The organism is Providencia sp. PROV223 (assembly GCF_028479245.1).
GTDB lineage: Bacteria > Pseudomonadota > Gammaproteobacteria > Enterobacterales > Enterobacteriaceae > Providencia > Providencia rettgeri.
Window position 1 is genome coordinate 115344 of sequence record NZ_JAMPNG010000007.1, and the last position, 56443, is coordinate 171786.

Annotated in this window: 65 protein-coding genes, 1 tRNA gene and 1 other RNA gene (2 of these 67 only partly in view); 24 read left to right on the plus strand and 43 right to left on the minus strand. The window is 41.7% G+C overall.

The genetic code is table 11. The annotated features are described in order from the left end of the window. The 3 genes in view from rseB to rpoE are tightly spaced (at most 58 nt apart) and all read right to left on the minus strand, a layout consistent with a single transcriptional unit that may run on beyond the window. Window positions 1-618 carry the 5' portion of a sigma-E factor regulatory protein RseB gene (rseB, locus tag PR767_RS10395; RefSeq protein ID WP_004912804.1) on the minus strand. The gene continues 333 nt to the left of window position 1, outside the view, so 618 of the gene's 951 nt are visible here — the first part of the coding sequence; the start codon lies at window positions 616-618; its stop codon lies beyond the left edge, outside the window. After that, window positions 618-1241, minus strand: coding sequence for an anti-sigma-E factor RseA (gene rseA / locus PR767_RS10400; RefSeq protein WP_004912807.1), 624 nt, complete (start codon window positions 1239-1241; stop codon window positions 618-620). Before rseA ends, rseB begins: the two co-directional genes overlap by 1 nt. Before the next feature lie 58 nt (window positions 1242-1299). Next, window positions 1300-1878, minus strand: coding sequence for an RNA polymerase sigma factor RpoE (gene rpoE / locus PR767_RS10405; RefSeq protein WP_004912810.1), 579 nt, complete (start codon window positions 1876-1878; stop codon window positions 1300-1302). Window positions 1879-2262: 384 nt separating this feature from the next. Between rpoE and nadB the strand changes: the two genes are divergently transcribed. Continuing rightward, on the plus strand, window positions 2263-3858 hold the full coding sequence (gene nadB, locus PR767_RS10410; RefSeq protein WP_272520266.1) for an L-aspartate oxidase: 1596 nt from the start codon (window positions 2263-2265) through the stop codon (window positions 3856-3858). 31 nt (window positions 3859-3889) lie between these two features. Here nadB and trmN read toward each other — a convergent pair whose 3' ends face one another. Next, window positions 3890-4624, minus strand: a complete 735-nt coding sequence (gene trmN, locus PR767_RS10415; protein ID WP_004912814.1) for a tRNA(1)(Val) (adenine(37)-N(6))-methyltransferase TrmN — start codon at window positions 4622-4624, stop codon at window positions 3890-3892. A 158-nt stretch (window positions 4625-4782) separates the two neighbouring features. Between trmN and PR767_RS10420 the strand changes: the two genes are divergently transcribed. The 4 genes from PR767_RS10420 (at window position 4783) to srmB (ending at window position 9432) form a co-directional block, all read left to right on the plus strand. Then, on the plus strand, window positions 4783-5514 hold the full coding sequence (locus PR767_RS10420; protein WP_004912819.1) for an IclR family transcriptional regulator: 732 nt from the start codon (window positions 4783-4785) through the stop codon (window positions 5512-5514). Between the two features lie 2 nt (window positions 5515-5516). Next, on the plus strand, window positions 5517-6434 hold the full coding sequence (gene hutG / locus PR767_RS10425; protein WP_272520267.1) for a formimidoylglutamase: 918 nt from the start codon (window positions 5517-5519) through the stop codon (window positions 6432-6434). 272 nt (window positions 6435-6706) lie between these two features. Beyond that, window positions 6707-7912, plus strand: coding sequence for a sodium/glutamate symporter (gene gltS / locus PR767_RS10430; protein ID WP_042851630.1), 1206 nt, complete (start codon window positions 6707-6709; stop codon window positions 7910-7912). A 182-nt stretch (window positions 7913-8094) separates the two neighbouring features. Then, window positions 8095-9432 carry an ATP-dependent RNA helicase SrmB gene (gene srmB / locus PR767_RS10435; RefSeq protein WP_123382545.1) on the plus strand — a complete coding sequence of 446 codons (1338 nt, stop codon included), beginning with the start codon at window positions 8095-8097 and terminating at the stop codon, window positions 9430-9432. Between the two features lie 32 nt (window positions 9433-9464). Here srmB and PR767_RS10440 read toward each other — a convergent pair whose 3' ends face one another. Both PR767_RS10440 and grcA read right to left on the minus strand, forming a co-directional pair. Beyond that, entirely contained in the window at window positions 9465-10910 is a 1446-nt protein-coding gene (locus PR767_RS10440) for an ankyrin repeat domain-containing protein (protein ID WP_272520268.1), read from the minus strand. Between the two features lie 158 nt (window positions 10911-11068). Further along, window positions 11069-11452, minus strand: a complete 384-nt coding sequence (gene grcA, locus PR767_RS10445) for an autonomous glycyl radical cofactor GrcA (protein ID WP_004912835.1) — start codon at window positions 11450-11452, stop codon at window positions 11069-11071. 379 nt (window positions 11453-11831) lie between these two features. On the opposite strand from grcA, the gene ung reads away from it, so the two are divergent. Further along, the gene (gene ung / locus PR767_RS10450) at window positions 11832-12527 is read left to right on the plus strand and encodes a uracil-DNA glycosylase (protein ID WP_196723770.1); all 696 of its coding nucleotides are present in this window, start codon (window positions 11832-11834) and stop codon (window positions 12525-12527) included. Window positions 12528-12632: 105 nt separating this feature from the next. Here the strand turns inward: ung and grpE are convergent, their stop codons facing one another. After that, the gene (gene grpE, locus PR767_RS10455) at window positions 12633-13226 is read right to left on the minus strand and encodes a nucleotide exchange factor GrpE (protein WP_004912841.1); all 594 of its coding nucleotides are present in this window, start codon (window positions 13224-13226) and stop codon (window positions 12633-12635) included. A 101-nt stretch (window positions 13227-13327) separates the two neighbouring features. On the opposite strand from grpE, the gene nadK reads away from it, so the two are divergent. The 3 genes from nadK (at window position 13328) to bamE (ending at window position 16480) form a co-directional block, all read left to right on the plus strand. Then, the gene (gene nadK, locus PR767_RS10460; protein WP_110732043.1) at window positions 13328-14227 is read left to right on the plus strand and encodes an NAD(+) kinase; all 900 of its coding nucleotides are present in this window, start codon (window positions 13328-13330) and stop codon (window positions 14225-14227) included. A gap of 86 nt (window positions 14228-14313) precedes the next feature. Beyond that, window positions 14314-15975 carry a DNA repair protein RecN gene (gene recN / locus PR767_RS10465; RefSeq protein WP_004912847.1) on the plus strand — a complete coding sequence of 554 codons (1662 nt, stop codon included), beginning with the start codon at window positions 14314-14316 and terminating at the stop codon, window positions 15973-15975. 112 nt (window positions 15976-16087) lie between these two features. Further along, window positions 16088-16480 carry an outer membrane protein assembly factor BamE gene (gene bamE, locus PR767_RS10470; protein WP_004265001.1) on the plus strand — a complete coding sequence of 131 codons (393 nt, stop codon included), beginning with the start codon at window positions 16088-16090 and terminating at the stop codon, window positions 16478-16480. Between the two features lie 173 nt (window positions 16481-16653). Here bamE and PR767_RS10475 read toward each other — a convergent pair whose 3' ends face one another. Together PR767_RS10475 and PR767_RS10480 are read right to left on the minus strand one after the other, a co-directional pair. Further along, window positions 16654-16959: an RnfH family protein gene (locus PR767_RS10475; protein ID WP_181937050.1), complete on the minus strand. Its 306-nt coding sequence runs from the start codon at window positions 16957-16959 to the stop codon at window positions 16654-16656. Next, entirely contained in the window at window positions 16943-17377 is a 435-nt protein-coding gene (locus tag PR767_RS10480; RefSeq protein ID WP_004912851.1) for a type II toxin-antitoxin system RatA family toxin, read from the minus strand. The genes PR767_RS10475 and PR767_RS10480 overlap by 17 nt, the downstream gene beginning before the upstream one ends. A gap of 153 nt (window positions 17378-17530) precedes the next feature. Here PR767_RS10480 and smpB point away from each other — a divergent pair, with 153 nt between their 5' ends. The 3 genes from smpB (at window position 17531) to PR767_RS10495 (ending at window position 19558) form a co-directional block, all read left to right on the plus strand. Continuing rightward, window positions 17531-18013: an SsrA-binding protein SmpB gene (gene smpB / locus PR767_RS10485; protein ID WP_272520269.1), complete on the plus strand. Its 483-nt coding sequence runs from the start codon at window positions 17531-17533 to the stop codon at window positions 18011-18013. 48 nt (window positions 18014-18061) lie between these two features. Beyond that, window positions 18062-18425: a transfer-messenger RNA gene (gene ssrA, locus PR767_RS10490) on the plus strand. Between the two features lie 170 nt (window positions 18426-18595). Further along, complete coding sequence (locus tag PR767_RS10495; protein ID WP_272520270.1) at window positions 18596-19558, plus strand: hypothetical protein; 963 nt, start codon at window positions 18596-18598, stop codon at window positions 19556-19558. Window positions 19559-19741: 183 nt separating this feature from the next. On the opposite strand, the gene PR767_RS10500 is transcribed toward PR767_RS10495, so the two are convergent. The 26 genes from PR767_RS10500 to PR767_RS10620 form a co-directional block, all read right to left on the minus strand. Then, window positions 19742-20284 (minus strand): hypothetical protein, encoded by a 543-nt coding sequence (locus PR767_RS10500; protein ID WP_272520271.1) that lies wholly within the window; start codon window positions 20282-20284, stop codon window positions 19742-19744. A 1026-nt stretch (window positions 20285-21310) separates the two neighbouring features. After that, window positions 21311-22984, minus strand: a complete 1674-nt coding sequence (locus tag PR767_RS10505) for a hypothetical protein (RefSeq protein ID WP_272520272.1) — start codon at window positions 22982-22984, stop codon at window positions 21311-21313. 5 nt (window positions 22985-22989) lie between these two features. After that, a complete protein-coding gene (locus PR767_RS10510) occupies window positions 22990-23529 on the minus strand; it encodes a baseplate complex protein (protein ID WP_272520273.1) in 540 nt (179 codons plus the stop codon). Next, entirely contained in the window at window positions 23495-24241 is a 747-nt protein-coding gene (locus PR767_RS10515) for a hypothetical protein (RefSeq protein WP_272520274.1), read from the minus strand. The genes PR767_RS10510 and PR767_RS10515 overlap by 35 nt, the downstream gene beginning before the upstream one ends. Further along, on the minus strand, window positions 24241-24588 hold the full coding sequence (locus PR767_RS10520) for a tail fiber assembly protein (protein WP_272520275.1): 348 nt from the start codon (window positions 24586-24588) through the stop codon (window positions 24241-24243). Before PR767_RS10520 ends, PR767_RS10515 begins: the two co-directional genes overlap by 1 nt. 12 nt (window positions 24589-24600) lie before the next feature. Then, window positions 24601-25242, minus strand: coding sequence for a hypothetical protein (locus PR767_RS21260; protein WP_442959803.1), 642 nt, complete (start codon window positions 25240-25242; stop codon window positions 24601-24603). Continuing rightward, window positions 25239-25544 carry a hypothetical protein gene (locus PR767_RS10530; RefSeq protein ID WP_131680158.1) on the minus strand — a complete coding sequence of 102 codons (306 nt, stop codon included), beginning with the start codon at window positions 25542-25544 and terminating at the stop codon, window positions 25239-25241. Before PR767_RS10530 ends, PR767_RS21260 begins: the two co-directional genes overlap by 4 nt. Before the next feature lie 8 nt (window positions 25545-25552). After that, window positions 25553-25825, minus strand: coding sequence for a hypothetical protein (locus PR767_RS10535; protein ID WP_272520276.1), 273 nt, complete (start codon window positions 25823-25825; stop codon window positions 25553-25555). 5 nt (window positions 25826-25830) lie between these two features. Continuing rightward, a complete protein-coding gene (locus tag PR767_RS10540; protein WP_272520277.1) occupies window positions 25831-27135 on the minus strand; it encodes a phage tail-collar fiber domain-containing protein in 1305 nt (434 codons plus the stop codon). Window positions 27136-27138: 3 nt separating this feature from the next. Beyond that, the gene (locus PR767_RS10545; protein ID WP_272520278.1) at window positions 27139-27801 is read right to left on the minus strand and encodes a phage tail protein; all 663 of its coding nucleotides are present in this window, start codon (window positions 27799-27801) and stop codon (window positions 27139-27141) included. After that, the gene (locus tag PR767_RS10550; RefSeq protein WP_272520279.1) at window positions 27794-28978 is read right to left on the minus strand and encodes a baseplate J/gp47 family protein; all 1185 of its coding nucleotides are present in this window, start codon (window positions 28976-28978) and stop codon (window positions 27794-27796) included. The genes PR767_RS10545 and PR767_RS10550 overlap by 8 nt, the downstream gene beginning before the upstream one ends. Continuing rightward, entirely contained in the window at window positions 28968-29300 is a 333-nt protein-coding gene (locus PR767_RS10555; RefSeq protein ID WP_272520280.1) for a DUF2590 family protein, read from the minus strand. Before PR767_RS10555 ends, PR767_RS10550 begins: the two co-directional genes overlap by 11 nt. Beyond that, window positions 29293-31368 (minus strand): phage tail tape measure protein, encoded by a 2076-nt coding sequence (locus PR767_RS10560; RefSeq protein ID WP_272520281.1) that lies wholly within the window; start codon window positions 31366-31368, stop codon window positions 29293-29295. The genes PR767_RS10555 and PR767_RS10560 overlap by 8 nt, the downstream gene beginning before the upstream one ends. Then, window positions 31365-31559 carry a DUF6890 family protein gene (locus tag PR767_RS21265; protein WP_430624135.1) on the minus strand — a complete coding sequence of 65 codons (195 nt, stop codon included), beginning with the start codon at window positions 31557-31559 and terminating at the stop codon, window positions 31365-31367. The genes PR767_RS10560 and PR767_RS21265 overlap by 4 nt, the downstream gene beginning before the upstream one ends. After that, window positions 31556-31816 carry a putative phage tail assembly chaperone gene (locus tag PR767_RS10565; RefSeq protein ID WP_115167863.1) on the minus strand — a complete coding sequence of 87 codons (261 nt, stop codon included), beginning with the start codon at window positions 31814-31816 and terminating at the stop codon, window positions 31556-31558. The genes PR767_RS21265 and PR767_RS10565 overlap by 4 nt, the downstream gene beginning before the upstream one ends. A gap of 91 nt (window positions 31817-31907) precedes the next feature. After that, window positions 31908-32306 carry a hypothetical protein gene (locus PR767_RS10570; RefSeq protein WP_272520282.1) on the minus strand — a complete coding sequence of 133 codons (399 nt, stop codon included), beginning with the start codon at window positions 32304-32306 and terminating at the stop codon, window positions 31908-31910. Continuing rightward, a complete protein-coding gene (locus PR767_RS10575) occupies window positions 32306-32638 on the minus strand; it encodes a M15 family metallopeptidase (RefSeq protein ID WP_109911428.1) in 333 nt (110 codons plus the stop codon). The genes PR767_RS10570 and PR767_RS10575 overlap by 1 nt, the downstream gene beginning before the upstream one ends. After that, complete coding sequence (locus PR767_RS10580; protein ID WP_110731689.1) at window positions 32635-32928, minus strand: phage holin family protein; 294 nt, start codon at window positions 32926-32928, stop codon at window positions 32635-32637. Before PR767_RS10580 ends, PR767_RS10575 begins: the two co-directional genes overlap by 4 nt. A gap of 14 nt (window positions 32929-32942) precedes the next feature. Then, window positions 32943-33398, minus strand: a complete 456-nt coding sequence (locus tag PR767_RS10585; RefSeq protein ID WP_272520283.1) for a phage protein — start codon at window positions 33396-33398, stop codon at window positions 32943-32945. Further along, entirely contained in the window at window positions 33395-34516 is a 1122-nt protein-coding gene (locus PR767_RS10590; protein WP_272520284.1) for a DUF2586 domain-containing protein, read from the minus strand. The genes PR767_RS10585 and PR767_RS10590 overlap by 4 nt, the downstream gene beginning before the upstream one ends. Before the next feature lie 24 nt (window positions 34517-34540). Then, on the minus strand, window positions 34541-35209 hold the full coding sequence (locus PR767_RS10595) for a hypothetical protein (protein ID WP_272520285.1): 669 nt from the start codon (window positions 35207-35209) through the stop codon (window positions 34541-34543). After that, window positions 35206-35676: a phage tail protein gene (locus PR767_RS10600; protein WP_272520286.1), complete on the minus strand. Its 471-nt coding sequence runs from the start codon at window positions 35674-35676 to the stop codon at window positions 35206-35208. The genes PR767_RS10595 and PR767_RS10600 overlap by 4 nt, the downstream gene beginning before the upstream one ends. Beyond that, complete coding sequence (locus PR767_RS10605; protein WP_272520287.1) at window positions 35673-36125, minus strand: head completion/stabilization protein; 453 nt, start codon at window positions 36123-36125, stop codon at window positions 35673-35675. The genes PR767_RS10600 and PR767_RS10605 overlap by 4 nt, the downstream gene beginning before the upstream one ends. Window positions 36126-36221: 96 nt before the next feature. Further along, window positions 36222-36923 carry a phage terminase small subunit gene (gene gpM, locus PR767_RS10610; RefSeq protein WP_272520288.1) on the minus strand — a complete coding sequence of 234 codons (702 nt, stop codon included), beginning with the start codon at window positions 36921-36923 and terminating at the stop codon, window positions 36222-36224. Further along, window positions 36923-37954, minus strand: coding sequence for a phage major capsid protein, P2 family (locus tag PR767_RS10615; protein WP_272520289.1), 1032 nt, complete (start codon window positions 37952-37954; stop codon window positions 36923-36925). Before PR767_RS10615 ends, gpM begins: the two co-directional genes overlap by 1 nt. A 46-nt stretch (window positions 37955-38000) precedes the next feature. Beyond that, window positions 38001-38756, minus strand: coding sequence for a GPO family capsid scaffolding protein (locus tag PR767_RS10620; RefSeq protein WP_272520290.1), 756 nt, complete (start codon window positions 38754-38756; stop codon window positions 38001-38003). Between the two features lie 148 nt (window positions 38757-38904). Here PR767_RS10620 and PR767_RS10625 point away from each other — a divergent pair, with 148 nt between their 5' ends. The 3 genes from PR767_RS10625 to PR767_RS10635 are packed head-to-tail and all read left to right on the plus strand — an operon-like array spanning window position 38905 to window position 42079. After that, entirely contained in the window at window positions 38905-40683 is a 1779-nt protein-coding gene (locus tag PR767_RS10625) for a terminase large subunit domain-containing protein (RefSeq protein WP_272520291.1), read from the plus strand. Further along, window positions 40683-41705 (plus strand): phage portal protein, encoded by a 1023-nt coding sequence (locus PR767_RS10630; protein ID WP_272520292.1) that lies wholly within the window; start codon window positions 40683-40685, stop codon window positions 41703-41705. The genes PR767_RS10625 and PR767_RS10630 overlap by 1 nt, the downstream gene beginning before the upstream one ends. A gap of 56 nt (window positions 41706-41761) precedes the next feature. Further along, window positions 41762-42079 (plus strand): ogr/Delta-like zinc finger family protein, encoded by a 318-nt coding sequence (locus PR767_RS10635; protein WP_267751019.1) that lies wholly within the window; start codon window positions 41762-41764, stop codon window positions 42077-42079. On the opposite strand, the gene PR767_RS10640 is transcribed toward PR767_RS10635, so the two are convergent. After that, a complete protein-coding gene (locus tag PR767_RS10640; RefSeq protein ID WP_272520293.1) occupies window positions 42059-42265 on the minus strand; it encodes a hypothetical protein in 207 nt (68 codons plus the stop codon). The genes PR767_RS10635 and PR767_RS10640 overlap by 21 nt on opposite strands. Before the next feature lie 127 nt (window positions 42266-42392). Between PR767_RS10640 and PR767_RS10645 the strand changes: the two genes are divergently transcribed. Beyond that, window positions 42393-43385: a hypothetical protein gene (locus tag PR767_RS10645; protein WP_272520294.1), complete on the plus strand. Its 993-nt coding sequence runs from the start codon at window positions 42393-42395 to the stop codon at window positions 43383-43385. Window positions 43386-43396: 11 nt separating this feature from the next. Further along, window positions 43397-44509, plus strand: coding sequence for a hypothetical protein (locus PR767_RS10650; protein ID WP_272520295.1), 1113 nt, complete (start codon window positions 43397-43399; stop codon window positions 44507-44509). A gap of 1 nt (window position 44510) precedes the next feature. Here the strand turns inward: PR767_RS10650 and PR767_RS10655 are convergent, their stop codons facing one another. The 5 genes from PR767_RS10655 to PR767_RS10675 all read right to left on the minus strand — a co-directional run bounded on the left by PR767_RS10655 (window position 44511) and on the right by PR767_RS10675 (window position 48196). After that, window positions 44511-46616: a replication endonuclease gene (locus PR767_RS10655; protein WP_272520296.1), complete on the minus strand. Its 2106-nt coding sequence runs from the start codon at window positions 46614-46616 to the stop codon at window positions 44511-44513. Beyond that, on the minus strand, window positions 46609-46860 hold the full coding sequence (locus tag PR767_RS10660; protein WP_272520297.1) for a DUF2732 family protein: 252 nt from the start codon (window positions 46858-46860) through the stop codon (window positions 46609-46611). Before PR767_RS10660 ends, PR767_RS10655 begins: the two co-directional genes overlap by 8 nt. Before the next feature lie 71 nt (window positions 46861-46931). Further along, window positions 46932-47282: a DUF5347 family protein gene (locus PR767_RS10665; protein ID WP_272520298.1), complete on the minus strand. Its 351-nt coding sequence runs from the start codon at window positions 47280-47282 to the stop codon at window positions 46932-46934. A gap of 151 nt (window positions 47283-47433) precedes the next feature. Beyond that, window positions 47434-47943, minus strand: coding sequence for a phage regulatory CII family protein (locus PR767_RS10670; protein WP_272520300.1), 510 nt, complete (start codon window positions 47941-47943; stop codon window positions 47434-47436). Between the two features lie 61 nt (window positions 47944-48004). Then, window positions 48005-48196: a hypothetical protein gene (locus tag PR767_RS10675; protein ID WP_272520301.1), complete on the minus strand. Its 192-nt coding sequence runs from the start codon at window positions 48194-48196 to the stop codon at window positions 48005-48007. A gap of 123 nt (window positions 48197-48319) precedes the next feature. Between PR767_RS10675 and PR767_RS10680 the strand changes: the two genes are divergently transcribed. The 7 genes from PR767_RS10680 (at window position 48320) to PR767_RS10710 (ending at window position 54979) form a co-directional block, all read left to right on the plus strand. After that, complete coding sequence (locus PR767_RS10680; RefSeq protein WP_272520303.1) at window positions 48320-48904, plus strand: phage repressor protein CI; 585 nt, start codon at window positions 48320-48322, stop codon at window positions 48902-48904. An 8-nt stretch (window positions 48905-48912) separates the two neighbouring features. Next, window positions 48913-49926 carry a site-specific integrase gene (locus tag PR767_RS10685; protein WP_272520304.1) on the plus strand — a complete coding sequence of 338 codons (1014 nt, stop codon included), beginning with the start codon at window positions 48913-48915 and terminating at the stop codon, window positions 49924-49926. 4 nt (window positions 49927-49930) lie between these two features. Next, window positions 49931-51061, plus strand: a complete 1131-nt coding sequence (locus PR767_RS10690) for a hypothetical protein (RefSeq protein WP_272520305.1) — start codon at window positions 49931-49933, stop codon at window positions 51059-51061. 49 nt (window positions 51062-51110) lie between these two features. Further along, a tRNA-OTHER gene (locus tag PR767_RS10695) sits at window positions 51111-51229 on the plus strand. Window positions 51230-51411: 182 nt separating this feature from the next. After that, on the plus strand, window positions 51412-52653 hold the full coding sequence (locus PR767_RS10700; RefSeq protein WP_267748433.1) for an integrase: 1242 nt from the start codon (window positions 51412-51414) through the stop codon (window positions 52651-52653). 210 nt (window positions 52654-52863) lie between these two features. Next, a complete protein-coding gene (locus PR767_RS10705) occupies window positions 52864-53748 on the plus strand; it encodes a hypothetical protein (protein WP_267748432.1) in 885 nt (294 codons plus the stop codon). 334 nt (window positions 53749-54082) lie between these two features. Beyond that, window positions 54083-54979, plus strand: coding sequence for a LysR family transcriptional regulator (locus tag PR767_RS10710; RefSeq protein ID WP_272520306.1), 897 nt, complete (start codon window positions 54083-54085; stop codon window positions 54977-54979). A gap of 51 nt (window positions 54980-55030) precedes the next feature. Here PR767_RS10710 and PR767_RS10715 read toward each other — a convergent pair whose 3' ends face one another. Together PR767_RS10715 and PR767_RS10720 are read right to left on the minus strand one after the other, a co-directional pair. Beyond that, window positions 55031-56020 (minus strand): aldo/keto reductase, encoded by a 990-nt coding sequence (locus tag PR767_RS10715; protein ID WP_238563053.1) that lies wholly within the window; start codon window positions 56018-56020, stop codon window positions 55031-55033. A 38-nt stretch (window positions 56021-56058) separates the two neighbouring features. Beyond that, window positions 56059-56443: the 3' end of an aldo/keto reductase gene (locus PR767_RS10720; RefSeq protein ID WP_036959030.1), read on the minus strand. 467 nt of this gene lie beyond the right edge of the window; only the last 385 of its 852 coding nucleotides appear in the window; the start codon falls outside the window, past its right edge; its stop codon occupies window positions 56059-56061.

Genomic DNA, 56443 nt, shown 5'->3' on the forward strand with positions numbered 1-56443 from the left:
ATTTACCTTACTTAATGCGAGTAATGAGTCTTTCACTGTTTGGCTATCTAGCACCGTCGAGATCACACGAAATTGTTCTAATGTTTGGCTATTATTATCAAGAAGGTCGATACGTAATGGCAATTTCGTTTCTTCATCGATTAATACTACATAGTTAAACCGAGAGTTGTCTTTCGATATTATGCGAATCACTAACGCAGGCCTATCACCAATATGGGTACGTCCCGCATCAATAAAATTATAATAAGGTTTAATTTGCTGATAATTGGCAAAAACTACTGATGGCAAATTATCAACTATATATTTGCCATTTAAGCTAAATGCATCAAAACCTGGTTCAAAATAACTAATACTATTACCTTTTTGAACAATTTCACGACGCGATGAGTCCATTTGGATCATTTGTGAAACAGGTTCACCATTAATGATTGCATGGCGATAACGTACAGGCGTTATTGATTGCGGACTAAATGTCATATAAGACATTTCGTAAGAAAGGTTCTGGGCAGCATTCCCCATTTCTTTAAAAAGAACATCGGCATCTATTTCAGATGCCGAAGCTTGATTAGAAATAATCAGGCTGCCCGTCAGGCAGATGACGGATAACCATTTATTCATTATTGCAATTTAACTCCTGCTGAAGACGCAGGTTGTGCAGACTCTTGATATTGCTGGTTGAGCATCGAGCGTCTTTCAATTTCATACTGTTGTAGCATCGCATTAATGCGTTGATTTTGTTGTTCAACTTGTTGAAGTTGCTGCTCATTACCAAATAATTGGTTATCTGAGATATTCAAGCTAACTGGTGCCCCGCTGCCGACAGGAATGGTATTGAACATTGGCTCATCAACCGGTGAGTCAACCGCATTACTTTGGTTGTATTGTTGAACGCCAACAATTACAGCCAAAGACACACAGGCTGCAACACCAATTTGAGTTAACTGGCTCGCCCAAGGACGAATTTTGCCCCAGAATGGGAAAGCCCCCCAAGTCGCAGGCTCTGGCTGCGATTCGACAACTACCTGAGGATTAATACGCACAGCTTCATTCTCTAATGCTGCCGCAACTTTACTTGCAATATCAAAATGCATGACTTCACTAGTATCGTTACGTAGAGTATCACGAATAAGATGATAGCTCTCCCAACGTTGTTTTAACGTTGAATCACGTGAAATAGCGCTGACCAGTTCTAAGTCTAGTACTTCGCCATCCATCATTGCGGAAAGTTTCTCTCTTTGCATGCCCAATTACCTTCAGTTAATTGCATCACAATTATGTTTAATTGACTGATTTAACATACTAATACTGTTGAATCAGTGGCTGAACTTTATTATCAATCGCTTCCCTTGCCCTAAAAATACGAGAACGTACGGTGCCGACTGGGCAATCCATTATTTCTGCGATTTCTTCATAGCTCAAACCATCTAACTCGCGGAGCGTAATTGCCATTCTAAGATCTTCAGGCAGCGATTCGATGGTCCGGAAAACAACTTTCTTTAATTCATCAGACAACATTAAGTTCTCTGGGTTCGAAATTTCTTTTAAGGCACTCGCGGTTTCAAAGTTTTCTGCATCACTCGCTTCCAAGTCCGACGCAGGTGGGCGCCTATCTTGGGCAACTAAATAATTTTTAGCTGTATTTACCGCAATCCGATAAAGCCAAGTATAAAATGCGCTGTCACCACGAAACGAACCAATGGCGCGATAAGCTTTTATAAATGACTCCTGCGCAACGTCAGGCACATCTGCTTGCGGTACATAGCGAGATACTAAGCTCGCGACTTTATGCTGATATTTTATCACCAATAAGTTGAAAGCTTGTTGATCGCCTTTTTGTACCTTTTCAACCAAAATCTGGTCGGTCAATTGCTCGCTCATTCCAGGAAGTATCTCCCGAATTCAGGCCGATAATATGTTAACTTGATCATGTTCTCCCTTCCTAAAGCAAGCACTACTTTGAGTAGTAGAACTCGTTGAAGTTCAATTTAATCTAAAAAAATAGTCAAAAATTTACAAAACTGATGAAAAAATTACTTGGGTGATCTTAAAGATCCTTATTAAAACAACTAACTACAAGATCCAGAAGACAGCATACAGATTTTAGGCACGAATGCGATAGCTATCACACTAAAACCATTTGAATACGTAAATAGCGCTAGGTCAATATACTGTACCTTAACAGCCATCCACTCATAGCAATAGGACACTCGATAGGCTAACATAAAAAACTCAATACATACTATTATATACATGCAAACACTTATGAACGAATCCACACAGCATTGCACTGATATTTTAATCATTGGGAGTGGTGTCGCAGGACTTTCAGCTGCCTTGCGGCTCGCCCCCTTTCATCAAGTGACCATTCTTAGTAAAAGCAGCCTTAGCGAAGGAGCATCTTACTACGCACAAGGCGGTATTGCTGCAGTTTTTGATGACACTGACAGCATCGAATCTCATGTAGAAGATACACTAATTGCTGGTGCAGGTATCTGCCAGAAAGAAGCTGTTGAGTTTATTGCCTCCAATGCAAAACACTGCGTTCAATGGCTTATCGACCAAGGTGTTTTATTCGATACAGAGATTACCGAGAACGGCGAAACACAGTATCATTTGACCCGTGAAGGCGGCCATAGCCATCGACGAATTCTCCATCATGCTGATGCGACAGGAAAAGAAGTTGAAACCACGTTAGTCGACCTCGCTTTTGCTCACCCAAACATTCATATTAAAGAACGCTATAATGCCGTCGACCTAATCCTTTCTAGCACAGCTGAATCACCGCGAATTTTAGGTGCTTACGTTTGGAACCGCCAAAAAGAACAAGTTGAAACTATTCGAGCGAAAACGATTGTTCTGGCTACGGGTGGAGCGGCTAAAGTTTATCAATATACCACGAATCCAGATATTTCTTCTGGTGATGGCATTGCAATGGCATGGCGAGCTGGCTGTCGTGTTGCTAACCTTGAGTTTAATCAATTTCACCCAACTTGTTTATTTCATCCACAAGCACGTAATTTTTTATTAACTGAGGCATTACGTGGTGAGGGAGCTTACCTCAAGCGCCCTGATGGTAGCCGATTTATGCCAGATCACGACGATCGTGGTGAACTTGCCCCTCGCGATGTTGTTGCACGTGCTATTGACCATGAAATGAAACGCCTTGGTGCTGATTGCATGTATTTGGACATTAGCCATAAGCCTAGCGATTTCGTTAAAAACCATTTCCCGACTATTTATGCGAAATTGATGACTTTAGGGTTAGACCTCACTCAAGAGCCCATCCCTATCGTCCCAGCGGCCCATTACACATGCGGTGGTGTAATTGTCGATGAAACGGGTATGACTGATATCACGAATCTCTATGCAATTGGCGAAGTGAGCTACACCGGCTTACATGGTGCAAACCGTATGGCATCCAATTCGCTATTAGAATGCTTGGTATACGGCTGGGCGGCGGCTGAAAACATTAATAAAACGATCAAACAGATCGATGATATTCCCTATTTATCTGAGTGGGATGAAAGCCGAGTACATAACTCAGATGAACAGGTGGTTATTCAACATAATTGGCATGAATTACGTCTATTTATGTGGGACTACATGGGGATCGTCAGAACGACTAAACGCCTTGAACGTGCATTACGCCGCATCCATTTACTTCAACAAGAGATTCACGATTATTACGCCAACTTTCGTATCTCAAATAATTTATTGGAACTACGAAACCTAGTTCAAGTTGCTGAATTAATGGTTCGTTGTGCATTAGAACGCAAAGAAAGCCGGGGATTACATTACACCTTAGATTACCCAGAACCACTTCCTAATTCAGGCCCCACTATTTTACAACCTGAATAACGTGAGCTAGGGCCGGCCTTAAGTGCCGGCTTTAGTATTTCACATAAAATGGCTGAATTAGTTTACGAAATTCATCAGTATACTCACCCTTTTCATCTTTGAGTGCCAGCGATGTCACTTGTGTTTGTGTCTCTTGCAGTTGAATGCCCAATAGCATGCGATGGTAGGCTGTTGTAGGTTTATCACTAACATTAACGCGAAAAGCAGTAAACCAGCCTGAATTCTCAGCCATCTTCTGCATTTTTTCACCGACCTCATAGGGCAGCACTAAACAAAATAGTCCATGAGATAGAAGACAGGATTTTGCACTTTCTAGTAATACATCATGAGTTAATGTCGCGGTATATCGCGCTTGGTCTCGTTTTTCGTCCCGACACGCAACAGCAGGTTCGAAATACGGTGGGTTACTCACAATCAAATCATATTGAACTGAATGCAACTGACTGTAGCTGACAATATCTTGGTTGATAACATGCAAACGCTCAGCCCATGGCGATTCAGTAAAGTTTCCCTGCGCTTGCACTGCGGCATCACTATCTAATTCGACCGCATCAACACGTAACTTTGTATTTCTTTGCGCTAACATCAAGGCTATTAACCCACTACCACTTCCAATGTCTAATACAGATTGAACACCGTCCACGGGAGCCCAAGCCCCCAATAGCACGCCATCCGTCCCCACTTTCATCGCACATCGGTCATGAGCCACAAAAAACTGTTTAAATGTAAAACCGCCTTTACGGTAATTCTTTTTTTGCTCACACATGCAAACACTCTAATTGGCTAATACTTGTTCGAATATTCTCATTCTAAGCAAATAAAAGTCATAAATTAACCTATTTGCTACAATATAATTCTCATATTATGGGAATTATATTTGAGACGAAAAAAATTTACTGATAAGTTCGAAAAAAAGGAGATGCTATGAACAGTATAAATAGAACCTTAGACATCTTGTCTTACATCACAACTTGCGCATCTCCAGTGACGCCACAGTCTATCTCATCAGCGTTAGAGATCCCATTATCAACAGTCTATCGTTTACTAACAATTCTCATAGATTGGGAATTTGTATCTCACGCAAAACAATATGGCACATATTGTGTCGGCTCGCAGAGTATCAAAAATCAAGAAAAATACTATCACCACAGTTTATTGATGAGCGCATCTAAACAAGAACTGCAAACTTTAGCGAAAAAAACCCAAGAAACGGTGGCAATTATTACCTCAAATTTACGAGAGACCATTTGTGTCGACATGATTGAGAGTGAACAAGCGCTACGCTGTTCTTTTATTATTGGGCGAGGCAATACTTTAGTTAAGGGAGCAAGTGCGAAAACCTTGTTAGCTTTTCGTCATGAACTCTATCAAAACCAAGTACTTGAAGCTCATACAAAGCAGTTAACCACTGAACAACAAAAAATAAAGCTACAACAAGATTTACAACAGATACGCAAGCAAGGTTACGGCATGTCTGTGAGTGAAATCGATGAAGGCGTACTGGGGGTATCTGCACCGATTTTCAAAGGAAATGATGTGTTAGCTGTCGTTTCAGTTATGGCACCTGAATTCCGCTCTACACATCGCGTGGATGAATTTATCACGCACACCTGCCAAACAGCGCATAACATCACTAAATTAATTAACTTGGAGTAACTATGACACAACCTTTCCAATGGCAAGGGCGCACAGATGGTGAAACACAAGAGCATTTGCGCATCCATCAAGTCATTAATAAACACACACCTGCTGAATTTGCATTAATTGGTTTTGCTTCTGATGAGGGCGTTAGGCGCAATAAAGGCCGCCAAGGCGCTAAAGCAGGCCCAGATGCAATTCGCTATCAACTGGCTGGGTTACCTATTCATCAACCGCTTGCAATTAAAGATGTCGGTACAATTAGCTGTGATGATGGCAATCTGGAAGCCGCACAACGTCGTTTATCCGACCAGCTTATCGCACTGCTCGCTGAAAACCAAAAGCCGATTGTACTTGGCGGTGGCCATGAAGTCGCATTTGCAAGCTTCCAAGGCCTGTTTGACTATGTTGAACATTATCAAGCAGGTAAAACGATCGGTATTATTAACTTTGATGCGCATTTTGACTTACGCGAAGCCCTTATCGCGACTTCTGGTACCCCATTTTTACAATCTGCCATGTTGTGTCAGCAGCACCAACGCCCTTTTCAATATTTATGTTTAGGCATCGCAGACCACGGCAATACTAAAGTATTGTTCGATACCGCTAATTCATTAGGTTGCCAATATATCCGTGATAAAGAACTTGCTTATTCTAAGCTTCCTCAAGCAATTGAAAAAATTAAAAAATTTATTGACGGCGTAGACTATTTATATGTCACCGTTGATTTAGATGTGTTTTCTGCTGCCATTGCGCCGGGCGTTAGCGCACCAGCACCGAAAGGTATTTCCACTGAAGTTTTTGATGAACTGTTTGCCATTATCAAAAGTAGCCAAAAAATGGCTGTTTTTGATATCGCAGAATGCAACCCTGAATTTGATATTGACAACCATACCGCCAAACTCGCGGCTTATTTGATTTACCAATATTTATTCTAATAAAACAACACAACAATTCGACTGATAAATACACTGTTTCTCACGCTGTTAAGATAATTAATTTTCAAACACCACAATAAAAATAGCTTTGAAGTTGATTATCAAACTAGCTGTAGCACGATAACTTAATGGTTTTTAACTATTGAATTTCGCGTTACAGCTAGGCGGCAAGTGACGTTATCCCTAGGAGCATACAAAAGTATGTGACTAGGGTAACGGAGCGCGGCCAACAACGCTGTAGCGTGAAAGACAACAGTTAAAAAGGGAAAAATATGATTCTACACCTCGACACACTCTCCACCCTCTTCCTAACGGTGATCTGCCTACTCATGGGGATCCACTTAAAAAAACGTATCGAATGGCTACAGCGCTTTTGTATTCCTTCTCCCGTCATTGGCGGTTTTCTGGTTAGTTTGATTATTTGGGGACTCAAATCATTTAACCTTGCTGAAATCAATTTTGATACCAGTTTACAAACTTTTTTAATGGTCGCTTTCTTTACCACCATTGGTATTGATGGCAGCTTCCGCATCTTAAAAAGTGGTGGCCGGTTACTCTTTATCTACCTGTTTATTTGCTGGTTTGTCGTTATTTTCCAAGACACTTTTGGTGCAGGCCTGGCGCATTTACTCGGTGTTGATCCCGTTATCGGTATCATGGCTGGTGGTGTTTCTCTTACTGGAGGCCATGGCGGTGCGGCAGCCTTCGGGGGCATGGCTGAGGGCCTTGGCGTGCAATCCGCAACGGTTGCAGCCATTGCTGCGGCAACTTTTGGCCTAATTACAGGAAGCTTACTCGGTGGCCCTATTGCAACATTCTTAATTAAGAAATTTAACGTGCAGATTAAAGCTGATGAAAACGTTGAGCGAGTTCAGGTTCCTGAAACTATCGCAGGGAAAATTGAATCTATCGATGCTCACGCTTTTTTAAAAATGCTAGCTCTCGTTCTAGGGATTATGGTTATCGGTCAATTCGCTTCAGCGCAGTTTACCAAAGCAACTGGCTTTTCATTACCCAGCTATGTCGGGGCGATGATTATTGCAATAGTTATCCGTAATATTAATGACCAAGTCGAATTGTTCCGTATTAACCAAAAGTCGGTTGACCTTATCTCTGAAGTTTCACTTGGCCTATTTTTGACTATGGCTATGATGTCATTGAAAATATGGGAGTTAAAAGCCGTTGCTTTGCCATTATTCACCATCCTATTAGCACAAGTTATTATTTTAATTTTGTTAGTTGTCTTTGTCATTTTCCGCTTATTAGGCAAAAACTACGATGCTGCGGTAATGTGTGCTGGCTTAATGGGGCATGGTTTAGGTGCGACGCCAAACGCAATGGCAAATATGTCCTCGGTTTGTGAACGTTACAAACAAGTTTCGATGAAAGCTTTCATGATTGTGCCACTCAGTGGTGCAGTACTCATTGACTTAGTGGGTATCCCTTATCATACATGGTTAATTAATATGCTTAGCTAAGTATACTGAAGGAGGAGCTCTCTCCTCCTTCAACTATTTACCTTCTATATATTTCACTCATATCCATAGATATATCGCTCCCTGTCCGTAGTGAAAACAGTTACACTTGAGCAAAGCTGATTTTTTCAGGTGAACAATTTTGCTAACCTGTTTATAATCAGCGCCCCAAATAGAGGTATATCATGACTGCATCCACTTTTACTGAACTTGAACTTGATGAAAGCCTAATTAATGCGCTTTCAGACAAAGGCTATCAACGTCCGACCGCGATTCAAGCGGCAGCAATTCCTGCTGCAATGGATGGCCGCGATGTATTAGGTTCAGCCCCGACAGGAACAGGTAAAACCGCCGCATTTTTACTGCCTGCGATCCAACATTTACTTGATTTCCCGAGAAAGAAATCAGGGCCGCCTCGCGTTCTAGTTGTCACGCCAACTCGCGAACTAGCCATGCAGGTTGCTGACCAAGCAAAAGAATTATGCGCCCATAATCATCTAGATATCGCTACCATCACTGGTGGTGTTGCTTATATGAACCACGCTGAAGTTTTCAGCGAAAATCAAGATATTGTCGTCGCAACAACAGGCCGACTACTCCAGTATATTAAGGAAGAAAACTTTGACTGCCGCGCAGTTGAGATTTTGATCCTTGATGAAGCTGACCGCATGCTCGACATGGGCTTTGCCAATGACATAGAAACAATTGCAGGCGAAACACGCTGGCGCAAGCAAACTATGCTGTTTTCTGCCACTCTTGAAGGCGAAGCTATTCGTGACTTTGCTGAGCGTTTATTAGAAGATCCAATTGAAATTGATGCCGACCCTTCACGTCGTGAACGTAAAAAAATTCAGCAATTTCATTACCGTGCTGACACACTAGAGCATAAAACAGCCTTACTGTGCCATTTGTTAAAACAAGATGAAGTCACCAAAGCCATCGTCTTCGTACGTAAGCGTGAGCGTTTACGTGAATTAGTCCAATGGTTACGCGAAGCGGGTATCGAACCTTGTTATCTTGAAGGGGAAATGCCACAAGCTAAGCGTAATGAAGCTGTACGCCGCCTCGTTGATGGCCAAGTTAAAGTACTGGTTGCAACAGATGTAGCTTCTCGTGGCTTAGATATCGAAAACGTTAGCCATGTTTTTAACTTTGACTTGCCTAGAACTGCAGATGTCTACTTACACCGTATTGGCCGTACTGGCCGAGCTGGGCGTAAAGGCACGGCAATTTCTTTGGTCGAAGCGCATGACTTTCCATTATTTGGTAAAATAACTCGTTATATTGAAGAGCCTATCAAGATTCGCGTTGTTGATTCTTTACGTCCAACAACTAAAGCCCCTTCAGAAGCGATGTTAAATAAACCAAAACCATCAAAGAAAGTACTTGCTAAGCGTAAAGAAAAGAAAAAAGAAGAACAAGCTAAGAAAAAAGAAAAAGTACGCCATCGCGACAAGAAAAATATTGGGAAACGTCGTACTCCTGTTAGCCCTTCTATATCAACCGCTAACGATAAAAGCTAATGACTAAAAACGGGTTTAGGCCCGTTTTTTATTTAGCCCATCATTTGTAAAACTTTCTCTCGCATTTGTTTTCCTTCATGAGTCAGCAGATCAGGCTTAATAATATGGTTACCAAGTATATCCTTACAATCTAGGCCTTTATTATTCTTAATACGCCAATCAGCTCCATTTTCCAATAATAGTGTAGCAACATCGAGTGCATGGCTATTTAAAGCATCATGTAAAGGCGTATTTCCTAAACTATCCTTGATGTTTACTGTTAATCCATTTTTCAATAAAAGCTGCGATTGTATAAGACGGCCATTTTGCGCAGCTAAATGTAAAATACTTTTTTGCCCTTTTGATTGAAGCATTTTAATTGTTTGACCATATCGAGATTCAATTAAAGCTTTAATAAATTGCCCATTGGCAGTTCTGACTGACTGTTGTGCCAATACATTAATATCACAAGGTTTATGATCTAATGATAAGAGTGCTGAAAATTCAGTTATATTTCCTTTTTCGATTGCACTTTCACAACATTCTTGCCAACTTATCCCCTGTTTTTCTTCTTTAATAGGAAAAATTTCTAGTGGTATTTCTTGTACCTTATTATATTCACCTGTGATTGCATTCCAGTTATTCCATGGTTTATATTTGCACATAACCTTAATAATTTTAAGCATTGAATGAGCTATAAAACTTCTTGTTATTAAACGGGTCGGTAACCAATCTTTCCAAGAGTTATGTTCGCTATAAGCCATTTTAATACAATTTCCCAAAGCAGAAGGGATCGGTAAAGAGTTTTGCAATCTATCGAGCCAGTCATATTGTACCGTGTAATAACGTATCAACCCTTCTTGTGCAATTTTTTCAGCAACGTGATAATCAATCCCAATATTATTAATCGTGTTTTTTGCCAATCCTGCAGGACTGAATACAATACAAGGTGATTGACTCGCTAACGCCGCAATTGAAGCCAATCCCCCACCTAATGAATGCCCCGTACAAATCGTATTTCCATTTACTGCATTGAATAAAATATTCATTAAACCAACAGCTTGAAAATATTGAGACTCATAAAAACCAAGTCCTTGACGGATATTACTATAAAAATCGATAATATCGTTAGTACCTGCAAAACAAAGGACATATAAGCCATTGAATCGACAAATATTAGCTTGAAATCCCGTTTGCTCGTCATTTAATAATTCCGCATTAATTCCGAGATCATAAATATCTTTATTACTTAATTTTTCAATACCCTGTATATTCCGCCAATTTTTATGATAAGCGCCTTGTGCTAGTAGAGCTAATATATAATCTTTTGATTGTGCCTGAGTGCCTAAAAAATCTTTTCTTAATACATCTTTAGGCCATAACTCTGTTATACATGATTTAATATCTTGATGTTGGTGCCGTAGATAAATATTTAAATTTTCTCTAACAAAAATATACTCATCTTTTTTTGATAGTATTTGTTGTGTAGATAATGACATGATTTCTCCCTAACAAGTGTATTTGTTGGAAGAATATTGAAATACAAATAACCAAGGTGGGAAATAATCAACTTTATTAGTAACAAATAAAAAGCCATTGATAACAATGGCTTTAGAATTTAATATATATTACTAGATGTAATTATGTCTAATATTTATTACAGACTTTCAGTGAAAGTACGGGTAATAACATCACGTTGTTGTTCAGGCGTTAATGAATTAAAACGCACGGCATAACCAGAAACACGAATTGTTAATTGCGGATATTTTTCTGGATTTTTAACTGCATCTTCTAATGTTTCACGGCTTAATACGTTAACATTTAAGTGCTGACCGCCTTCAACACGTACGGTAGGTTTCATTTCTAAAGGAACTTCGCGATACTCAAAAGCACCTAATTCATCTTTAGCAACAATTTGCCCTTCGTTGTAATCGGCTTTCGCACAAACACAACGAGCTTCATTTTTTTCATCATCCAGTAACCAAAACGAATTCAACAATGCTGCATTATCAGTTTTAGTAATTTGAATACCTGTAATCATGTCGACCTCCACGTTCGAGCTAGATTGCATTCGATTTGTGTAATAAATCGAAGCTACATTAACCATCAATCTTATGAAAACTTGTAATTGGATATTTGGTCTAACCAATGTATATAGTTATTTTATACCAGCTAGATCCCCTATTTTCTTTGATATTTATCAATTATTCCACTTAGCAACTAATTCAATCACCCCAACTTTATGATTTAAATCAAAATTAACAATTCATTTTTTTAACTATTTGTATAAATTTTCAATTTTTTTTAAAATTAATAGTCAATATCAGGGCTTTATCTCTCTCTCATGAACCAGTAAGCTTATAGCTATCAACTGGTTCATATAATTGTTCCTTCCTAAATTCATTGTTATGGAATATTTCATGTCAAACTCCATTACGTGGCACGATGTTATTGGCCCTGAAAAATCAAAACCCTATTTCAAAGAGACACTCGCTTATGTAGCAGAACAGCGCAAAAATGGTAAAATTATCTACCCTGCTCAAGACGACGTTTTTAATGCATTTAGGTATACCGAACTTGCCGATATTAAAGTCGTTATCCTAGGACAAGACCCTTATCATGGCCCAGGACAAGCCCACGGCCTCTCTTTTTCCGTACTCCCTGGTATTAAGCCACCACCGTCATTAGTGAATATGTATAAAGAATTAGAAAAGGATATCGCTGGCTTTCAAAGACCTAATCATGGGTATTTGCTCAGTTGGGCTCAACAGGGTGTTTTACTCCTTAACACCGTTCTCACCGTAGAACAAGGCAATGCTCACTCCCATGCCCATTTAGGTTGGGAAACCTTCACGGACAAAGTTATTGAAGCAATCAATGAAAATACACAAGGCGTTATTTTTCTACTGTGGGGTTCCCATGCACAGAAAAAAGGTAGAATAATTGATACAAAGCGCCACCATGTACTCAAGGCTCCTCACCCTTCCCCACTTTCTGCTCATAGAGGATTTTTCGGTTGTGGCCATTTCTCACAAACTAATACTATTTTAGAACAACAAGGTAAAACACCTATTGATTGGAACCCTGTAATAGATGAGCCAAATCTGCAACCATAGATGATTTTTTGGCACTAAGTCATAAAAAAGGGAAATCAATTGATAGATTTCCCTTTAGTAATATTCTCTTGGGGGCATTTGCCTCCATTTAAATAACGATGCTCTTTATTTAGAGACAATCACCATTGCAGGTCTTAGTAAACGGTTGTTTAATGTATACCCTTTTTGCATAACTTCAATCACATGATTAGCTTGGTGATCTGGTGACTCAATCATCGTTATCGCTTGATGAACGTCAGGGTTAAATGGCACATTGATATCACTGACAGGCTCGATCCCAAACTTAGCCACTGCATCTAAAAAAGTTTTTAGCGTTAAATTTAGCCCTTCTAACATCGCTTTAGACTCTTCACTTTCGTGATCTGCTGCATCTATCGCACGTTCTAAGTTATCAATCACTGGTAGTAATTCATTTGAGAATTTTTCCAGTGCGAACTTATGTGCTTTTTCGATATCTTGCTCAGTTCTGCGGCGAATATTTTCAATTTCTGCGTGTGCACGCAACATCGCTTCACGTTCAGTTTTTTGTGAGGCTTCTAACTGTTGTTCAAGCTCAGCAATACGCGTGGCTAACGCTTGTTCGTCTGCTTGTAATTCATCAGCTTGTTGAACGCTGGCTTCTTGCTCAGCTTGCACTTTTTGTGATTCATTTTGTTCAAAAGCTTGCTCATCATGCATGTTTTGGTCTTTACTACTCATGAATATCTCCGCGTATTTAGCATTAATCCCATATATGAGAGTATTATGGGGATCTAATACAGGGATTCAAGGGAAGTCATACAATCAGAGGCCAAAAAAGTATGCGAAAGGACAATAATACACCACTACTACATTTTAAAACGATAGGCATTGTCGGGCACCCTAGGCACCCTGAAGCATTGGCAACTCATGAATTAATATACCATTGGTTAATTTCAAAAAACTATCAGGCCATTATCGATAAACAAGTTGCTAAAGATTTAAAATTAGTCAATGCCAACACTGGAACATTAACTGAAATAGGCCAACAGGCTGATTTAGTTGTTGTTGTTGGGGGAGATGGCAATATGCTCGGCGCTGCTCGTATATTATCTCGGTATAATAATAAAGTTATTGGTGTAAATCGTGGTAATCTCGGTTTTCTTACCGATTTAGACCCGGATAATGCATTACAACAACTTTCACGTGTTCTTGAAGGTGAATACCGCGAAGAAAGGCGTTTTTTACTAGAAGCACAAGTCATTAAAGCTAACCAAAAAGCACGTAAAAGCACCGCAATTAATGAAATTGTTCTACACCCTGGTAAAGTTGCTCATATGATCGAGTTCGAGGTCTATATTGATGAAAAATTTGCCTTTTCTCAACGTTCTGATGGTTTAATCATTGCCACACCAACAGGTTCTACAGCTTATTCACTTTCCGCTGGAGGCCCTATTTTAACCCCGAATTTGGATGCTATTGTATTGGTTCCAATGTTTCCACATACCTTATCCTCTAGACCTCTGGTGATTAGCAGTGACAGCAGTATTCGGCTGAAGTTTTTACGAACAAATATTGATTATGAAGTCAGCTGTGATAGCCAAATCATGCTCCCTATTCAGGACGGTGAAGAAGTCATTGTCAAACGTAGTAATAAAAATCTTAATTTGGTTCATCCACAAGATTATAATTATTTCAACACGTTAAGTTCAAAATTAGGATGGGCTAAAAAAACTTTTTAATTTTTTCAATCTGCCTCTTTACTGTATAAAAAAACAGTCATACACTGTATTAAAACACAGGTGTGTATTTTTACAGGAGAGCGCCGATGCTTACCCAACTAACAATCAATAATTTTGCAATCGTACGTGAATTAGAAATTGATTTCCGTAATGGCATGACAACCATAACCGGTGAAACAGGTGCGGGTAAGTCCATTGCTATTGATGCACTTGGCCTGTGTTTAGGCAATCGGGGTGAAGCCAATATGGTGCGCCCCGGTGCACAACGTGCCGACCTCTGTGCTCGCTTTTCCTTAATGGATGCTCAACTGGCTGCCAATTGGCTTACTGAGCACCAACTCGATAACCAAAATGAATGCCTATTACGCCGCACTATCTCTCCTGATGGCCGTTCACGTGGTTTCATTAATGGCGTTTCAGTTCCTTTATCGCAACTTAGAGAGTTAGGAACATTACTGATCCAAATCCATGGTCAGCACGCACACCAACTCTTACTAGATAGCGCCCATCAAAAATCCCTGCTTGATGCCTATTCAAACCAGCAAGAGCTAATTGCTCAAATGAAAAAAGCATGGCAAACATGGCACGATTCCTGCCAACAATTAGCTGTATTTCAAAAACAAATGCAAGAACGTGAATCTCGACAACAGTTGCTAGAATATCATCTAAAAGAACTGAACGAATTCCTCCCTGTTCAAGGGGAATTTGAAGAGATAGACCAAGAATATAAACAACTCGCTAATCATGGGCAATTTTTAGCTATTGGCCAAACAACAACGCAAATACTATCTGAAAATGATGATTCGAATGTTATTAGCTTATTAAATATGGCAAAAAATGAATTATCTGATCTAGTCGCTCTCAACCCTAAATTTTCAGAGCTACTTGATATGCTTGAAGAAGCATCGATACAAGTCAGCGAAGTCAGTGATGAAATAAAGCATTATTGTGACCAATATGAGCTTGACCCTAATCGCTTGTTTGAACTAGAAAAACGCATTTCTAAACAAATTAACTTAGCGCGTAAACACCATGTCACTCCCGAAGCTTTACCCGAATTATTTCAGCAATTACTGAGCGAACAAGAACTAATAGCCAGCCAAAATGAAGACTCTGAAACGTTAAATGCGCAAGTACAAGTAAATCATCATATTGCTCTCGAATGTGCGGAACGTTTACACCATGTACGTTTACATTATGCTCAAGAATTAAGTACATTAATTACCAATAGCATGCACCAACTTTCAATGCCTCATGGTCTGTTTACTATTGATGTAAAATTTACTCCAGATCAACTACAAATTGATGGTGCCTGTAAAGTAGAGTTCAATGTGACGACTAACCCAGGGCAGCCACACCAAGCACTTGCGAAAGTGGCATCGGGCGGTGAGTTATCACGTATAGCACTAGCAATCCAAGTGATTACAGCTAAAAAAATGGATACGCCCGCATTAATATTTGATGAAGTCGATGTCGGTATTAGTGGACCAACAGCAGCAATTGTAGGGAAGTTACTACGTGAATTAGGTGAATCCACGCAAGTTATGTGCGTTACACATTTACCCCAAGTGGCAGGGTGCGGTCATCACCACTTTTATGTCAGTAAAGAGACAAATGGTGTAGAAACAGAAACTCGTATGCAATTATTGGATAAAAAATCTAGATTACAAGAGCTTGCGCGTCTTCTTGCTGGATCTGCGGTAACAAAAAATACGCTAGCCAATGCAAAAGAGTTGCTTGCAGCATAATTTTTGACAACTTTTTTACGCTCATGTGGTCTTAGAGTCGATAAGGAAGGTTTTAAATTGTATCAATGTCGATTATCATTGATGTTCTGACTCCAAAAGGAATGAGATATCCATGCGTTATAAATTGTTAACTGCTGCCGCGCTATCACTCGCATTAATGTCTACGGGCTGTTCAATGATGGAACGTCTTGTCTATCACCCAGACATTAACCAAGGTAATTACCTCACAGCGAAAGATGTCGCTAAGATCCAAAAAGGAATGACACAGCAACAGGTTGCTTATACTTTGGGCACCCCAATGTTATCTGACCCGTTTGGTACTCAGACTTGGTATTATGTTTTCCGCCAAGAACTTGGGCATGACCCAGTTCAGCAAGAAACTTTGACTCTTATCTTTGATCGTAATGGTATTCTTACTGACATCAAAAATGAGAAAAATCTTGCCGCGCAGGAATCAATGGAAGCTGCTGAAACAAAAGCATCAGAAACTAAAACAGCTGACTAACCATAAACACTAAGAACCACCTAGTGTGACAATAACAACCTGTTTTCTGAAGGACTTATTCAGGCAGGTTGTTATTATGAGTATCTTTATTAAAAATTTATTAAAAGCATTTTGCACAAATAAATTTAAAGACAAAAACCGAGCTTTTGCTCGGTTCGCTACATAAAATTAATTTACTTATTTTTAACTTCTTTAGATTTTTCAGCTCTTTTACGCCGTAACTCTTTTGGGTCTGCAATCAAAGGTCGATAAATCTCAACTCGATCTCCATCTTGCACTAAATCTGTCAATTTAGCGGGGCGACTATAAATACCAATCTTATTTTTTTTAAGATCAATATCATCCCTAAGGGCAAGGATACCAGAAGCAAGTATCGCTTCTTCTATTGTCGTCCCCTCTTTCACTTTGACTGATAGCAAAAATTGCTTTTCAGGAAGCGCATATGTCACTTCAATATTCAGCTCAGACACTGTATACATCCTTTGCTCTTAAAGTGAAAGCTTGAACCATATTATTTGCTAGTTCCTTGAAAACTTTGCCAAACGCAAGCTCTATCAATTTATTTGTAAACTCAAAATCAAGATGAAACTCGATTTTACAAGCGTCTGCACTTAAAGGAATAAATTTCCAACCACCAGCTAATTTACTAAATGGCCCTTCAACAAGTTGCATGTGTATGCATTTATTATCCTCTAGCACATTTTTTGTGACAAAAGTTTTGCTAATACCTGCTTTTGACACTTCAACAGAAGCGGTCATTTCTTCAGAGCTATGACTAATAATTCGGCTACCTACACACCCCGGCAAAAAGCTTGGATATGAAATAACGTCATTAACGAGTTTATACATTTGTTCTGCGCTAAAAGGGACCAACGCAGAGCGACTAATCTGTGGCATATCAATTCCTATCCCCAAAAACTGAGCGTATAATACCATCTTTGATTGGTTAAACAAAAAACAAAACCCACATAGGGCAAGATTTGCACAATCAAAAAAATATCAGCTTAGAAAGATTTCTTTCAACTCAGCTTACAGTATAATGATTGCACTATGACAAAGAAAAAACCATATAAACCCGGTTCAGCAACAATTGCTATGAACAAGCGTGCTCGCCACGAATATTCTATCGAAGAGGAGTTCGAGGCGGGTCTATCCCTACAAGGTTGGGAAGTTAAATCACTCCGTGCAGGCAAAGCCAACATTGGAGATAGCTACGTTCTATTACGGGACGGTGAAGCTTATTTATTCGGTGCAAACTTCACACCACTGACTGTTGCATCATCGCATGTTGTATGCGACCCAACGCGTAGCCGTAAATTACTTTTAAATCAACGCGAATTAGATACACTCTACGGTAAAGTTAATCGTGAAGGTTATACCGTTATGGCACTTTCTCTCTACTGGAAAAATGCATGGTGTAAAGTTAAAATTGGTGTTGCCAGAGGTAAAAAATCTCACGACAAACGTTCTGATATTAAAGAACGTGAATGGCAACTCGATAAAGCACGTATAATGAAACATTCTAACCGCTAACCTCTAGCTTTATAGAGTATTTTTCTGTTATACTGAGCTCAACAACTTGGGGCTGATTCTGGATTCGACGGGATTTGCGAAACCCAAGGTGCATGCCGAGGGGCGGTTGGCCTCGTAAAAAGCCGCAAAAAAATAGTCGCAAACGACGAAAACTACGCTTTAGCAGCTTAATAACCTGCTTAGAGCCCTCTCTCCCTAGCCTCCGCTCTTAGGACGGGGATCAAGAGAGGTCAAACCCAAAAGAGATCGCGTGGATGCCTTGCCTGGGGTTGAAGCGTTAAATTTAATCAGGATAGTTTGTTAGTGGCGTGTCTGTCCGCAGCTGGCAAATGAATTTAAAGACTAGACTAAGCATGTAGTACCGAGGATGTAGAAATTTCGGACGCGGGTTCAACTCCCGCCAGCTCCACCAATTAAATCAAGGGGTTGCGTGAAAACGCAGCCCCTTTGTTTTATCTAATGTCCACTTTACGTCCATAGGTTATACTTTGTGGATTGCCAAAAGTGTTTTTTTGAAGGTATAAAAAAGATACTAAGTAAATTCACATAACACCGTTACCGTTAAAGTATTAGGGTTGTCATATGATTTTATTTATTTATTGTTTATTATCTATCGCTACCATTATCTTTGTTTGTATAAAAAGAAAACGGTTTTCATTGGACTCTCGAAGTTTACAGCATCAATGGCTTTTCAGACTAGCTATAACATACCCTATAATTTCAAGTTTTTATTTTATGTTATGGATTGGTTGCTCATTCCCTTTTAGATTAGATGCTGAAGGATTTAACACCTTTTTAGAAATAAATAAATTTTCGTTGGGAATTTTAGCTTTAGCGCCCATTATAGGGGCTTTTGTCGTTTACGCTCATCGCTCCATTCAAACTGAAACCCAAATACAAAAAACACAACAACAAATTTTATTAGCTGAGAAAAAAAATAATCTTGATATGATGATATCTAGAATTAACTTTACTGATGAAAGACTTAATAATTTGAAAGTATTGGGAAATTACAAAATAATACCTGAAAATAATGTTGTATTTTCTTTTTTTGAAATAAAGGATAATAAAATAACTCATAAGCCATTGATTAAACATATCAATAATACTGTTTCGTGTGTTATAAAAAGTAAGGAAACTATAGAGAGTGAAACTAAAAAAATATTAAAATTAATTTCCAGCTACAATATAAATGAATCCATAAGTGAAGACATAAGGGATAGTTTAATAGATAGCATTAAGCTTATAGTGTCCAGAACTGAAAGCATCGACACCATGATATATAATGTTATAAAAAAAATAGGATTTGATTTAAATGATAGAGATGATACATTCAAATCATATGACACATATCACATTGATTTATTTAAAAGTTTTGATATCTATAGCATTCGCCAGAGCCTAGAAATGATCAATTTAAGAATTCTTAATTGTATCGATTTATTTTTATTCCTACTTGGTGAGTTTTTTAATGTCCTTTCATTTATTGACGATAGTATCCAAATCGATTTTGCTAAATTTAAAATAGAAAAAAACATGCTTTAAATTAATTATTTTAAGAAAATCAAATAACTCCAAATCGATTAGTCACTGGCTAAAGCCCTGCGGGATCACCAAATTTTAGCTGTTAAATAGTGTATTAAGCTACTTCTTAGCAAGTAGCTTTTTTGTATCTAAAAGCTAATGGTGACAAAAGTCTGCTATTATTTCTAGTAGCCATTTGTGTAATTAATCTTTTTTAGTTATTTTCTTTCCAATATAGCTTGCTAATTTTTGCCGAATAGTACCATTGCCAATAATATCTTTCTTAGCCTCTTTATTTAATACGTCAATCAAATCGTATGCTAACCCCCCAATTTTACCTATAAATGCTTCATCATTGAAGTCATAGCCGCTTCTATCCCCAGTGTCTTCATCTTGTAATTTAGAATACAGATCTTGGGCTTCCGCTAAGAAATTACTTAACTCTTCGGCAAATTTATGTGACAGGAAAATTTCTGAGGCTTTTTCTAAATGAGTTAATTGTCTAATAGGCTCCTCAAGATCAGTTTTAGAATTAAAACTAGTGAATCCTAGTGGAACAGTCCTATATAGTGAGTAATGATTAGCTGTAGTAGAAAAAGCAATTTTTTCTACTAGAATCATAATTTCACTATAAACTTTTACTTTTTTATCCCAGTTTTTTTCGTTTTTATATTTATTAAACCCAAGTACTACTCCCCAATATGCCCCTATTAAAGGGAGAATTACTTTAAGAATTAAATCTAACATGACTCCTCCAACATAACTTTAGTGTTTCAGATGCTATTTTTGGTAACTATATAATTTTTAATAAAATTGTACAGTTAAATATTATATTGCTGATCTCATTTATCTACGCGTAAAATGAAAAATACATATGTATTACAATGTGTTGTATCTTTAATGCTAGCCATTCAGAGATCCAAACACTGAAATCCCTTGAAATTCTTTTCACGCATTTCAGTTTGAGATTTTCGGTAAGTCCCTAGTATTGGCGCGGCTTGGCGATATGTTTTGTAGAATTTCAAAACTGAAATAAAGTTTAGATCCAAATTGTGCAGGCGGGTGCGGTGTAGTGCATTTTACGTGGTAGAGGACTTTATTTCGTGGGGTAGCGCTGCGCCTGCGCCATGCTGTTGATATGATCCAAATGAAAGGTTGCTTGATGTGGTTTGGCTGTTGGTAGGCTGTCGGTGGTGTATAGGCTCGCCTATGGAGGACTACAAATATTAAAGGCTACTGATGGTTAGTCAGTAGCCTTAGTTACGTCTTCGTTATTTATAGAAAAATACGAATTAATTCTAAGGTTGCAATTATGAACCCTAGAATGATGATAGCATTATCTAAATACTCAATCATCCGTTTACCTTCCATGGTAATGGAAGGCCGATAGCCCTAACTTTTGCCTTTAAATTGCCTGTCCAGTTAGGCTTCTCAGTGTTAGCTTTGAAATATCGGACTTCCAGTCTAAGGCAATGAATCACCACCACATGTTATTCATTCAGGGCTTAACTTCCCGTCTGTAACGAGAAGCTGAAAATCCGTTTTCAGATATTGATAAAAAGATACCAATATTTAATTAGACTGTAGTCCAAGTTAAGCAACGTTGATGATTATATGATCATTTCTTATTTATTCAATGAATGTTAGTCATATATACTTACAAACAAAAAAACTCAACTGGTAAGGTTGAGTTTTCTGTATATGCAATTGCTTGCATGAAAGTCCGATATTTCAAAGCTAACAATACAAGTTTAATCTTTTTCTGCTCACATCTCAACCAATAACAGGAGAGTACTTTTCTCTCATAACATCTAACTGCATCTGAGAACGTCTAAACTCGTCTGCATTCAGTGGCGTTCCCGTGTTGTGGTGGCTGTGGTTGGCGGTGAGTTCGGCCAACTCTTTGACAATATCCAATGTATCAATCATCAGCTGCGCCACGTTAATTTCTTGGCTACCAATCCAAACAACTGGTGCAATGATTTCTTGTTTGGTGCCTGCGATACTTTGCTTCAGTGCGCCTACCTTTTCAATTAGCTTTTGACCTACTGTAAGCGTGGCATCTTCTGCAATATCAATATTAGCATTCTGATTAATACTTGCCACAAAGCTGCCCTTTGACACAATGCTGTAATCGCCATCGGCTATCTGTTGGATAGCGCCTGCCAGTAATGTTGCAGTACCAAACACCATGGTTTGATCCGTGGCTTGAATGGTGGTGTCTCGGGTGACCAAGGTGCGCTGTTCCGTGTCTGCGGTGACTTGCCGATGCATGGAGGATTCACTGATCGTCTGGTCAGTTTGTCGTTGCCAGCTGCCGTCTTGTGTAATGCGTTGGGAAACTTCTTGGCGTTGCTGCTGCAGTTGTTCCCCTGGCTGAATATCGGGCAACGTGTTTCCCTGGCTAAGAGTTTGGCGAATAAATGGCTTATCAGGTCGGCCACCTTCAAAGGCAATTTCCACGACGGTACCCACGGGCGGATATTGGAATAAGCCACTCTCCCCCCCTGCCATTGGTAGCGGCAATGGTACTGCACGGTAAATTGGGGTACTCGATGGGTTTCCGTCGGCATCCAATAATTGCACATCCACCGCATAGCGTGGGCGGTACGGGTCGGAAATATCACCGGCACGAACGGGTTCACTATGGGCTTCAATACGGGCGGTTTTTGGCAGGTGTAAACCTGCGGACAGTTCAGGGTAAGCATTATCAATTTGATTTTGAACGGGGCTCTTGTTAGCGGGTTTTCCTGTGATTTTATTGGTGATTACCCACGTAAGCGCCATATCTTCATTAATAAGGTTCACTTTGTGCAGGAGTTTGCCATTTGTGTTCACGCCTGGTCTTAATGATTGCACCATCGGGACGGTCATGCTGTTCCCACCTGCCTGCGAGGTGGCAAATTCATTCGGGATTTCTACGGGTTTATTAGCAAATAATGAATGTGACCAACTGCCCACATACACATGACCATTCGGAAGCTGCTGCCACACATAATCACCAATATTGAACACACACCCTAAGTTGGTCAATAACTGATAACCTGTACCACTGTGGGTAAAGTGAGGAATAGGCTCATCCACATAAGATGCATCAGGTAATTGAAAGGTTAAGCCGCTTTCCTTTTGCAAGTGTTCGGCAATAGTACGCAAAGTGGGATGCTGAAAAGAACATGGCCACTCACGTTCAAACACGCCAACCAGTTCACGAATGAATAACCGTTGAAACCCATTGGATGAGGGCTGTGACCGCTCAACGTAACCAGTGAAATAACGCAATAATAGCTCTGGATAACCGACATCAAGACGCGCTAATTTCCCTGTGTAGTCCTCATCGGTTTTCACGGTGACAAAGCCGCGCCCTGCGGCAGAGAGCTCCAACATAATGTTAATATCGGTGACCTGAATTTCATCACCTGATAAATACAGTCGATTGATGGGTTTCATTCCCTTTACTCCAACGAATCGTTGATCGGTTTTAAGACTTTTTCTTCAAACCAGGTTAATTGCTCGGTTTCATCGGGTGCCCCTGATTGACCGCCTTTTGTTGCACTGCCCCCTTGTGTTTTACTGGCCACTTTACTGTTAGCGCGAGCTTCGCGTTTTTCTGATACCGATAAATGCTCACGCAAGGTAAAAGTAATTTGCCACGCCTGTTTCCCTTCAATTTTGCTGGCATCAATGGAATTGGTGAAAGTACCGATACGAAAATTAATGGCTTGAGCCGTCAAGTTCGCCACGCGATAGCGCTTTAAATTGCCGTTTTCTTTAGCTTCTGCTAACGCAAAAAGGCGCGAAAACGCCTTGTGTTCTGTAAAAGGTAAAATACCTGTGATACGCAGCTCTTTGGGTTTAATGCCTTGCTCTGCCACGGCGGTACTTGAAGATTGCCCTGATTGGTCTTTATCCTGAAACATCATACTGGGCGTTACAGCCAAGTTTTTCAGTGGAATGGCTTCACCGTTCAGGGCAAGGGTGATGGTCTGTGTCATTTAACATCCTTGTTAAAGCGTGAATTTCATTGCCAACAAATAAGGTGGCGAGGGTAAATATTGCGTCGGGCTCAGGGATGTTTTTTCGCATTTTATCGACCAAAACGCTGGCATCATCCGTACCTGAAAACGCCCAAACAGTGGCTGATTGGCCTAAAAGACCTTTTAAGGCATCACTCATCTGTTTTAAGGCATTGTCTTTTTGTCGGCTGAAATCTGATAGTGCTGATTTCATGTTATCCAACCCGCTAGGCTGGCTTGCCGCTGCTTTTGCCGCCTCAATTAACTGTGCGTTAGACGCCATGCGGCTGGTTGCCGTGGATAGGGATTGTGGTAACGGTAAGCCGCCTGCCATTTTCCCTGGCAATTGCATTTTTGTGGTGGCCAACGTGTGTGCCGTTCTGGCCATTCGCTCAACTTGGGCAAAAACAGGCAGTGGAAAGACAGCCGAAAAAGCCGATAAGTGTTCCATAAATTCGGCAAATGACTTCCCTGTCACCATCAGTACTAATACCGAAACATGGCCTGCGCCAGTAAGCTTGTCCTCTAAATGGTTAATCGCATTGGTGGGACTGAGGTAGCTGCCTGAGCTATTTGTTTGCCCAACACCATAAATAAACGGATGCACGGGCAGAATGGAACAGGTAATCGGCGGCAAGCCTGCCGCCATTTTCATGTTTTGTTGACGCCACTGATAACGTTGCTCGGTCATTAGGGTTTCTCTGGCCATGCGATATCGGGGGCGGCTGAAGTGTCGATACGGTTTAAATCAACACGATACTGTTTCCAAGCGTTTAGCTGGATAAGTTCTTTATCTGTAGCAATGCCTAAATCAATAGCATCTTGTAATGGTGTTGACTGGTTGGTAGCTTCAATCAATAAAGCTTGTTTTTGATATTTAGCGCCCTCAATATGCTGCTCTTTGCTCAAAGTGATTTTGGCTAAGTTAGCCGCTTCTTTGTCTGAGATAGCAATAAGTTCATCGCTGATAAATTCATCTTGGGAACCATCGGATTCATACGCATAGACAACATTATGGATATCTTTATAGAATTTCATTTGTTTTCCTTTTTACCGTAGCTCAAACCAAGATGTGATAGGCGTACCACCTGTTACCACCAGTTTATAAGTAGCTCCATTAGGGATCACGGAACTGACAACGGGTAAGGTTGTGGTTGCTGCATGGAGATAGTTGTATACTTTTAAGTTATTGATATATAACTCATAGCGTCGATGTTGGCTTGAACCATCAAAATTGATGCTTAACATGATGGGCTTACCTGTCGAGTTTGTGTAAACCGTATTGACGGCTCGTTGTGATTTATAATCATTCCATGTCTGAGCTACACCTAAGCCACTACCCGCGCCAATTTTTTTATCAATGTCAGTTCTGTTATAACTCTCTGCTTTTGTATAGCTATCGCCTTTAAGCGCATAATTCCCTGTCGGTTGATAGCTTCCTTTTGGCTGATAACGCCCGTCACTTTCCGTTTTTGTGTAGCTTTCCCCTCTAACGGCATAGTTGCCTGTTGGTGCATAATTACCTTTGGGCTGATATTTATTATCGGATTCAGTTTTGCTGTACGCCCCCACATCCCCCGCACTTAACGAAATATCCGCGCTAAGCGGTTTGTTATTCACTTTTCGTCCGACGGGCACCGCACCGACATTCCCTGCGGTTAATCGGATCAACTTCCCTGTTGGTTTACTCATTTTGTTACCTCAATAGAAATAAAATCGCCATTTTTCAAGGCTTCGGCCAAATACAATGTAGTTCCTTCCACCGTGTACGCATAACCTTGGGGCTGAGTGATGCCATTAATTTGCACTGATAACACCGCCACGTTGCCAATGTTAAAAGAAACCTCGCCACCTTTGATGGTAGGAATAATAGACGTGACTTGAATATGGGCGTTATCGCCTTTTTCACCGTCATTCACGACGAAAGAAACAGGCGGCAAGTTAGCACCAGCACTGTTTTTAAACGTCAGAGTGATTGTGCGACCTTTCGCCATGCATCACCTCACGGATTTTCTTTAACTTGTACCGATACGCTGACGATACTGGCACCTTGTGCGCCATTACTTCCGTTTTTACCATCTGCACCATTGGTGCCGTTCTTGCCATCAGTGCCTTTTTGCTCGGCAAAAAATTGCGCCTCTGTTTTAGCTGCATTCCCTGGGAGTTTTTTCCAGACCTCAAAGGCAGATTCGCCGTCGCTCACATCAAAAGAGGCAGGTAAGGTTTTACCGTCAGAGGTTTTAAAATTCAGTGTGATAGTACGTTTAATGGCCATGTTTACTATTTCCCTTTAATGGTGGTTTCGACTTCAATGTCATGAATGTGCTGCAACTGTTTTTCTGAAATAAAAATATTTTCATCTGTACCAATAGCGACTAAATTCCGGCTATCCGCACTAATAAAATCCTTTCCCTTTAAGTTATGCACCGTTGTTCTGAGCGCCTCCACTTCATTGCGTAACACGTCAGTGTCAGAGCCTGTATGTAAAGCACGTTGGCTAATCACCGGCACATTAATCACTACCTCAATGTGGTCGTCTTTTAGCAACGGCTCGGCTAAATAAATCGTGTTACTTTCAACGGCAAAAGAATAATTGGCGTATTGCTCAAGGCCATTAATAAACAGCAAACAGTGATGAAACACCTCGTTTGGAGTGAGGGTCGTTTCATTTCCTTTGGCGATATAGCGCCATGATTTCATTTCACTTTTTAGCGCGTATTGCTGCTTGATTTGCGCGATGCTTTGTTCCCATTTCGCCCCTTGAGGGCGTAAATCGGTGATTGCGCCTGTTTTATCAATCGCCGCGATGGCAAATACAAAATGGGCATAACCGCTACTGTCCACATAGTGTTTGAGTTGATTGCCCGTGGTGAGTTTAACCACCGTTTGCCATTGGCTGAGTAAGTTACCTTGATAGCTAAAATCCGCATAAATATAGGTATCGCGCAGTTTATTAAACACTTGATTTTTAGCGAGCTCACCCCGTAAACCGCCCACATAAGCTAAACCGCTATTTACGGTAAATTGTTCGCCATCACGGGTGACTTCAAAGGCTGAACCAAAGAAAGCTGCTTCCCCGTAACTGTCGGTATTCATCAGCCGCTGCGCTTCATCAATCCCCGTTAAGCGTGCAGTGAAATCAATTTGCCAGGTTTCTGCGGTGGTGTTGATGGCGGTATCTTTGGCCGCTCCGTCAAACTCCAGCAAGAATGAGCGGGTTAATACGTTGCCCTGTTGGCCACCTTGCGTGCGCAGTTTCTTTTGTGTCGGGGCATGAGTGATCATCGCCACTGAGTTACTGGCTTTGTTTAACAACCCAATCCAGTTAAATTCGAAATCACCGATTTCAGTACCCAACGTCACGCTGTAGGCCACGGCATTTTCGCTGACTAACCCCGCCTTATTAATTGCTTGACGATGCACAATGTGTTTGGCATCGGGCAGTTGTTCGGTACGCTCAATGGGTTTCTTTGGGTCTAAATTTGGCACTAACGCAAACACAAACTCATCTAAAATGATGGGCTTACCCGTTGCGGCTTCCTGCGCTTTGTAGTGCTCAAATTCAAGGGTAATGACTGATGACATAATCTATCCTTTTAATGATGCCCCATAGGTCATATTGGGCGTGCTACTTCCTTGCAGCGTCGCATAACTGATTTGAATATCACTGCCAATTTCACCCACTCGCAGCGTCAAAATAGGCACAGGCAATTTCGCGTGATAACTGATGTAATCGCCCTCAATGCTGCCCACTCGCATATTCAGTTGATAATCGTTAATCACTTCAAACTGATAGCGTCGGCAGGTGCGCCCATACTGGTAAATAATGTTGATCAGCAAATCAGGGGCGCGTGAGAGCTGCTCATCATTGAGCACGAGAATAATCACATCCCAATCGATGTGTGGCTGACGCTCTTTAATCAGTACGTTACCAATGCCCAGCCGTTCAAAAATGACGATAAAACCCGCCACGCTGCCACTGTCTTTGGCGTTGATAAAGGCGTATTTCACCCGCTTGCGGTATAAGTCCAGCGGTTCACCATTAAAGCGCTGAATATCCCGCTGATAGGCCAGCAAGTTCAATAATGATTCTGTGCAAGTTTCCGCATCCAATTGCGCCAATGGCCAGGTTAGCCAGCCGTAAATCATCGTCCAGAAACGACGTAATGCTACCAGTAGCTTGGCGGGTTCGCCTTTGTCCATCCAACTTGGCAGTGCAAGGCGTTTAAGCTTTTCGTGAAAGTCAGACATTTTTCACCTCAACCACTAACGATGTTAAGCGCGGCACATTGAGCTCGCTGGTGATATCCCCCAAAGAAAAATGCAGTGATTGAATTTCACTAAACTGGCGGTGCAGTTCGCGCCCTAAGTTTGAAAATGAAAACCGTGAATATGGCCATGTCTGTTTGACCTGGTACAAGCTGTTTTCACGAAAAGCGCAGCGCACCAAATCGTTCACCTCATTTTTTAAGCTGCTCAGTTGTTCCGCGCTAAAGTTGCCGAGGTTATCGACGAATACGGTTAAAACTAACGCATGATGTGTTTCTGGCATGGCAAAACACTGCATATCGTCGCCGTGACCGTGATGGCCTTGGTTCATCACATACTCATTCACTTGGTCAATAAAAGGCTGGCTTGCTACGCCACTGTCTAATAACAAATACGCATTGGCGGTACCTGCACCGCGGGGCGCATCATGCAAAAAGAAAATACGGTCAATGCTCAAGCCAACAAGGCTGGCTATCATGCCGCGATAAACCGCATCGGTGTGGTAGTTTCCCACTAAATTGAACTGGTTGCGGCAGCGGTCGCGTAAATCATCATCGCTTTCAGCATCCGCACCAGGCGTTGTTAACCAATCATTTTCACTTTGCACTTGCTCAATCCCTGCGACGGCCACAGGCAAAATACGAAAATAGCCTGGTGCGAGGTTGTGTGCACCGCCTGCCATATCTGCTATCACAGGGATTAACTGGCTTTGCTGGCCTGCGGCAATCTCCACGGCTTGGGTGGTACTCACACTGTAAATCACCCCCGCGATGCGCTCCGTTTGGATGATGGTGCCTTTGGGCACAGTGACCGCGCTAGCGCCTGCCACTTTATAAAAGCGGATCACACCATGGGCTTGGGTGGCAGGTTTGCGGGTTAAGTTGACGCCCCAAGCAAACAAATCAAGCCATGCCCCTGATGCCGTGGCCAAATACATATTGCGCATCACCACATTGACTAAGGCCTCTTTTAGCCACATTGCGGGCTTGGTCACGATGGTGGTAATGAGCCGCCAAAACGGTGACATCCGTGAGGTATTGGTCACTAATCCCTCATCGGCCACCACTTGGTTAAATTGCGCGCGAATTTCTGCCTCGGTGGTCGGCATGCCGCTATCTTGCAGGACTTTTTCATAATCAATGTCAGGTTTAGTCGCCATAGTCCACTCCCACATCCATGCGGCCAAAATCATAAGTTTCAGCGGTGATCCACAATTTCACTTGTGATTCTTCTTGAATGGAAATTGTCCCTGGCACAATGCGTTCGTCATTTTCCACAAGCATTTCAATTTGGTTGCGAATATCGGCTCGCAATGTGGGGCTGCGTTCGCCCACCAATTGCGTGGCTAAGCCACTTTCCATAATGGCGTGAACACAATCTTGAGCAATAGACACACGGTTGTTACACAAAATCGGCTCACTGCCTGAGTTCAAGGTAAAATCACGCTGAGTGATTAATAAATCAATGTATTGGCTATCCATGCGCTAACATCTCATATTCCGTTAATTGTTGTGGTGATGGCATTTGTTCCACTTTGATGATGATGTTTTCAAAGTTTTTACTGTTATCCACATGACTAGTCGTAGTGCCGATGCTGGTTTTTCCGACGCCATTTTTATCAATGCCTTTGAGCTGTTTGCCCGTTAATATTTGTGTATTGGTGATGGGCTCCGCTTGCTCAACTTGTGCCTGCATAAACAATTGTTGCTGGCGAATAATATCGACCGCAGCCATCCCCTCAACATCAGGCACGCTATTGGTGGCTTGGGCGGCTGGGGTGTTGATTTCCATGCGCTCAATTTCAACACCTGGCAAATAATTTAACGTATCGACAAACGAGTTATAGATATCGGCAAAGGTCTCTTTCACCCATGCCCATACATTACCGAAAATATTGCGGATGCTGTTGGCTACGGCCTCAAAGGTTTCCGTTAATGAAAACTCCCCAAACCAATTGCACAGGGTTTCCCAACCTTGGCCAATCCATTCCCATACATCGCTAAACACTTGGCCAAGTGCCATCACTACCGCTGCCAACACTTTAAATGTGGTGGTGTCTTGGATGGCTGCCTTTACTGCATCCCAGTGTTTAATCAGGTAATAAATACCCACACCAAGTAAAGCAATCGCCCCAATAATCAAAATGATGGGCAAACTCATCAAGTTAAAGCCAATGCCTACGGTGATGGCCGCCATCCTTAGCGCCACTAAAGTGCCGCGCAACAGTTTTAGAGTAGCCTGCCAAATCACCATCGCTTTATTGGCCAGCCAAACGGCACCAGGGATTAATTTCAACGTCGCAAGGCTCAGTTTCCAGACCACCACGAGTCCCGCCCAAATAAATTTACTGATCCCCATCACGCTATTGGCCATCGCTCCCGCAGCGGCCACGCCAGTGATACTGGTGGCGATATAGCCCACGTATTTGGCGATATTGGGGAACAAGGTGAGCCAACGTTGGACTGTTTGCCCCATCTCCGCGATTTTATTCACCAATGGGGTAATGACAGGCAACAGCGTCATCCCCACGGCCACGCGCACGTTAGTCCAAATGGCCATTAGGCGTTCCCACGGGTCGGCCAATTGCTCGGCCATTTCACGAGTACGTTTCATGCCATCGTTCGCGCCCAGGGCAGTGATATTTTTGCGTAACACATCCACATCGCCATAGAGCTGCTTCACCACAATGGCCGAATCCCCAAACGCGGCTTCAATCTCTTTTTGTGCCTTGAGGTTGCCATCGATATTGGCTCCATATTTTTGCTGTAATTTGCCCAACATTTCAGGCAAGGAATTCATTTTTCCCGACGTATCGACAAAGCTCAGTCCCAGTTTTTTAGCGCCATCTGCCGCGCCCATCATAAAGCCTTCATAGGCGCTGCTGGCTTCGGTGCCCAATGTACGCTGTAATTCCCCCAACACAGCTAACTGTTCATCGATACCCACACCAAAGTGGGTGCCTGCTGACCTTGCGCCCTCCATTAACCCTGTAATGTCCGCCATGGAGGTACCAAAGGCTTGCGACATATACAGGGCTTTGCCTGCCAGTTCTTCGGCAAATTGGCTTTTGCCGACTTGGTTGGCGTAGGTGGTAAACTGCGAAAACATCTGCCCCATATAGGCGGTGGTTTCATCTGCGGTACTTTTTAAGGCGGTGGCCGTGGTATTGGTCACCGTGGTTAAATAAGGCAGTTCGTTATCGGCTACGCCTTGAATGGCTTTGCGGATGGTGAGCGCAGATTGGGTAAATTCCACGGAGGATTTACCATATTGGGCACTGAATTTCATGGCCGCTTGGGTGACGTTTTTCATCGCGCTAGCATCCACACCTTGTAAACTGGCGGTTTGTAGCGCTTCATTCATTTGCAGCGCAGGGTCTAGTAGGCCTTTTAAGGAAAATAACGCACCCGCTAACCCTGCCACGCCAATGGCACTTTGGGTAAAGGCTTTTTGACTCTCATTCGCAAAATTGGATAACGCAGACTGTGCCTGTTTTAACGGCTGCGTCACGTTATCAATTAAGCTTAAGGTAAAATCTAATGAGTTCATTTATCACCCTTTAACGCCAGTGCAATGCCGTTGGCCACGGCAATGCGCATATTTTCCCAGTGTTGGTTATTCAGCCATGCAGCACGAGCCAAACTATCAATTTCATCATTATCATGAGGATAGTAATGACGACGCAGCGCAATAAATTGCTCTAACTCGTTACGCTCGATAGATTCAACCCGTGCCCTCAGTTTTTTACGCTAATGTCCAATTTCGGGGCGTATTGCTCATTGATGGATGAAGCGATTTGCAACGCGGCACCTGGCTGTTTTAACAGTTCATCCAGCGCGTCTTTGTCGTCTTTCACCACAATGCGGCGTAAATAGGTGTGGGCAGGGGCAATTTTATTGTCCATCGCCATTTCATTGATAAACCCGTTATAGGCGGTCATGTTGGGTTCGAAACGGTAATCTTTTCCTGCGATGTCTAATGTGATTGGTTGGCTCATGGTTCAATTCCTTTTGCGGTTAATGTCATCCACTAACTGGTTATGACGTGCGGCACAATTGCCGTACAAGGTTAAAAATAGTTCTAATGGCTCACTGATGTGCTTGCCCGTTTGCCCGTTCAGTCTCGGTAACAAGATTGGGCACTTGGTTAACAGATTTTCCTGATAACTCTCGCTCGATACGCTCGGCGGCGTTGTTGTACAAGCTGACAAACTCAGGGCTAACACACACATTAGTGAACACAGGTTTAATAACTTCGGTTCTGATTTCCCTGGGCGTTGCATTGGCAATATTCTCCAATTGGTTTTCAAGCTGACGCGCCGATTCACGGGAAATGGCTTGGGCTTCGGCTCGGGCTTTATCGCCTGCTTGTTTGGCAGCGCGTTCAATGTTGAGCTGCAAGCTGTCGTGATAAAGCCCATTCACCCACCAACCAGCGCCAAAGGCCGCTATCCCTAACGCGAACACCAACGCAAGTTGTTTGGCCATTACTTCACCCCGTTATGGGCTAAGCTGAAATGGTTGCCATCGTTAAATCGGCCGCCCCAAGTGCCCCCGATAGATTCCCAATATTCGCCTAGGGGTAAATAGCTTGGGGTGTCTTCACGATACTGACCGTTGATAAATAAATTAAAGTCCACAGCTAAACGTGAGGTGTGCAAGCTGTTTTTGATGCCTTTACCTGTTTTAGCATTCGCGCTGGCTTGTTCACTAGTGCGAAACGCTTCGCCAAAGGTCAGGCGGTAACCATGCTCATCTGCCCATAAAATCAGCCTGCCAATCATTACGGTGAATAAGGCTTGTTTCTCTGAAAGTGTCATTGTTTAAATTTCCCTTTTAATAGTGCGCTTCCACGTTTGCGCAGCCACAATTCAATTAACTGATACCCCGCAATACCAAAGGCAGAGCCTAGTCCAGTGATGGCTAGCGGTGAGATATCGGGTACCCAAATCAAGATAGCGCCTGCCATCACTGACACGGCAGAGCCCAAAAGAATGCGCCCAATAAATAAACGCAGGGTGATAGGCTCATCCCCCGTGAGCACCTTGCCAATGGCAATCAGTGCACCAATAAAAAACAGGGTGATAAATGTTTTTTCATGTTCTTCCATGAACATTGTTCCTTTTAACCAATTAATTTGTCTGTCAATTCAGATTCAAGGTAAGGAATGCCATCCAAGCGCACAAAATCAGGGCTGGTGACAAGGAATTTCACCTTTAAATTGACGGTACTGCCGCCTTTAGGGTCATGGTCTAGAATGTCCGATAGCAGCAATTTGCAGCCAAAGGCTTCCACTTTCATTTCTTCACCGCCTGCTTTGGCGTACCACATCAAATCCACTTCGGGGATGCTGCGCCATGAGCCTGCCGCACGGGCTTTGGCTTTTAAAATCGCTAATGCTTTGGTGCTAAATTCCAGCTCACCCTCGCCAGACACATCCCCCGAAACCCAACCATCGGGCACACCATTGGTTTGGGCAACGCCCGTATTATCCGTAAGATTTAACGTTGATTTCTCAACATGAATGAGTGAGCCGTCTAGGTTGAAATCAAACGACTGCCCCGAAACCCGTTTACTCATGCTGCACCCTCCAAGCTGGTATCTAAGATCACACTCGCTTCAATGCCTTTCGGGCATTCGTAGGTTCGAACCACAAAATAAACCGCGACTTTGGTTTTACTCATCCACGTAATGACCACATCACTATCTTGTGGCGGTTTGCATTCCCCTGGGAACGTAATGCCGTTGATTTGGCTAGAGCGTGCCATTTCACGCATGACTCGGGCAAAATAGCTTTTGTGGGTTTCAATGGAATTGGGCGTACTGTTTAGGCTACGGTCACCAATTTTGGCAATTGCCCGAATGCGTACATTTCGCGCCACTTTATCGACAATGCGCAGGTTTTCGATATTTTGAAAATCACCGCCTTCCACGTCTAACGTGCGGCCATCAGCCCAGTACAAACCGTCGTAGTCGGGATACCACATTGGCACACTGAGGCGGTTTTTCTCCAAAGCTTGCAAGGTGGCTAAATCAATTTCTTTACCCGTACCATCAAGGGGAAGCGTTGCGCCCATGTCTTTTAATGCGCCTGTTTTTACCCGTGCAGGTGTGTCCGCGATGGTCACCGAGCGGGTACATAAACGGCCTGCCAATACACCCGCTTCTTTGCCCCACAGTTGTGGTACCAGTTGCACCGACGGGGCAGCAATGCCTTTTTGCAATGTAATAATGCGAGCCACATAATCTGGCCAGCTTTCGTCTTTGGTGGGGGCATCCACGGTAATGATTGACCATACCCAACGGCCATATTTGGCGATTAAGGTTTCACGCAAGGTATTGGCGGCATCAATGACTTCTTTGCTGGCAGTGGTCAGTAAGACGTAACCCTCCACACTGGCCACGTCTTGCGCGGCAATCACTGCATCCACAAACCCCAACGGCTCTGAATCAACGGCCATAACATGAAGATAAGCCGACCAGTTTTGCCCCGCGTTATTCATGGCGGCCATCACATTGCGTTTCAGGTCGCTATCTTCACGGCCTAACACATCATCAAAATCCGTTTGCGTATTGACGGAAACCGTTTTGCCCACATTGGTATTGCCTGTACCGACAAACAATACGGTGCGTTCAACCTCTTTGGTTTCCCCTTGTAGCTGATTTACTTGGTTCACCTGTACAGATGGCCATGTCATAAAAAATCCCTCTTTTATGGTTGTTTAACCAAACCCAATCCCTTGCAGTTGCCGTGCGAGGGCTTTTTCAAATTCATCTTGATTGATGCCCAAAAACTCACGCGCTGGCACATCAATCACCCATGAATTTTGCGGCGTTTCATCGCTTAAGGTGCGAATTAACAAACCTGCTTTAGCAAAGCTCATCCCGCTTTCAATGGCTTTAACTGGCGGTTTGCGCCAGCCTTTGCCTTTGCGCTCTTTGTACCCAAGCGCCCGTAACTTTTTGGCTTGCTTCTTGGTGGCTGGCCGTGTTTTATCGCGCTCAGATTTAAAGCTGGATTTACTCACGGTCACATTCATTCCATGTTGTTGTGAATAACCCACAACCCCCGCAGGGATCTGTTTTTTGCCATTGCGATATTTGCCCCCTTTGAGGTAAATTCGCACACTTTCGGTTTCGGGCAATTCCTTGATGTGCAGCACTTTGGGCATATTGCGCAGCATTTTTTTGCGCCAGTTTCCCTGGCGTTGTTGCCACGGTTCGCCCTCTGGCGTTTGTTGGTTACGAACGTTGCGTTTTGCTGCCGCTATCACACCGTATTTAGCGATACGCCATAACAGGCGTTGGCGCTTTTTCGGGGTTAAATCAAACCGCTTAAGCGCGTCTTGCAGCGTGTTAAATTGGCGTTGATTTAACTGGCCGCTTATCATGCGTGAACGCCTGCAATATTGGCCTCTTGGGCAATCCACACATCGGGGTCGCACAGCGTCCAGCGCTTACCATCCATCGGCACAATGCCGTTTTCGTCCTCTCGCATGTTGACGTTCTCCGCCAATTGCAGCGTAACTATCACCACCGCTTGGTGGCTTTCGTTTAAATCCACGTCCATCGATGGGCGCTCTAAATCCAGTTGAATATCATCGATATCGTCATTTTCATTGAGCCACGCATCAATCAAGATACCGATATAATCAGGGTTTACTTGGCGATAGGGGAAACGCCCCCACGCAATCGTCGCGTCATATTGTTTGATGTGCATTCGGTATTGGTCATTGCCCAAATCGCGCTGCGCAGGGATAAACTGAATGCTGTCCATCACACTGGAAAACTCCACATTGCACACACCATCGGGCAAGTTAGCCTTTAAAAAGGCGGTTAATTGCTGCAACTTGCTCATATCATGGTTACCGTGGCACGTTTTAAGCCTTTCATATTGCGGATCACTAATGAGGATTCTGCTAACAGGCGGTTACGCAGTTCAGGGCTTTCTTGCTGCGAATTTGGGGCACGGTTCACGATAGAGCTGTATTCCCCCAATAAATCCGCTTTGGCTCGCGCAAACACTGCTTTTAAATACTGCGCACATAAGGCATTACGGCCATTACGTTGCACACCTGGCACCGCTGCCGCTTGGTGGTACCCTTTGGCGTGGTGCTGATTTTTCACACTAGTGAGCTCACCATTAATTTCCGTGATGGTGTTCAAGAGTGCATCGGCTAAAAAGTCAGTATCGATACTGCTTGGTAGCGAACGGCTTTTCTGAAATTCCAGTAAATCCACATCTGGCCAAAAACCGTCATTGGTAATGATTTCTTGGCGATAATTACCGCTATTACCATCAAACATGGGCTGTCCTTAATGTAAAAAGTGGGCTAGGCCAGCTTCCATGGCCAATTGCAATTAATTGCATTGCCTCAGCTGCGCCCACTTGGCTTGCGGTAGTCATTCGGCAGTAAGTGCCCGCAGCCGCATAGCAATGCGCGTGCGATGGGTTCTTACGCCACTTTTCGGGTTTAGCTGATGCGCCCTCGCAAGGTAAGCATCGGCTTTTTCTAAATCATCCACATTATCAATGGCACTGGCTTTCGCTTCACTGTTATCCCCTTTGAGGATGTCCAAAGCCGCGAACTTGTACCACTTGGCTTTGATTTTTTCGTGAACCCGCCATTTTTCGGTGACGTTGTGAAACGTGCGTGAAAAATAGGGTTCAATGGCATGACCTGCTTCGGTTTCAAGCTGTGCCCATTGCAAGATGGTGTCAGCCACAAAGGCAGGAAAGCCACTTTTAAAGCCTGTTGGGGTAAGCTGTCCTTGCTCAATGGCGATGTCCGCCCAATCCAATCCTTGTTGGAATTCCCCCACATCAAACAGCCACACGACACAGTAGGCAAAAATCGGGTTTTTATAGATTTTCCCGTCGTCCAGATAACGCTGGGCAGTCGGCAGATAATTAGGCAAAAATTCGTGCCGTTTTATCTCGGTGCGTTCTGCGTTGGTCATCCCTTTGAGCCGTGCGGCATCCTTGTCAACGGCACGCGCTTGTAAGTGCATACTTTCGCCATCGGCAATGGCAACCGCTTGTTGCTGCTCCAGCTTTTGGCGCATTTCCACCTTTAAGCGGTGGCGTTGACCGGGTGATAACATTAGTCTGTCTCTACCGTGTCTTTCGGCTCAACCAATTCGCCGATAGTGACCGCTGACTCATCAATTGCCCCGTAAAGCTCAGGGTATTCCAACGCATAGCCCTCGTTACGCAGGTAATTGTTTTCATACTGTTTACGGTCATCCACAAATTCCGCTTTGCGTTGGCGCGTATTGCGCTGCGTGTACAGGTGCAAGTTAGATAACGTGGTGACCACTAAGCGTTTCCCTGGCATAAATGGCGGGATGTAGGCGGCACGGCCTGCGATAGTGGTACCCAGCAATTGCGCGGCAATTTTCTCCGTTGGGCGGTCGGCGGCTTGATATAAGCGATGTTGCTCCGCAGCCACCAAGTCAGCACCCACTAACACCACAAGGCGTGGGTCGGTGCGGTATTGCACAGGAATACAGGTATTCACCACTTCTTGTGCCATCGCATCAAGCGAACGGAAATCGCCTTTTTCATCCAAGGTGATGGATTCGGAGATCACTTGTTTTCCGCCGTCCCATTCTTTGGCGATTTGGTGCCAACCTTTATTCACATCTTCCCCATTCGGGTACTTTTTCGCATCGGTACTATCGGCCACATGCGTACCGTTAAAACCAATTCGCAACATGTCGAGGGCAAAGCTTTCATTCACGAAATTTTGCATCCGTTGGTAAAACTCATTTTCACCGCCTGAGTTTGCCCAAACGGACAGCACATCCCACGGTAAAAACGCCCCTGAGTCGGTTTCGGCTAATTTATACTCATTGCCATCAATGCCCGTTTCACGCATGAAACGGCCGCCTTTCTTACGCCCCGTGAATAATCCAGGGTTACCCACGGAAATCACTTGTCCAGCCAATTGGTCAACGTCCGCGCAGTAAATCAAGTTGAGAAACTCAACGGATTCCATAATCGCTTTACGTAACGCAATTTCTTTGGGTTCGGTGATGGCAAAATATTTCGACGCATCATCAATGTTGTATGAGCGTTCAAGGCCTGATTTATGGCCTTTTAAATACGTTCTGGCCGTATTGTTTAAAAACATGGAAATCCCTCTCCAAAATTCAGTAATGGGCTCTGATCACAATGGATTAGAGGTGTACAAACTCTTTACGGCCTGCGGGGTTTTTCCCTGGGAGCTGGGTCGCCACTTTGCTGAATGATTTGGTGATTTCGGGTAAGTTGTCGCACAGTTTGGCGAAATCTTCGGTGTCCACGACCTCTTTCACCACTTCCACATCACTTTGCGCTTGTTCCAACATGGTTTCTAATTCAGCGATTTTAGTCAGTGCTGCCGCCAAATCTGCCGCCATGCCCGATAACACCTCATCATCAACGGTGGTTTCGGTTGGCTTTTCTTCTTTGACTTCTTCAATGCCAAAGTGCTGACGCCATGTTTTCTTTGTGGGTTTTGCCATTTTTCGTTTCCTTTGTTTTTGACGACTAAAGTCTAGCCTTGTCGTACCTACACTGGCTGGGGTGTCCGTTACCGCCAAGCCCTCTAAATATGTCACGCCTGAATTGCGAAAATCGGGATTCATCTCGACCGAGGTAAACACCCCACGGTTTTGGCTGTTCATTTCCAATAAACGGGCAAATGGCCGAAGTACGGCATACAAACGCAGCGTATCGCTTTCATCGGTATCAGCGCGTAATTCCACCACCTCACCGAGTGGAACACCGCGGTCTTCGCCTGGCTTATTGTGCCGAGGCCAAATCATGGCGGTGTACAAATCGGTATCATAGGTTTCTGCCATTTCGATAATTTCCTCGGGCAGAATTTCCCGACCATCAACGGTTTCACCTTCCGTGGCAATGCAGAGCCATGTTGTGCGTAATTGCGACATTCAAAATCCTTAGCTGCATTCCGTTCCTTTTGAGCCATCAGTATTGCCAATTCTTATTCACGGTGCGAATGGTTGAGTTCGGCTATCCCGCCATTACCGAAAACAGGTAGATGCCTGCAATTTCTGAACATTGCACAATGGCACCACTATGGCTAAACACTCAGATACAAAAATACAGGTCGCCAAATCACTTTATTTGCGACGCTATACCCCCGCTGAAATCGCGGAGGAACTTAACCTGCCTAACAGGCGGATTGTCTACTATTGGGCGCAAAAATGGTGCTGGGCGGATATGCTCAACCATGAGAGCGTGTTGGAGGCAATTAACCGACGTATTACGCTGTTATCGGAGCGCAATAAAAAAACGGAACTTGAACTGGAGGAGCTCGACAGGCTGATTGCTCATCACGTCAAATTGATGGCACAGGCCAATAAGCACAAGGAAAAGCTGGCTGAAATCAAAGCGCAAGGCGAGTCTGGCGGGGAATACAGTACAAATGACGATGGCGAAACCAAGAAAAAACGTCGTTATAAGAAAAATGATATCTCTGAACTGACCCCTGAAGACTTTCAGAAATTCGCGGATGAAATGCTATTTGGCTACCAAAAACACCTGCGCATTAATATTAAAAAAGCCATTCGCAATATCCTTAAATCACGCCAAATTGGGGCGACGTGGTATTTTGCCTTTGAAGCGTTCGAGGATGCGGTACTCACAGGCGATCCACAAATCTTTTTATCCGCTTCACGGCCGCAAGCCGAGGTATTTCGCTCCTATATCGTCAATATCGCGGACAAATTCTTCGGGGTCACGCTTACGGGTAACCCTATCCGTTTAAGCAATGGTGCAGAGTTGCGCTTCTTATCCACCAATAAAAACACCGCACAGTCATACAGTGGCCATTTGTATTGCGATGAATATTTTTGGGTGCCTGATTTTAAACGACTGAATGAAGTCGCCTCTGCGATGGCAACCCACGACAAATGGCGCACCACCTATTTTTCCACACCGAGCGCCAAAACCCATCCCGCTTACCCGTTTTGGACAGGTGACGAATGGCGCGGTAGTGATGCCAAACGTAAAAATGTGGAATTCCCAAGCTTTGAAGAAATGCAAGACGGTGGCCGTGATTGCCCGGATGGCCAATGGCGCTATGTCATTACGATTGAAGACGCTGTCCGCAACGGGTTTAACCTGGCATCCATTGAAAAACTGCGCAACCGCTATAACAAAGACACCTTTAACATGCTGTATATGTGCGTGTTTGTCGACAGTGGCGCATCGGTTTTCAAGTATAACGACCTTGAAAAATGTGCCATCGATATTGGTGTCTGGGATGATCACGATATTAATGCTGCACGGCCGTTTGGTGATAAAGAAGTTTGGGGCGGTTACGACCCCGCACGTTCGGGGGATACCTCCACTTTTGTAATAGTCGCACCGCCTTTGGTGGCAGGTGAATATTTTCGCATCCTCGCAACATTTTATTGGCAGGGCATGAGCTGGAAACACCAAGCCAAACAAATTCAAGACTTGTACAGCCAATACCGTTTTACCCATATCGGCATTGATACCACGGGGATTGGCCACGGGGTATATGAGATGGTGGCCGATTTTGCCCCGCGCGTCACTACCGCCATCCATTACAGCCAAAACACCAAAACGCAATTAGTTCTCAAAATGATTGATTTGGTGGATGAACAGCGCATTGCCTGGGACGTTGAGCAAAAAGAAATTATGGCCAGCTTCTTAGCCATTCGGCACACCACCACGGGTAAAGGGGGTTCGATGACCTTTATCGCGGATCGCAGTAAGGAAACGGGTCACGCAGACGTGTTTTTTGCCACGTCACACGCCGTGGCCAACGAACCGCTAAACAATGAAAGACAGCGTAAATCTAAATATAAATTTCAAAAGGCTGCATGATGAGTAAGAAAAAGTTACGGAAAACTGCACAGAAACAAACTACGAGCCAAAAATCGATGAACATCATCACATTAGGCAAGCCAGAACCCATTTTAACCACCCATACGGAATACCAAAACATTTGGTATGACAATGATTATGACCATTACAGCTTGCCCATAGACCGCACTGCCTTGGCGCAATTGGTGAATTTAAATGGCCAACACGGGGGCGTTATTCATGCGCGTGCCAATATGGTGCTATCGGATTATCAAGGCGGTGGCCTCACGCATCAGGAGCTGCGTGCCAGTGTGTTGGATTATATTGTGTTTGGTGATACGCCCATCTTAAAGCTGCGTAATTATTACGGGGAAGTGGTTGGGCTGTATGTGCTGCCAGCCCTGTTTATGCGTCGTCGTAAAAATGATGATTTTGTGATTTTGCAAGAAGGTGAGCCGATGGTGTATACCCCTGACGATGTCATTTATATCAAGCAATATGACCCCCAACAGCAAGTTTACGGCATCCCTGATTATATCGGGGGCATTCATGCGGCCATGTTAAACAGTGAGGCGACCATCTTTCGCCGTCGTTACTACCACAACGGAGCGCATACAGGGGGGATGATTTTCTGTAATGACCCAATGCTGACCGATGAAGTGGAGGTGATGATCACCAAAAAATTAGAGCAAAGCAAAGGGATTGGTAACTTTGAAACCATGTTCGTGCATATTCCCAATGGGGATGCGGACGGCATCAAGTTTATTCCTGTGGGGGACATTTCAGCCAATGATGAATTTAGTAATGTGAAAAACATCAGTGCGCAAGATATCTTAACCGCACACCGTTTCCCTGCGGGGTTAGCGGGGATTATTCCTGGCAATGTTGGCGGCTTAGGTGACCCTCGCAATGCCCGTGAAGCCTATCGACAAGATGAAATTATTCCTGTTCAGCGGATGTTTGCTAACGCGATAAATAACGATGCTGAGGTGCCCGATCATTTAAAGATCACTTTTCAAGAAGATAGCCACCAATTGAATTAAGAATAACGCAAAATTAATGATATTTACGGAATTTAACGGTCATAGGGAAATGAAAAATGCGCAAAAGTAAGGTAAAATTACGGGGTCATTATCAAGCGGAGATTTGGAACATGCGAGTATTAAAAATATTCTGCCCTGAGTGTGGGGAAAAGGCGATTATTCGTAAATCAAATAGAAAGCATCGTGAAGTTTCAGATCTCTATTGTGCCTGTAGTGACGTCGAATGCGGCCATACTTATGTGTTAAGTCTGACGTTTGACCATACGATTAGCCCAAGCGCGAAAAGTAATAAAATGATTGGTTCGATGATACAGAATTTAAACCCTGAACAGCGCCAAATGGCGCTAGACTTGTTAAAGTCCAGCCCCGTTTAAAGCTATTTTTCGTTGGTCACTTTTGAGTGACTTTTTTATTTTATGTTTCTCAATTCTGCGTGTGTCCTCTGCGATTTCCATAATCAGCGCTAATACAACTTGGCGCTCTTTATCATTACATAAATCCAAACTCCCAAACCTGGCGATGATTTCTATCCGTTCCAACGCCACTGACGCCTCTAGCATCTACATGATCCTCTTACATAAAATCACTTTACTGGTTATTTATACAGTAAATTTACCTAGTATGAAAGAGGTAGTTTAAAATTTTTTGATCGATTAGAATTCTGTGCAAATTTTGATAGGGGGTGGTATGAATCCATATATTTCGGGTTTTCTGATATTTATAATTATTTCTCTGTTTCTAGGGGCATTTTTAAGCCTATTATATACAGATAAGCTAAAGTTAAATGATGAGAGCCTAGATAAACAACCATTATTTTGGTTTGCAGTGCTATCCCCAATTGTACTATTTTTAATCTTTGGCGTAATTATCTGGAAGGACTATATTCCTGATTTGAGCGAAGCGGGATTAGAAAAGTTTGCAAATATAAGTAAATTTCCTTTGGCTGTTTTGGCACTTTCGCCAATATTTGGTGTGATTGTTTCGAATGTACATAGAACAATTCAAACTGAGAAACAAATTGAAAAAACTGAAGAACAAATTAACATTACAAAATTAAAAAATAATTTTGACTCCTTTAACTCTCATATGAAAATAATATGTGATGAATTAAAAGAGTTTAAAGTTACTTTATTATCATGTGAGTATGTAATAAAAAGCAAAATGAAACTATATAGGGATATCTTTGATAAATCATCTGACTCACATGGAGTGAATAATACAATATCAGATAGTTTTATCTCTGAATTGGATAAATTACATGGTAATTTATATCAACAAGCAGGAGAGTATTTATCTGAGCTTTATTTTAATACTGATAATGGTATTTTAATTTATGAAGAAAACAAAGAAACAATTGACCACCATGTATACGGTATACATGATAACATAATTTATCTTTTTGAACACTTTAGTCTATTTCAGGAAAATTATACATTCCTCGATCTTACATATGATAAATCTGAAGGTTATAATCAGCTGAATATAATGAATAACATATGGAAGGTTCTTAATGAAATAAATATTTTTATAGAGAGATTTCTATACTCTATTGGCTATAATTTTTCGTTAGAAAATGAGTTCACAAAAAACTTTTATGGCAGTTACATGGTAAGAAAAGCATTAGGCCAAAACGCTATAGAATACAAGAAAACTAATATCAATGAAAATATTGAAGAATAATGGAAGCTAAAATGGTTGGATTATCACCTATTGAACAAATGCCAGTAATTATGCTGCTAGTCACAATAGCAGTACTTTTTGCCATATCTTATTTAGTAACTGATGCATCCTTAAAAGGAACTAGAGAGGTTTCTTTTGAGATAAAATCAGATAGCTTAGATAAGCAATACTTATTCTGGTTAGGAATTATAGTGCCTATTGGTATTTTCTTTTATCTAGAGTATTTTGTGTTTCTTTCAAATGAAATAAATTTTGACTCAGGTGGATTCAGTGTTTTTTTTAATGAAAGTAAGCTCCCATTAGGTGTACTGGCACTATCTCCGATCTTTGGGGTTATAGTTTCTAATATTCATAGAACAATACAAACCGAAAAACAAATTCAAGTTACTGAAATAAAAAACATCTCTGATAGTTTTTATTCTCATAAAAAATACATTATTGAAGAGTTTAATACTATAAAAGTAGCTCATGAAATAATAGAAAATGATATTATTATAGAATTGCCTAATAAGCTTTATAAAAAATTATACCACAAATCAACTGTAGCAAATGGCTTCAATGAATCGATTGATCAAGATTATTTACAGAGCTTAAAGAATAAACTAAATGAATTAAACAATGTCATCCAGTCCATGGCTACAAAAACAAAAGAAAATAATTATATCGGAAACAGCATAATTAATGATTTTCTTAAAAATAAATACATTGAACTAGAAAGTGTTGTAAAAGAAATAGCTAGAGCAGTTGGGCTTAATGATGAGGTTAATTTAATTTTAAAAAATAAGCTAAAAAAATTAAAAGAAAAAATAAAAAAAGAAGAAGAAAAATACGAACACGAGAAACATTTGCAGCATGGACTTAATGAATATCTTGACTGTTTTTTTGCTAAAGAAGTTCTTGGTAACTCCTTTCTTGTTACTTTAATAATATTAAATATTTTTAATAGAGTATTTGATATTGTTGATGTTCATCTGGAACATCACAAAACAATTAAGGACGATATGAGATCTAACTTATTACCTATATTTAATGTAATTTCAAATGAATGTGATAAATTATATAAACCAATAAGTGAATATGAAGAAATTAAAATGCGAGATCAGGATTTGAATGCAAAACCTTAAATTAAGCTAATCTGCTCTCGCACTTTTCTAGGTACGATTTCCGTTTCTGCTCCTTAGTCACAATCTTCTGTATATGGCCATTTCCGTGAAACCTCACGCTTTGGCCATTTTCTGTATAAATCGCTCCTTTCCATAACGAAAGCAACATTGGTTTATCCTTATCTGGGTCAAAAATTATCCCAATTGACTTGGCCGCATCTACAATATTGCTGATAGCCATATTTCTATCTTTAACCGTCCCGAGAACCTCCGTACAGTTATTGACAGAACTCCAAGGGGCGCTAATCGCGCCATCAAAACCAGCCTCCGCTGTCGCTTCGGCTAACTTCGGCACAATCTGCCAGTTCTTAATACGTGTGATAATTGGGGAGTCGTTACCCACTAAAGTACAGTAAACCCCCTTGATGCAATCGACGGGCTCACCGTAGGCGTTGGTCTTTTCTTCACGCTCATACCAAAGGCGCGCAATAAGATCAGCACGACGGACAAAGGCACCACCTTGTAATTTGGTGTACTCGCTCCAATTACTTGTATCTGCCGCTTTGTGAACTTCGGCAAACTCAACATCTAAACCTGTTGATGCTTCGACATCATCACCCATACGACGTAATTCACGCCATACAGACACAGGCGCACCGCCTATTTGCTGAAACTGTCTAATTTTATGATGTGATGCCCAAGCCGAAACCGAACGCGCCATTTCTTTGGCTTTCTGTCCTGTTTCTTCGTCAAGTTCATCGTCCATCGCGTAGCCATCAATATTCTTACTGATGTACTTAGCGATATAGCCTGTTGCACTACCTTTCTCTTTATCGATAGGCTCTACATGAAAACGGGCTTTTAGCGCTTTATAAGATTGCAGTTCTTCCGAATCTTCCAACCGAGCGTAATAACAAAAGATATCGCGCAGTTCGTCTACCTGCTCAGGGCGAACAAATAACAACATATGCCAATGAGGTGTGCCATCGTGGTGAGGCTCGACAACGCGAAAGCCAAACACACGAATGCCAGCTCTTGCGTAAGCCGCTCTGATTTTTTGCCAAACACCACAAAGGTACTTTTGTGTTGCACGTGGATCATTACCCATCCAATTAGTGACAAAGCCGCCTGCTTGGTAGGTTGAATGATATTTCGAAGGTGCAGTGATGGTATAGAACTCGCCCACACAACCCATTTCATCAGCTAAATCCTCAAAGCCACGCATTCGCGCCATCAATTCACAACGACGAACGGCAGGATTTGCCACGCTACCTAATACCATTTTTGATAAATCAGAACGATTGCCTTCCTCATCTTCTAACTCAAAATCTTTTAGGTATTGCCAGTTAGCGCGCTTTTGTTCTACCCATCGATGTAATGTGGTTTTAGAGACATACGGGGACGCTGATTTTTGTACTTGGCCAATCGCAATGGCAAGGTGTTCACGTTTTACATCGCACAAACGTTTTAAACGACGGTACCACCACGCAGCATCAAACATGCGTAGCAGTGCTGCACATAGTTGATCGTCGGTTGGTTTCTTGTGGCCATGCTTGAACTGTTGCCAATAAGGGGGTTGTGTGCCTGATTGAAGCGTTAATTTAGCGATAAATGAATAGGTTTTATCTAAGCGCTCACGGGCTTCATATTCATTTTTTGGGTCGCTGTTCGCGTATTGCTCTGTTGCTGATTGGTAGTTTTCACTCATAAAACCAGCAATATCACTGGCTAGTGATTTGATAACCGTTCTATCTAACTGAGCGATATTTTCCAGTTGTTCGATAAAAGGAAATGGCACGTTACCCGATGCATAGTGTTTAAACTCATATTGTTTCATCACACGTTCAAATCGTGGCAATACATTCTTAGCGGTTTTGCGTAAAAATTCATTGGCACGACGACGACCTGATTTTTTAAAGATTTTGGCGTATTTGGTAGCAAAATAGATGGCAAGGAAATCGGGGACGTGCGCAATAATTTCATGACGCCACTCGGCATCATCTCTATTGGCATCCCACATAATGCGTTCAGCCAGAGTCGCTGATTTCGGCAACTCTGGCTTATTGGCTTCTTGATGGCGACGTATTGAAATATATACGTCGCTATTGTGTTCCTGCGCTTCAAACATAATTCAGTTCTTGCGCCTGGTGTTCGATGTGATTGGCTTCACTTTCTAACAGTTGCGCTATTTGCGCATAATCCAGCTTGTCTTTCATGACTTGATTGGAAAGGCGACGTAAGCGAGAAGCGAAAATAATCGAACGTGTATTCTTTTCATCTTCACGGTTCTGCTTTATGACAGCAAGCATCGTGGCATCTTCGCCATTACCTAAATCATATACAGGTGTAAATATCGGTTCTGGTATATTCATTTATCCGTTTTCCTAAATTTAATGTGTAAAAAGCCCTGACAAATCAATGTCATTAATTTTTCGTTGGTTATTTAATTAAGGGGTAAAGCTAAGTTTTTTGGTAAAAATGCGCTAATCGCTTTTATATGATTAATGGCTTTGACGATATTAAAAATCTCTTTCGTGGAGAGGTCTTCAAATTGGCAATCGTGGCGGCTCTTATCAATATTCGCCATATAGAAAATCACACCTAAAAACTTTTTATTTTCTTCGTGATGTTCATTAAAACGGTCGCGCATTTCTTTGATAAAATATTTCAGCTCATCATTTTTTAAACCAAAGTGTTTTGATTTAATTTCTGATGTTTTATTAAGCCCATTAATGCGCTGCTCTAATTGCATATATTGGGCGCGTTGTTCTAGCTCTATTGGGTTCTGATACATAACTTCCACCTATATTCTTGCAAGTAAATAGATAGTGGCAAAAACAATTACAGGGATGATCACTTTTAAATCATTGTTAGATTTTGCTTTAAATGAATCGCCCGTAACTTTGTATTTATATTGCTGCTTGTGTGCTTGAGTCATATTGTCCTCACACCATTGATTGGCCAAAACCTACTACCGTATCAATCGCGGATACTAATGCAGGGTTTGAATGAAAACGTGCTGAGATGGTGACGCCAACTAAGGCTAAACAACGGATCGCATTATTCACGCTCTGCTTAATTTCCGCTGACCTGGTGTTGTTGATATGGCCGCCATCAACCACATGATTGGCTAACTTACCGACCTCTGCTGTCGCCCCTAATAAATAACCTTGCACATTGTTATCACCAATATCTGTCATCGGGACAGATGGCTGGCAATTCAGCTGCTCCAGCACACCATCTAATAATGATGGATCTTTGGTGGCGTTGGTTAACTTAAACAGGTCTGCACAAGTGACTAAGTGCGGCTGTTCAGGGTTGAGCTTGTTGCGTAACATTTGTGGGTTCATGCCGATATCATTCGCAATCTGAACAAGCTCACCTTTATGGGATGTGGCAAATGCCCGACAGGCATTATCAAAGTGCGCTTGTTTGGAAACCTGATAATCAAACATGGTGTTTTCCTGTTAATTATTTCACTATTCGTTTAGCAATATTCACTAAACGCGAACAATACTAGCCATTATTCCAAGCAAACCAGTCAACAAAAACACGCTCATTTGGTTTTGTCTTAGGCTTAATTTTTAGCTTTCCAGTATGAATGTAGTATCTCGCTGTGCGAATTTTGATGTCTGTTCGTTCACAGAACGACTTTAAAGGAACCCAACGATTCTCAGAATGTGAAACTGTTGCGGTATTTTGTTTCATGAGGCAAAATCTCCTATTGGTTATCACTAGCTATCATCTAGTGACATTCTATATAACATTGACTAACACCAACTATGAGTGAACTATAAATTCACTCAAAGCTAAAATCAAGAGGTATTTACCTTGAGTCTAGAAATAAACTTCACTAAAGGCGGCAGTGACGTCCTTGATCGTACTATTGAGGCTTATGGTTTTTCATCTAAATTAGCTTTAGCTGAACATTTAGGTATTGCTAGTAGTAGCTTATCGATGCGTTATAAAAGAGATATATTCCCCGCTGATATCGTTGTTCGTTGTTCACTAGAGACAGGAGCTAACCTTGAGTGGCTGACATTTGGAACAGGAGCCCCATTTGACAATCAAAAAGTTGATATCATCAAATTATCAAACTATCGCTTAATGAATGGCCAGCTTATTCCTGCCAGTAGCGTGATGTTTGATAAGGTCATGTTTAAAAATACCGCCCCACTCCCCGATGAACCAATTTGTGTTCAAGATGGCGACACCTATTCAATCGTCGATAAAAAATTTGCAGATGTTTTTGATGGCAAATGGCTTGTCGATATTGAGGGGAAAATTAGCATTCGTGAGCTAACAAGAATTCCAATTAAAAAAGTCCGTGTTTCAGGCGTTGGAATTCCATTTGATTGTGATTTAGAAGACTTAACCGTGTTAGGTCGTGTAGTGACGATTATTGAAAACCAATAGATATAGAGATGACTGTAAGAAAAACCGATTCTGGCGAATGGCTGTGTGATTTAAGGCCGAATGGCGTCAATGGTAAACGTATTCGCAAAAAGTTCGTGACCAAAGGCGAAGCCTTATCCTATGAAAAATATATCCTGGGACAAATGGAAGATAAACCGTGGCTAGGTGAAAAGCAGGATAATAGGCGATTATCGGATTTAATCACACAATGGCATGATTTATATGGCAGAACATTAACCGATGCTGACAGGATGATGTCTAAACTCAAGGCCATTTGTGCAGGGCTTGGTGATCCTATTGCATCTCAGTTAACCGCTTCTGATTTTAGCCTTTATCGTGAAGGACGCCTAAAGGGCGAAATTCCTGATATTAACGGCCGATTAATGGCAATTAAACCCGTTACCGTTAATCATGAGCAACGCAATTTATCTGCGGTTTTTGGTACGCTAAAAAAATTAGGTCATTGGTCATTGGCCAACCCATTAGCTGGGCTACCGACTTTCAAAGTCGATGAAAGTATGGTGACATTTTTATATCAAGATGAAATTAAGTTATTACTTGAGGCACTTTCAGAATCTAATAGTGAAAGCGTTTTGATGATCTCTAAAATTTGCCTAGCAACAGGAGCTCGTTGGAGTGAAGCCGAAAATTTAGAAAGTAGCCAAGTTACGCCCTATCGTATTACCTACCGAAATACCAAAAGTAAAAAGGTGCGTACTGTTCCGATTTCTAAGGAATTATATGATGAAATTCCTAAGAAGCGCGGAAAGCTATTCACCCCTTGTCGTAAAACATTCGAGCGCACTATCAATAAAGCAGGAATTGAATTACCTGAAGGGCAATGCACCCACGTTTTACGCCATACTTTCGCCAGCCATTTTATGATGAACGGCGGCAATATTTTAGTTTTAAAAGATATTCTCGGACACTCTGATATCAAAATGACGATGATTTACGCACACTTTGCACCAAGTCATTTGGAAGATGCAGTGACTAAAAACCCTTTGAATTTTATGGAATGAGATTATGGACTCACTTAAAGCATTAGCTTTTATTGTTGGCTATTTTGTCATAATTTATTTTATTGTTAATTATGAACATAAAAAGAAAAGTTTTGAAATTGATGCTAAGCCTTTATCCGAACAAACTCTATTTAGGTTAGCTATTATTATTCCCATTGTATCATTTCTCTATTTTGGGGTATTCGCTTGGTGGGGAAAAACTCCTGTAATTTCTGCTCATGGATTTAAAAGATTCATAGAAATCAGCACATTACCATTAGGGTTATTATCTTTAACAATACCGTTTACTGCTGTGATTAATAATATACATAGAACAATACAGACAAATGAACAGATTGAACAAACAAAAAGGAAAAGTGAATCAGATTTATTCTATAGCCATAGAAAAGATTTCGTTTCTTATGTTGGTGAAAAAATAAAACCATCAAGGGATGTTGAGTTCACCTTATTAAAAATAGAATATAATAAAAAAACTTCCTACTCAGATGAAATAGTCAGAAATATAATACCGCAAAAACATAACCTAAAAATAACAATAGGTCAATTACATTTAATATATTATCGTTTATATTATAAAACAACCCCAACCAAAGTGATAACTTTACAATCTAACAATAAAAAAATAAAAATAAACAATCTACTAACTTCATTAGATAAATATTTACTTGAAATATCAAAACTTGAAATAAATAAGAATGATAGTATAGAAATTCAAATGGAAAAAATTTCAAAAAATGCTAATGCTCAAGTAAAAATAAGCAAATGCATCAATTTATTATATTTATCCATTCATTCAAAAATAGAATCAAATAATTTAAAAACACTTAAAATACAATATTTTAATCAAAGCCATAAAGAATGGGTTGAATTGGAGCTATCTACGCTAATATGCTCAGATTCTCAGTTAAAACAAATGGTAAGTGATTTCATAAAAATATATAATATATTTTTAAACTATGATGGTTTATCCTCTATTACACTACATAAATACCCTAATATTTATGACTTTATTAACCTAGATACTAATTACATTACATTTTGCAAAAATAATAAATTTCAAGAAAAATACGATTTTAAAGTAAGTTATACTGATAATAAATATAAACGTAGTTTTTTTAAGAAATTAGAGCAGTAGTGTTTAAAAGTGTCCATTTTTAGTCCATAAATACTTTTAATAAATGATTGTAGCTGTCAATAAATGATAATTAACAAGTTAATTTTTAAGGTGATTTATTGTTTTTTAGTATGATAAAAAAGAATGTAGAAATTTCGGACGCGGGTTCAACTCCCGCCAGCTCCACCAAATTATCTTCTAAGGACATCCAAAGAAGACTAAAAAGCCCGCTAACTCAATGAGTTGTGGGCTTTTTTTATGTCCTACACTGTCCTATTTTATCCCACCCAAGCTAATTCCTTTAGGCCCATTGATAGGCCCAACGAAAAGAACTAACATCTTTGTTGGGCCTAAACGCATGGAGATTTTTCATGGCAAGAAAAACTAAGCCATTAACCGATACCGAAATCAAAGCAGCTAAACCGCAGGACAAGGACTATCAGCTGTATGACGGTGATGGACTCACACTGCTAATCAAATCTAGCGGAAGCAAGTTATGGCAATTCCGTTACTACCGCCCTTATACAAAACAAAGGACCAAACAAAGTTTTGGGGCCTACCCTGCTGTCACACTTTCAGATGCTAGAAAACTTAGAGCAGAGTCTCGCTCATTACTGGCAAAAGATATTGATCCTCAAGAATATCAAAAAGATCAAATAAGAAACTCTCAAGAGGCCAAAACCAATACCTTTCAACTTGTTGCTGAACGTTGGTGGGAAGTGAAGAAGTCCACTGTAACAGAAGACTATGGTAACGATATTTGGCGTTCACTTGAACGAGATGTGTTTCCCGCCATAGGCGATATCAGCGTTACCGATATCAAAGCCCATATATTGGTTCAGGCAATACAACCAGTACAAGCCAGAGGTGCGCTAGAAACGGTTCGTCGCCTATGTCAGCGTATCAACGAAGTGATGATCTATGCTCAAAATACTGGCTTAATTGATGCCGTACCGAGTATCAATATTGGCAAAGCTTTTGAAAAACCCAAGAAAAAGAATATGCCAAGTATTCCCCCTGATCAGCTCCCAAAGCTCATGCAGACAATGCGTACAGCTAGTATTAGCCTATCGACTCGATGCTTGTTCATGTGGCAGCTACTCACCATCTCACGCCCTGCCGAAGCCGCGGAAGCCCGTTGGGATGAAATCAACTTTGAAGCTAATGAATGGAAGATACCTGCTGTTAGAATGAAGATGAACCGTGAACATACCGTTCCGCTATCTGACGCTGCTTTAGCCATCTTAGAGCTAATGAAACCACTCAGTGGCAACCGTGAGTTTATCTTTCCTAGCCGTATCAAACCTACCCAACCTATGAATAGCCAAACCGTTAATGCGGCATTAAAACGTGCTGGGTTCGGGGGTGTGCTTGTTTCACACGGCCTTCGCTCAATAGCTAGTACCGCACTCAATGAGCAAGGCTTCCCTCCTGATGTTATCGAAGCCGCCCTCGCCCACGTTGATAAAAACGAAGTTAGACGCGCCTATAATCGCAGTGACTACCTAGAGCAAAGACGCCCCATGATGCAATGGTGGGCTGATTTTATTGAATCGGCTGATAGGGGAAGTATTATTGAAGGCGGGATAAGAGGGATATCGCTAGTTGGGTAATTTGTGTACCAGTTCGAATTTGAACTGCACTATAATGGTACAGAGCTATGCATCGTCTAGATGTCAGCTTTGTGCCAGAAGCAGACACTCTTCAAATAAACGCACTGGGTGAGGAATTTCTTTTTTGAATTTCATTTAATGACTCATTGATTGTTTATAGTATTATCACCATCTTCAGAATGCTTAATTACTAAGGAGGCTATAAATCTAATGACTGGATTAATTCTTCAGAATGCCTTTCGCATAGAGTCATTGAATGCTAGAGGTGAAATAGCGCTATTCCGTGCATTTATCCGCACTTTCGATTATCTTGGTTCAAATGCGCTGGCGCATGAATATCATGGTAATCGTTACCAAGTGACATTTACAGCTATGCGAGGTGCTGGGAGACAAAAACCACGTTGTGAATTATGCGATGTGATGATCATCCATTACCCAGAGGGAAACCCTAGAGCAGCACGAGTCACTTTTAATCAAGCGAAGGTCTCTTCTAACCCATTACAGTCTGCTACAGCGGTGTTTGCACCATACAAGTTTCGTGCAAATTTAGAACAGTGGGACTTATTATCAAATCGTCCTTTAATAAGAGCTACTTCATCAAAAATTAATCTGCCCGCCAATCTACTTTCTGGCGCCCTACTACCATCAGTGGGTACTTTTGGAGTTTTTTACCCCACAGGTCAGGGATTTGATTTTGCTTACTTTGTTGCAAATGGGCTTAGTCCATTGAATAACAACAATAATTCGTCGGGCACACTCCAGTGGAAAACAAAATTAGGGTGCGTTCGCAAAATTAACAATTATAAAGAAATAACTGCAACTTGCTGTATGTATACCTTTGGACAATCACTTGAATCTGGCTTGATAGGGACTCCTCTTCAGCAAATTTTAAATGTTTCAACTGAACCTGCTGAAATCCGAATCTGGTTGAGGAGCATGCTATCCTCACTCCAAGAAATGCACCCTGACTCTACTCTACCAAATGAGTTGCTCGAAGGGTTTGAGTTGATACGCGAAGAACCATCTAAGAACGTTGAACTATCAACTCCACGTGCTGTAATTTTGGTCAAAACTGGAAAGCCATTACTTTCGTAATTATTTTTGATTAATGGTAGGTAATTACTAATTTCCGCTTATCGCTCACAGCAGATCTAACGATCACTCAACCTAGCCGTTATGTGCCAGAAGCAGACATAATTCATTATTCATGGATTGAGCCTTAGTGTATCGTCACGTAAGTTAAAAACTCCATTAGGTTATAAGTATTTTTTCATAAACATCGCAAATTAATAATGCAGATACGAAAGACTTATCTGTAAAAATAGGTTATGAACATAAAAATAATATTTACCATAATGTATATTTACATCATGGTGAAATAGTTAGTTAGAAAGGACACAAAGCGTAAAGATACAAAAAGGAATACATTGTGCTTAAAGATAACTTTAATGAATTACAAATTTTTTTTGCTGTTGCGAGGGAGAAAAGCTTTACTAAAGCTGCGGCTAAATTGGGCGTTTCTCAATCCGCTTTGAGCCATGCAGTCAAAGCATTGGAAGAACGTTTAAATGCACGGCTCTTAACACGCACCACACGCAGTGTCGCGGCAACTGAAATGGGGGAAAAGATTATTGCTTGTCTTGAACCTCGACTGGCTGAACTTAATCACGAGTTAGAGGCAATCATTCAGCTTAATGGTGCGGCATCTGGCAATATTCGCCTTTCAACAGGGGAGCATGCAGCACGCAGTCTTCTTTGGCCCAAACTCAAACCGTTTCTACGTGCATACCCAGATATTAATGTCGAATTGGTGGTTGATAATGGGTTTGTTAATATTGTCGATGAAGGCTTTGATGCGGGGATACGTTTAGGGGAAAGTGTTGATAAGGACATGGTCGCCGTTAAGATTGGCCCTGATATGCGATTAGCGATTGTTGGTTCACCGAGTTATTTCGAAACTCAAGGTATACCACGAACACCTCATGATTTACAGCATCATCGTTGTATCAATATGCGACTGCCTACTGCGGGGGGATTGTATCATTGGGAGTTTGAGAAAGAAGGTAAATCGTTACGAGTTAGAGTGGAAGGGCAACTCACCTTTAATCTATTATCTGAACGAATTGACGCGGCTGTGTCTGGGTTTGGTATTGCTTGCGTCCCCGAGGATACCATTCAAGAGCCCGTTAAATCAGGAAAGCTGGTCCAAATTTTAAGTGATTGGTGCCCGGCTTTTTCAGGCTATTATCTTTATTACCCAAGTCGAAAACAGCACCCTCCAGCGTTTGCATTATTGATTGATGCACTGCGTTACAGTGAGAAATAGAGGCTGGTAGTGTGAGATAAATGTATTGATATCTACCAGCCTAAGATAAGTTTATCGATTAATTAGTGCTTGCAATGCAGCAGGATAGCGTTCTCCAACAATTTTAACTGTTTCCAGCGCATGGGCAATTTTTTGCAAATCGTTATTCGTGAGTATGACATCGACAGCATTTGAATTTTCCTCTAAACGATGCAGTTTAGTTGTGCCCGGAATAGGAACAATCCACGGTTTTTGTGCCAATAACCAAGCCAGTGCAATTTGTGCTGAAGTCACGCCTTTCTGGCTAGCGAGGTCAGCTAACAAAGTAACCAGTTGTGCATTCGCCTCTAACGCTTCTGTATTGAAACGTGGGACTTTGCTACGAAAGTCATCATCTTTAAATGTGGTATTCGCATTAATTGCCCCAGTTAAAAAACCTTTTCCTAATGGGCTAAAGGGAACAAATCCAATGCCTAATTCTTCAAGCACAGGTAATATTTCATCTTCAGGTTCACGCCACCAAAGTGAATACTCGCTTTGCAGTGCGGTGACAGGCTGAATGGCATGCGCCCGGCGAATTGTTTGAGCGCTGGCTTCAGAGAGGCCAAAGTGCTTTACCTTACCTTCCGCAATCAAATCTTTTATTGTGCCTGCAACATCTTCAATCGGTACATTTGGGTCAACACGGTGTTGATATAGAAGGTCAATAACGTCAGTTTTCAGCCGACGTAATGAACCTTCGACAGCTTCACGAATATGCTCTGGGCGGCTATTTAAAAGCTGGTGTTTGTTTTCATTACTGCAATTGAAACCAAATTTTGTTGCAATAACCACGCTATCTCGAAAGGGTTTTAATGCTTCGCCAACCACTTCCTCATTCAAGAATGGCCCATAGACTTCTGCGGTATCAAAAAAAGTGACCCCTCGTTCGACGGCTGTACGCAACAATTCAATGGCTTGACGTTTATCTGTGGCTGGACCATAACCGTGACTTAGCCCCATACAACCTAATCCAAGCGCAGAAACTTCAAGTTTAGAATTACCGAGAAAACGTTTTTTCATGATTTATGTCCTGATCATTAATTAGATTGTTTGCATAACTAAACATCTAGTTTGCGGCCAGCGAGCCATTCAACCATTGCAGGGTCGCGGTGTGAGAAAAATGCACTTGTTGCCGTATCCATTGCTGCGATTTGTGTCATTTCATTATCGGTTAGAGTGAAATCTAGAATGTTTATATTTTCTACCATTCTGGTTTTACGAACTGATTTAGCCAGTGACACAATGCCTCGTTGAAATAACCAGCGCAGAACAACTTGTCCAACACTTTTGCCGTATTTTTCACCGATAGCGATGAGTTGAGGATGCTGAAATAATCCATTTCTACCTTCAGCAAAAGGCGCCCAAGCCTCTGGTTGGATATTTTTACTCTGCATCCATGGTACTGCATGTAGTTGCTGATTAAATGGGTTAACTTCAACTTGA

Excerpts from the sequence above, each read along its gene's own strand:
- ung (WP_196723770.1), top strand. The coding sequence starts at position 11,832 with ATGTCAAACTCCATTACGTGGCACGATGTTATTGGCCCTGAAAAATCA.
- PR767_RS10620 (WP_272520290.1), bottom strand. The coding sequence starts at position 38,756 with ATGTCGCAATTACGCACAACATGGCTCTGCATTGCCACGGAAGGTGAA.
- PR767_RS10715 (WP_238563053.1), bottom strand. The coding sequence starts at position 56,020 with ATGAAAAAACGTTTTCTCGGTAATTCTAAACTTGAAGTTTCTGCGCTT.
- PR767_RS21260 (WP_442959803.1), bottom strand. The coding sequence starts at position 25,242 with ATGAGTAAACCAACAGGGAAGTTGATCCGATTAACCGCAGGGAATGTC.
- grcA (WP_004912835.1), bottom strand. The coding sequence starts at position 11,452 with ATGATTACAGGTATTCAAATTACTAAAACTGATAATGCAGCATTGTTG.
- PR767_RS10670 (WP_272520300.1), bottom strand. The coding sequence starts at position 47,943 with ATGTTTGATTATCAGGTTTCCAAACAAGCGCACTTTGATAATGCCTGT.
- rpoE (WP_004912810.1), bottom strand. The coding sequence starts at position 1,878 with ATGAGCGAGCAATTGACCGACCAGATTTTGGTTGAAAAGGTACAAAAA.
- PR767_RS10495 (WP_272520270.1), top strand. The coding sequence starts at position 18,596 with ATGATTTTATTTATTTATTGTTTATTATCTATCGCTACCATTATCTTT.
- nadB (WP_272520266.1), top strand. The coding sequence starts at position 2,263 with ATGAACGAATCCACACAGCATTGCACTGATATTTTAATCATTGGGAGT.
- PR767_RS10705 (WP_267748432.1), top strand. The coding sequence starts at position 52,864 with ATGACTGGATTAATTCTTCAGAATGCCTTTCGCATAGAGTCATTGAAT.
- nadK (WP_110732043.1), top strand. The coding sequence starts at position 13,328 with ATGCGAAAGGACAATAATACACCACTACTACATTTTAAAACGATAGGC.
- gpM (WP_272520288.1), bottom strand. The coding sequence starts at position 36,923 with ATGTTATCACCCGGTCAACGCCACCGCTTAAAGGTGGAAATGCGCCAA.
- bamE (WP_004265001.1), top strand. The coding sequence starts at position 16,088 with ATGCGTTATAAATTGTTAACTGCTGCCGCGCTATCACTCGCATTAATG.
- PR767_RS10605 (WP_272520287.1), bottom strand. The coding sequence starts at position 36,125 with ATGTTTGATGGTAATAGCGGTAATTATCGCCAAGAAATCATTACCAAT.
- PR767_RS10590 (WP_272520284.1), bottom strand. The coding sequence starts at position 34,516 with ATGACATGGCCATCTGTACAGGTGAACCAAGTAAATCAGCTACAAGGG.
- PR767_RS10505 (WP_272520272.1), bottom strand. The coding sequence starts at position 22,984 with ATGAAACCCATCAATCGACTGTATTTATCAGGTGATGAAATTCAGGTC.
- PR767_RS10565 (WP_115167863.1), bottom strand. The coding sequence starts at position 31,816 with ATGAGCCAACCAATCACATTAGACATCGCAGGAAAAGATTACCGTTTC.
- PR767_RS10545 (WP_272520278.1), bottom strand. The coding sequence starts at position 27,801 with ATGTCTGACTTTCACGAAAAGCTTAAACGCCTTGCACTGCCAAGTTGG.
- PR767_RS10500 (WP_272520271.1), bottom strand. The coding sequence starts at position 20,284 with ATGTTAGATTTAATTCTTAAAGTAATTCTCCCTTTAATAGGGGCATAT.
- PR767_RS10595 (WP_272520285.1), bottom strand. The coding sequence starts at position 35,209 with ATGATAAGCGGCCAGTTAAATCAACGCCAATTTAACACGCTGCAAGAC.
- recN (WP_004912847.1), top strand. The coding sequence starts at position 14,314 with ATGCTTACCCAACTAACAATCAATAATTTTGCAATCGTACGTGAATTA.
- PR767_RS10630 (WP_272520292.1), top strand. The coding sequence starts at position 40,683 with ATGAGTAAGAAAAAGTTACGGAAAACTGCACAGAAACAAACTACGAGC.
- smpB (WP_272520269.1), top strand. The coding sequence starts at position 17,531 with ATGACAAAGAAAAAACCATATAAACCCGGTTCAGCAACAATTGCTATG.
- grpE (WP_004912841.1), bottom strand. The coding sequence starts at position 13,226 with ATGAGTAGTAAAGACCAAAACATGCATGATGAGCAAGCTTTTGAACAA.
- PR767_RS10660 (WP_272520297.1), bottom strand. The coding sequence starts at position 46,860 with ATGAATATACCAGAACCGATATTTACACCTGTATATGATTTAGGTAAT.
- rseA (WP_004912807.1), bottom strand. The coding sequence starts at position 1,241 with ATGCAAAGAGAGAAACTTTCCGCAATGATGGATGGCGAAGTACTAGAC.
- PR767_RS10650 (WP_272520295.1), top strand. The coding sequence starts at position 43,397 with ATGGTTGGATTATCACCTATTGAACAAATGCCAGTAATTATGCTGCTA.
- PR767_RS10585 (WP_272520283.1), bottom strand. The coding sequence starts at position 33,398 with ATGAGTAAACGGGTTTCGGGGCAGTCGTTTGATTTCAACCTAGACGGC.
- PR767_RS10520 (WP_272520275.1), bottom strand. The coding sequence starts at position 24,588 with ATGAAATTCTATAAAGATATCCATAATGTTGTCTATGCGTATGAATCC.
- PR767_RS10700 (WP_267748433.1), top strand. The coding sequence starts at position 51,412 with ATGGCAAGAAAAACTAAGCCATTAACCGATACCGAAATCAAAGCAGCT.
- PR767_RS10555 (WP_272520280.1), bottom strand. The coding sequence starts at position 29,300 with ATGGATAGCCAATACATTGATTTATTAATCACTCAGCGTGATTTTACC.
- PR767_RS10560 (WP_272520281.1), bottom strand. The coding sequence starts at position 31,368 with ATGAACTCATTAGATTTTACCTTAAGCTTAATTGATAACGTGACGCAG.
- PR767_RS10615 (WP_272520289.1), bottom strand. The coding sequence starts at position 37,954 with ATGTTTTTAAACAATACGGCCAGAACGTATTTAAAAGGCCATAAATCA.
- PR767_RS10510 (WP_272520273.1), bottom strand. The coding sequence starts at position 23,529 with ATGACACAGACCATCACCCTTGCCCTGAACGGTGAAGCCATTCCACTG.
- PR767_RS10535 (WP_272520276.1), bottom strand. The coding sequence starts at position 25,825 with ATGGCCATTAAACGTACTATCACACTGAATTTTAAAACCTCTGACGGT.
- PR767_RS10475 (WP_181937050.1), bottom strand. The coding sequence starts at position 16,959 with ATGTATACAGTGTCTGAGCTGAATATTGAAGTGACATATGCGCTTCCT.
- PR767_RS10570 (WP_272520282.1), bottom strand. The coding sequence starts at position 32,306 with ATGGCCAAACAACTTGCGTTGGTGTTCGCGTTAGGGATAGCGGCCTTT.
- PR767_RS10635 (WP_267751019.1), top strand. The coding sequence starts at position 41,762 with ATGCGCAAAAGTAAGGTAAAATTACGGGGTCATTATCAAGCGGAGATT.
- PR767_RS10515 (WP_272520274.1), bottom strand. The coding sequence starts at position 24,241 with ATGACCGAGCAACGTTATCAGTGGCGTCAACAAAACATGAAAATGGCG.
- PR767_RS10480 (WP_004912851.1), bottom strand. The coding sequence starts at position 17,377 with ATGCCACAGATTAGTCGCTCTGCGTTGGTCCCTTTTAGCGCAGAACAA.
- PR767_RS10440 (WP_272520268.1), bottom strand. The coding sequence starts at position 10,910 with ATGTCATTATCTACACAACAAATACTATCAAAAAAAGATGAGTATATT.
- srmB (WP_123382545.1), top strand. The coding sequence starts at position 8,095 with ATGACTGCATCCACTTTTACTGAACTTGAACTTGATGAAAGCCTAATT.
- PR767_RS10645 (WP_272520294.1), top strand. The coding sequence starts at position 42,393 with ATGAATCCATATATTTCGGGTTTTCTGATATTTATAATTATTTCTCTG.
- trmN (WP_004912814.1), bottom strand. The coding sequence starts at position 4,624 with ATGTGTGAGCAAAAAAAGAATTACCGTAAAGGCGGTTTTACATTTAAA.
- PR767_RS10530 (WP_131680158.1), bottom strand. The coding sequence starts at position 25,544 with ATGGCGAAAGGTCGCACAATCACTCTGACGTTTAAAAACAGTGCTGGT.
- PR767_RS10675 (WP_272520301.1), bottom strand. The coding sequence starts at position 48,196 with ATGAAACAAAATACCGCAACAGTTTCACATTCTGAGAATCGTTGGGTT.
- PR767_RS10690 (WP_272520305.1), top strand. The coding sequence starts at position 49,931 with ATGGACTCACTTAAAGCATTAGCTTTTATTGTTGGCTATTTTGTCATA.
- gltS (WP_042851630.1), top strand. The coding sequence starts at position 6,707 with ATGATTCTACACCTCGACACACTCTCCACCCTCTTCCTAACGGTGATC.
- PR767_RS10655 (WP_272520296.1), bottom strand. The coding sequence starts at position 46,616 with ATGTTTGAAGCGCAGGAACACAATAGCGACGTATATATTTCAATACGT.
- PR767_RS10575 (WP_109911428.1), bottom strand. The coding sequence starts at position 32,638 with ATGACACTTTCAGAGAAACAAGCCTTATTCACCGTAATGATTGGCAGG.
- PR767_RS10540 (WP_272520277.1), bottom strand. The coding sequence starts at position 27,135 with ATGTCATCAGTCATTACCCTTGAATTTGAGCACTACAAAGCGCAGGAA.
- PR767_RS10625 (WP_272520291.1), top strand. The coding sequence starts at position 38,905 with ATGGCTAAACACTCAGATACAAAAATACAGGTCGCCAAATCACTTTAT.
- hutG (WP_272520267.1), top strand. The coding sequence starts at position 5,517 with ATGACACAACCTTTCCAATGGCAAGGGCGCACAGATGGTGAAACACAA.
- PR767_RS10685 (WP_272520304.1), top strand. The coding sequence starts at position 48,913 with ATGACTGTAAGAAAAACCGATTCTGGCGAATGGCTGTGTGATTTAAGG.
- PR767_RS10580 (WP_110731689.1), bottom strand. The coding sequence starts at position 32,928 with ATGGAAGAACATGAAAAAACATTTATCACCCTGTTTTTTATTGGTGCA.
- PR767_RS10665 (WP_272520298.1), bottom strand. The coding sequence starts at position 47,282 with ATGTATCAGAACCCAATAGAGCTAGAACAACGCGCCCAATATATGCAA.
- PR767_RS10600 (WP_272520286.1), bottom strand. The coding sequence starts at position 35,676 with ATGAGCAAGTTGCAGCAATTAACCGCCTTTTTAAAGGCTAACTTGCCC.
- PR767_RS10640 (WP_272520293.1), bottom strand. The coding sequence starts at position 42,265 with ATGCTAGAGGCGTCAGTGGCGTTGGAACGGATAGAAATCATCGCCAGG.
- PR767_RS10420 (WP_004912819.1), top strand. The coding sequence starts at position 4,783 with ATGAACAGTATAAATAGAACCTTAGACATCTTGTCTTACATCACAACT.
- PR767_RS10550 (WP_272520279.1), bottom strand. The coding sequence starts at position 28,978 with ATGGCGACTAAACCTGACATTGATTATGAAAAAGTCCTGCAAGATAGC.